The sequence below is a fragment of the Pedobacter sp. SYP-B3415 genome (assembly GCF_004138205.1).
Taxonomy (GTDB): Bacteria; Bacteroidota; Bacteroidia; order Sphingobacteriales; family Sphingobacteriaceae; genus Pedobacter.
In genome coordinates this window covers 173,014-230,684 of sequence record NZ_RXNQ01000031.1, presented here as the reverse complement: position 1 = coordinate 230,684, position 57,671 = coordinate 173,014, and the positions used below count along the sequence as shown (strand labels likewise).

The 57,671-nt window shown below is 47.8% G+C and carries 51 protein-coding genes and 1 other RNA gene (2 of these 52 only partly in view); 35 read left to right on the top strand and 17 right to left on the bottom strand.

Features of this window, described 5'->3' with window-relative positions; translation table 11 throughout:
* The 4 genes from EJV45_RS11400 to EJV45_RS19480 all read left to right on the top strand — a co-directional run.
* Window positions 1-1,485 carry the 3' portion of an error-prone DNA polymerase gene (locus EJV45_RS11400; RefSeq protein WP_129715801.1) on the top strand. It extends 1,740 nt beyond the left edge of the window, so the window shows 1,485 of its 3,225 coding nt (coding positions 1,741-3,225); the start codon falls outside the window, past its left edge; its stop codon occupies window positions 1,483-1,485.
* 127 nt (window positions 1,486-1,612) lie between these two features.
* Window positions 1,613-4,114, top strand: coding sequence for a glutaminase family protein (locus EJV45_RS11395; RefSeq protein ID WP_240755264.1), 2,502 nt, complete (start codon window positions 1,613-1,615; stop codon window positions 4,112-4,114).
* A gap of 133 nt (window positions 4,115-4,247) precedes the next feature.
* A complete protein-coding gene (locus EJV45_RS11390) occupies window positions 4,248-4,742 on the top strand; it encodes a PPC domain-containing DNA-binding protein (RefSeq protein WP_129715800.1) in 495 nt (164 codons plus the stop codon).
* Between the two features lie 170 nt (window positions 4,743-4,912).
* Window positions 4,913-5,251 (top strand): hypothetical protein, encoded by a 339-nt coding sequence (locus EJV45_RS19480; protein ID WP_165305043.1) that lies wholly within the window; start codon window positions 4,913-4,915, stop codon window positions 5,249-5,251.
* A gap of 100 nt (window positions 5,252-5,351) precedes the next feature.
* Here EJV45_RS19480 and EJV45_RS11375 read toward each other — a convergent pair whose 3' ends face one another.
* Window positions 5,352-6,038: a response regulator transcription factor gene (locus tag EJV45_RS11375; RefSeq protein ID WP_129715797.1), complete on the bottom strand. Its 687-nt coding sequence runs from the start codon at window positions 6,036-6,038 to the stop codon at window positions 5,352-5,354.
* 194 nt (window positions 6,039-6,232) lie between these two features.
* A complete protein-coding gene (locus EJV45_RS11370; protein ID WP_129715796.1) occupies window positions 6,233-7,405 on the bottom strand; it encodes a Gfo/Idh/MocA family protein in 1,173 nt (390 codons plus the stop codon).
* 252 nt (window positions 7,406-7,657) lie between these two features.
* On the opposite strand from EJV45_RS11370, the gene EJV45_RS11365 reads away from it, so the two are divergent.
* The 13 genes from EJV45_RS11365 (at window position 7,658) to EJV45_RS11305 (ending at window position 26,070) form a co-directional block, all read left to right on the top strand.
* Window positions 7,658-9,979: a S9 family peptidase gene (locus tag EJV45_RS11365; RefSeq protein WP_240755263.1), complete on the top strand. Its 2,322-nt coding sequence runs from the start codon at window positions 7,658-7,660 to the stop codon at window positions 9,977-9,979.
* A gap of 132 nt (window positions 9,980-10,111) precedes the next feature.
* Complete coding sequence (locus EJV45_RS11360; protein WP_129715795.1) at window positions 10,112-11,476, top strand: sulfatase; 1,365 nt, start codon at window positions 10,112-10,114, stop codon at window positions 11,474-11,476.
* Window positions 11,457-12,881, top strand: coding sequence for a sulfatase (locus EJV45_RS11355; RefSeq protein ID WP_129715794.1), 1,425 nt, complete (start codon window positions 11,457-11,459; stop codon window positions 12,879-12,881). The genes EJV45_RS11360 and EJV45_RS11355 overlap by 20 nt, the downstream gene beginning before the upstream one ends.
* Before the next feature lie 142 nt (window positions 12,882-13,023).
* Window positions 13,024-14,091: a family 43 glycosylhydrolase gene (locus tag EJV45_RS11350; RefSeq protein ID WP_129715793.1), complete on the top strand. Its 1,068-nt coding sequence runs from the start codon at window positions 13,024-13,026 to the stop codon at window positions 14,089-14,091.
* A 10-nt stretch (window positions 14,092-14,101) separates the two neighbouring features.
* Window positions 14,102-15,202, top strand: coding sequence for an aldose epimerase family protein (locus tag EJV45_RS11345; protein ID WP_165305042.1), 1,101 nt, complete (start codon window positions 14,102-14,104; stop codon window positions 15,200-15,202).
* Window positions 15,203-15,223: 21 nt separating this feature from the next.
* Complete coding sequence (locus EJV45_RS11340; RefSeq protein ID WP_129715791.1) at window positions 15,224-16,285, top strand: glycoside hydrolase family 43 protein; 1,062 nt, start codon at window positions 15,224-15,226, stop codon at window positions 16,283-16,285.
* A gap of 88 nt (window positions 16,286-16,373) precedes the next feature.
* Window positions 16,374-17,450 (top strand): L-rhamnose/proton symporter RhaT, encoded by a 1,077-nt coding sequence (gene rhaT / locus EJV45_RS11335; protein ID WP_129715790.1) that lies wholly within the window; start codon window positions 16,374-16,376, stop codon window positions 17,448-17,450.
* A gap of 16 nt (window positions 17,451-17,466) precedes the next feature.
* A complete protein-coding gene (locus EJV45_RS11330) occupies window positions 17,467-19,584 on the top strand; it encodes a bifunctional aldolase/short-chain dehydrogenase (RefSeq protein WP_129715789.1) in 2,118 nt (705 codons plus the stop codon).
* Between the two features lie 19 nt (window positions 19,585-19,603).
* Window positions 19,604-20,875, top strand: a complete 1,272-nt coding sequence (locus EJV45_RS11325) for a sugar isomerase (protein WP_129715788.1) — start codon at window positions 19,604-19,606, stop codon at window positions 20,873-20,875.
* Between the two features lie 17 nt (window positions 20,876-20,892).
* Window positions 20,893-22,266 carry an FGGY-family carbohydrate kinase gene (locus EJV45_RS11320; protein ID WP_129715787.1) on the top strand — a complete coding sequence of 458 codons (1,374 nt, stop codon included), beginning with the start codon at window positions 20,893-20,895 and terminating at the stop codon, window positions 22,264-22,266.
* Window positions 22,267-22,332: 66 nt separating this feature from the next.
* Window positions 22,333-23,364, top strand: coding sequence for a GntR family transcriptional regulator (locus EJV45_RS11315; RefSeq protein WP_129715910.1), 1,032 nt, complete (start codon window positions 22,333-22,335; stop codon window positions 23,362-23,364).
* Window positions 23,365-23,514: 150 nt separating this feature from the next.
* Window positions 23,515-24,972, top strand: a complete 1,458-nt coding sequence (locus EJV45_RS11310) for a Gfo/Idh/MocA family protein (RefSeq protein WP_129715786.1) — start codon at window positions 23,515-23,517, stop codon at window positions 24,970-24,972.
* Between the two features lie 18 nt (window positions 24,973-24,990).
* Window positions 24,991-26,070 (top strand): Gfo/Idh/MocA family protein, encoded by a 1,080-nt coding sequence (locus EJV45_RS11305; RefSeq protein WP_129715785.1) that lies wholly within the window; start codon window positions 24,991-24,993, stop codon window positions 26,068-26,070.
* 87 nt (window positions 26,071-26,157) lie between these two features.
* Here the strand turns inward: EJV45_RS11305 and EJV45_RS11300 are convergent, their stop codons facing one another.
* Window positions 26,158-26,862, bottom strand: a complete 705-nt coding sequence (locus EJV45_RS11300) for a DUF1080 domain-containing protein (RefSeq protein WP_129715784.1) — start codon at window positions 26,860-26,862, stop codon at window positions 26,158-26,160.
* Between the two features lie 16 nt (window positions 26,863-26,878).
* Window positions 26,879-28,270 (bottom strand): Gfo/Idh/MocA family protein, encoded by a 1,392-nt coding sequence (locus EJV45_RS11295; protein ID WP_129715783.1) that lies wholly within the window; start codon window positions 28,268-28,270, stop codon window positions 26,879-26,881.
* Between the two features lie 592 nt (window positions 28,271-28,862).
* Here EJV45_RS11295 and EJV45_RS11290 point away from each other — a divergent pair.
* The 4 genes from EJV45_RS11290 to EJV45_RS11275 all read left to right on the top strand — a co-directional run bounded on the left by EJV45_RS11290 (window position 28,863) and on the right by EJV45_RS11275 (window position 33,066).
* A complete protein-coding gene (locus EJV45_RS11290; protein WP_129715782.1) occupies window positions 28,863-29,441 on the top strand; it encodes a UbiX family flavin prenyltransferase in 579 nt (192 codons plus the stop codon).
* A gap of 80 nt (window positions 29,442-29,521) precedes the next feature.
* Complete coding sequence (gene mtaB, locus EJV45_RS11285) at window positions 29,522-30,841, top strand: tRNA (N(6)-L-threonylcarbamoyladenosine(37)-C(2))-methylthiotransferase MtaB (protein WP_129715781.1); 1,320 nt, start codon at window positions 29,522-29,524, stop codon at window positions 30,839-30,841.
* Between the two features lie 203 nt (window positions 30,842-31,044).
* Complete coding sequence (locus EJV45_RS11280; protein WP_370291331.1) at window positions 31,045-32,247, top strand: prolipoprotein diacylglyceryl transferase; 1,203 nt, start codon at window positions 31,045-31,047, stop codon at window positions 32,245-32,247.
* Window positions 32,248-32,274: 27 nt separating this feature from the next.
* The gene (locus EJV45_RS11275; RefSeq protein ID WP_129715780.1) at window positions 32,275-33,066 is read left to right on the top strand and encodes an inositol monophosphatase family protein; all 792 of its coding nucleotides are present in this window, start codon (window positions 32,275-32,277) and stop codon (window positions 33,064-33,066) included.
* 88 nt (window positions 33,067-33,154) lie between these two features.
* Here EJV45_RS11275 and EJV45_RS11270 read toward each other — a convergent pair whose 3' ends face one another.
* The 3 genes from EJV45_RS11270 to EJV45_RS11260 form a co-directional block, all read right to left on the bottom strand.
* Entirely contained in the window at window positions 33,155-33,706 is a 552-nt protein-coding gene (locus tag EJV45_RS11270; RefSeq protein WP_129715779.1) for a NifU family protein, read from the bottom strand.
* 98 nt (window positions 33,707-33,804) lie between these two features.
* The gene (gene purB, locus EJV45_RS11265) at window positions 33,805-35,151 is read right to left on the bottom strand and encodes an adenylosuccinate lyase (protein WP_129715778.1); all 1,347 of its coding nucleotides are present in this window, start codon (window positions 35,149-35,151) and stop codon (window positions 33,805-33,807) included.
* 109 nt (window positions 35,152-35,260) lie between these two features.
* Window positions 35,261-35,464 (bottom strand): hypothetical protein, encoded by a 204-nt coding sequence (locus EJV45_RS11260; protein WP_129715777.1) that lies wholly within the window; start codon window positions 35,462-35,464, stop codon window positions 35,261-35,263.
* 142 nt (window positions 35,465-35,606) lie between these two features.
* Here EJV45_RS11260 and EJV45_RS11255 point away from each other — a divergent pair, with 142 nt between their 5' ends.
* The 5 genes from EJV45_RS11255 (at window position 35,607) to EJV45_RS11235 (ending at window position 39,404) form a co-directional block, all read left to right on the top strand.
* A complete protein-coding gene (locus EJV45_RS11255; RefSeq protein ID WP_129715776.1) occupies window positions 35,607-36,173 on the top strand; it encodes an RNA polymerase sigma factor in 567 nt (188 codons plus the stop codon).
* Window positions 36,174-36,185: 12 nt separating this feature from the next.
* Entirely contained in the window at window positions 36,186-37,286 is a 1,101-nt protein-coding gene (locus tag EJV45_RS11250) for a serine protease (RefSeq protein ID WP_129715775.1), read from the top strand.
* An 81-nt stretch (window positions 37,287-37,367) separates the two neighbouring features.
* The gene (locus EJV45_RS11245; protein WP_129715774.1) at window positions 37,368-38,348 is read left to right on the top strand and encodes a DUF72 domain-containing protein; all 981 of its coding nucleotides are present in this window, start codon (window positions 37,368-37,370) and stop codon (window positions 38,346-38,348) included.
* 57 nt (window positions 38,349-38,405) lie between these two features.
* A complete protein-coding gene (locus EJV45_RS11240) occupies window positions 38,406-39,041 on the top strand; it encodes a peroxiredoxin (RefSeq protein ID WP_129715773.1) in 636 nt (211 codons plus the stop codon).
* A 168-nt stretch (window positions 39,042-39,209) separates the two neighbouring features.
* Entirely contained in the window at window positions 39,210-39,404 is a 195-nt protein-coding gene (locus EJV45_RS11235) for a cold-shock protein (protein ID WP_129715772.1), read from the top strand.
* Window positions 39,405-39,472: 68 nt separating this feature from the next.
* Here EJV45_RS11235 and EJV45_RS11230 read toward each other — a convergent pair whose 3' ends face one another.
* The 5 genes from EJV45_RS11230 to EJV45_RS11210 form a co-directional block, all read right to left on the bottom strand.
* Entirely contained in the window at window positions 39,473-42,478 is a 3,006-nt protein-coding gene (locus tag EJV45_RS11230; protein WP_129715771.1) for a DUF2723 domain-containing protein, read from the bottom strand.
* Window positions 42,479-42,611: 133 nt separating this feature from the next.
* Window positions 42,612-44,009, bottom strand: a complete 1,398-nt coding sequence (locus EJV45_RS11225; RefSeq protein WP_129715770.1) for a sigma-54 dependent transcriptional regulator — start codon at window positions 44,007-44,009, stop codon at window positions 42,612-42,614.
* A gap of 73 nt (window positions 44,010-44,082) precedes the next feature.
* An RNA gene (gene rnpB / locus EJV45_RS11220) (RNase P RNA component class A) lies at window positions 44,083-44,472 on the bottom strand.
* Window positions 44,473-44,565: 93 nt separating this feature from the next.
* Entirely contained in the window at window positions 44,566-44,943 is a 378-nt protein-coding gene (locus tag EJV45_RS11215; protein ID WP_240755262.1) for a cytochrome c, read from the bottom strand.
* 55 nt (window positions 44,944-44,998) lie between these two features.
* Window positions 44,999-45,625: an SCO family protein gene (locus tag EJV45_RS11210; protein WP_129715768.1), complete on the bottom strand. Its 627-nt coding sequence runs from the start codon at window positions 45,623-45,625 to the stop codon at window positions 44,999-45,001.
* Window positions 45,626-45,700: 75 nt separating this feature from the next.
* On the opposite strand from EJV45_RS11210, the gene EJV45_RS11205 reads away from it, so the two are divergent.
* From EJV45_RS11205 to EJV45_RS11190, 4 genes are all read left to right on the top strand, one after another.
* Entirely contained in the window at window positions 45,701-46,072 is a 372-nt protein-coding gene (locus EJV45_RS11205; RefSeq protein WP_129715767.1) for a hypothetical protein, read from the top strand.
* Window positions 46,073-46,234: 162 nt separating this feature from the next.
* Window positions 46,235-46,657: a hypothetical protein gene (locus EJV45_RS11200; protein ID WP_129715766.1), complete on the top strand. Its 423-nt coding sequence runs from the start codon at window positions 46,235-46,237 to the stop codon at window positions 46,655-46,657.
* Between the two features lie 4 nt (window positions 46,658-46,661).
* Window positions 46,662-47,312 carry an SCO family protein gene (locus EJV45_RS11195; RefSeq protein WP_240755261.1) on the top strand — a complete coding sequence of 217 codons (651 nt, stop codon included), beginning with the start codon at window positions 46,662-46,664 and terminating at the stop codon, window positions 47,310-47,312.
* Window positions 47,313-47,379: 67 nt separating this feature from the next.
* Complete coding sequence (locus EJV45_RS11190; protein WP_129715765.1) at window positions 47,380-48,387, top strand: LacI family DNA-binding transcriptional regulator; 1,008 nt, start codon at window positions 47,380-47,382, stop codon at window positions 48,385-48,387.
* Window positions 48,388-48,430: 43 nt separating this feature from the next.
* On the opposite strand, the gene EJV45_RS11185 is transcribed toward EJV45_RS11190, so the two are convergent.
* A complete protein-coding gene (locus EJV45_RS11185) occupies window positions 48,431-50,164 on the bottom strand; it encodes a phospho-sugar mutase (RefSeq protein ID WP_129715764.1) in 1,734 nt (577 codons plus the stop codon).
* A gap of 171 nt (window positions 50,165-50,335) precedes the next feature.
* Here EJV45_RS11185 and EJV45_RS11180 point away from each other — a divergent pair, with 171 nt between their 5' ends.
* Entirely contained in the window at window positions 50,336-51,649 is a 1,314-nt protein-coding gene (locus EJV45_RS11180; RefSeq protein ID WP_129715763.1) for an aspartate kinase, read from the top strand.
* Here the strand turns inward: EJV45_RS11180 and EJV45_RS19475 are convergent.
* Entirely contained in the window at window positions 51,638-51,811 is a 174-nt protein-coding gene (locus EJV45_RS19475; protein ID WP_165305041.1) for a hypothetical protein, read from the bottom strand. The two genes, EJV45_RS11180 and EJV45_RS19475, sit on opposite strands and share 12 nt — an antisense overlap.
* A gap of 6 nt (window positions 51,812-51,817) precedes the next feature.
* Here EJV45_RS19475 and lysA point away from each other — a divergent pair, with 6 nt between their 5' ends.
* Window positions 51,818-52,969 (top strand): diaminopimelate decarboxylase, encoded by a 1,152-nt coding sequence (gene lysA, locus EJV45_RS11175; protein WP_129715762.1) that lies wholly within the window; start codon window positions 51,818-51,820, stop codon window positions 52,967-52,969.
* Window positions 52,970-53,073: 104 nt separating this feature from the next.
* Here the strand turns inward: lysA and EJV45_RS11170 are convergent, their stop codons facing one another.
* The 3 genes from EJV45_RS11170 to EJV45_RS11160 form a co-directional block, all read right to left on the bottom strand.
* Window positions 53,074-53,292 carry a hypothetical protein gene (locus EJV45_RS11170; protein WP_129715761.1) on the bottom strand — a complete coding sequence of 73 codons (219 nt, stop codon included), beginning with the start codon at window positions 53,290-53,292 and terminating at the stop codon, window positions 53,074-53,076.
* 59 nt (window positions 53,293-53,351) lie between these two features.
* Window positions 53,352-53,732, bottom strand: coding sequence for an SRPBCC domain-containing protein (locus tag EJV45_RS11165; RefSeq protein WP_129715760.1), 381 nt, complete (start codon window positions 53,730-53,732; stop codon window positions 53,352-53,354).
* A 94-nt stretch (window positions 53,733-53,826) separates the two neighbouring features.
* A complete protein-coding gene (locus EJV45_RS11160; protein WP_129715759.1) occupies window positions 53,827-55,008 on the bottom strand; it encodes an acyl-CoA dehydrogenase family protein in 1,182 nt (393 codons plus the stop codon).
* 122 nt (window positions 55,009-55,130) lie between these two features.
* Here EJV45_RS11160 and EJV45_RS11155 point away from each other — a divergent pair, with 122 nt between their 5' ends.
* The 3 genes from EJV45_RS11155 to EJV45_RS11145 form a co-directional block, all read left to right on the top strand.
* Window positions 55,131-55,505, top strand: a complete 375-nt coding sequence (locus EJV45_RS11155) for a dihydroneopterin aldolase (RefSeq protein ID WP_129715758.1) — start codon at window positions 55,131-55,133, stop codon at window positions 55,503-55,505.
* Window positions 55,495-56,925, top strand: coding sequence for an FAD-binding oxidoreductase (locus tag EJV45_RS11150; RefSeq protein WP_129715757.1), 1,431 nt, complete (start codon window positions 55,495-55,497; stop codon window positions 56,923-56,925). Before EJV45_RS11155 ends, EJV45_RS11150 begins: the two co-directional genes overlap by 11 nt.
* A gap of 204 nt (window positions 56,926-57,129) precedes the next feature.
* Window positions 57,130-57,671, top strand: partial view of a PAS domain-containing sensor histidine kinase gene (locus tag EJV45_RS11145; protein ID WP_165305040.1) — the 5' portion only. 934 nt of this gene lie beyond the right edge of the window; 542 of the gene's 1,476 nt are visible here — the first part of the coding sequence; the start codon lies at window positions 57,130-57,132; its stop codon lies beyond the right edge, outside the window.

Sequence of the window (57,671 nt, the reverse complement as noted above, 5' to 3'; positions counted from 1 at the left end):
CAGATAGAGAGTCGTGCACAACAGTCCATGCTGCCACGGCTGCAGCCGCGAAAATTTTATGACCTGGTTATTGAAGTGGCTATTGTGCGGCCAGGACCTATCCAGGGAGATATGGTACATCCTTACCTAAGAAGGCGAAATAATGAAGAAGCGGTAGTTTATCCTTCACCAGAACTGCAGGAAATTTTAGAACGAACTTTGGGCGTTCCGCTTTTCCAGGAACAGGCTATGAAAATAGCTATTGTTGGTGCTGGTTTTACACCTACCGAGGCAGATGAGCTGCGGCGAAGCATGGCCACCTTCAAGTTCAAGGGCCTGGTTAACCAGTTTGAAGAAAAGCTGGTGAACGGCATGCTTGCAAAAGGATATTCTGAGGAATTTGCCCGGCGTATTTTTAAGCAGCTTGAGGGTTTTGGCAGTTACGGTTTTCCTGAAAGCCATGCCGCAAGTTTTGCATTGCTGGTTTATGTGTCATGTTATTTAAAATGTTTTTACCCTGATGTGTTTGCTGCCGCGCTGCTGAACAGTATGCCCATGGGTTTTTATCAGCCGGCGCAGATTGTCATTGATGCCCGTAAACATGGGGTAGAAGTTCGCGCCGCAGACGTTAACCACTCGGGCTGGGACAATCACCTGGAAGAATTTTCAGGAAAGTACAGAGCGATAAGACTTGGGTTCAGGCAAATAAAGGGTATGCCAGTCGAAGATGCAGAGTTACTTGTAAGAAAGAGGGGAGGCGGCTATCAGACAGTAGCCTCTTTGCGTGATGCCGGCGTTAGCCAGGGCGCCCTGGAAAAACTGGCAGATGCCGATGCATTTCGTTCGCTGGGTATGGACCGAAGGAAGGCACTCTGGGAGGTTGCCGCCCTGCACGACAGGCCCGTTGCGCTTTTTGAAGGCCAGCCCTCTGAAAGTAAGACTGAGCAGCAAATCGAGTTGCCATTTATGCGTACATCTGAACATGTGGTACAGGATTATGCGAGCACATCATTATCGCTTAAGGCGCATCCTGTAAGTTTTGTTCGTGAAGAACTGACATTGCTGCATATCCGTTCTACCCAACAGATTAACGAAACAGCCGATGGCCAGCTGGTAAAAGTGGCCGGCCTGGTGCTCGTCAGGCAACGCCCCGGAACTGCCGGTGGTGTTTGTTTTATTACTATTGAAGATGAAACAGGCTTTAGTAACCTTGTTGTATTTGAAAGCCTGTTTACAAAATACCGCAGGGAGATTCTTCAGTCAAAATTGCTGATGGTTGAAGGGAAACTTCAGCGTGAAGGCGAAGTAGTTCATGTTATTGTAAAACGTTGTTTTGATCTGAGTAAAATGCTCCGGAAACTTACCGCAACAGAAACAGATAACCAGCCTGTTCTCACTTTATCAAGAGCAGATGAACGCGCCCCATACCAGGCAACAAATAAACGTACAACGGTACGCGAAGTTCCGGGCGAGAAGGTCTTTCCATCTGCAAGAAATTTCAGGTAAAGCTTTTGAAATTAATAGCAACGTGCATTTTTATCTTTTGCTAAATCGAATTATTGCTATCTTGCTTTCACAAATGTAACCTGGCTTTCAGCCTTGAACCAAATACACTTAACCTGAAATAACCTACATGATTACACGAACTGACCGGCGGCTCTGCCCGGAAACCCCTGCTTTTATCTTTTCAAAAGCCGCAAAGACCTTTATTTTCCTGATGTTGGTAACGTTCTGGGCATCAGCCCAGGTCACAAAAGCACCATCGTATCCGCTCATTACCCATAACCCTTACCTGAGTATCTGGTCTCATTCAGATACACTCAGTGCGGTGCCTACAAAACATTGGACAGGAGCAGCGCATTCACTGATCGGCCTTGTTCAGGTTGATGGCATCAACTACCGTTTTCTGGGCAAAGAACCTGAACGCTTTAAGACCATCCTGCCTGCATCAGACGAAGTCTCTTATACCGTAAATTATACTGAAACCGAACCTAAAGGCGACTGGACAGATACCGACTACAATGCTTCAGGCTGGAAAACCGGCAAATCGCCCATAGGAGATAATGCCGGCACTGATAAAACGATTTGGAAAACCCGCGATATCTGGATCAGACGGACCTTTACGGTCAATGATGTTCAGGCAATCAAAGATCCCCTGCTCAAAATTTCACATGATGATGATGCTGAATTCTGGCTGAACGGAAAAAAAATCTACAGCAAAAAAGGTGTAACCAATGATTACGGCCTGATCGATTTTGATAAAGACAAACTGAAATCTGGAGTTAACGTGCTCGCAATCCATGTAGTGAACACAGGCGGAGGCGCTCGTGCCGATGCTGGTATTGCTGAGCGGGAGCCTGCAAATACCGCTTTTGACAGGGTAGCCAAACAAACTTCTGTAACCATCTCTGCTACACAGACCCGTTATACTTTCAGGGCCGGAGGTATTGCGCTCGATCTGACTTTTACATCGCCATTGCTGCTTGAAAACCTTCCCCTGCTCTCCAGACCGGTAAGTTATATTAGTTACGCAGTTCGTGCAACAGATGGAAAACAACATGATGTCAGGCTGCTCACCAGCGCATCAACAGACATTACGGTGAACAAAGCCCTGCAGCCTGTGCAGGCATCTAAGATCACAGCCGGTACACTTTCCGTGCTGAAGGCCGGCAGTAAGGAACAAAAAGTTCTTGGCAAAAAAGGCGATGATATGCGTATCGACTGGGGCTTCCTTTACATCGGTGCGCAAAAAACTGGTGGTTTGTCTCAGTACATTACATCAGAAAAAACAGCCCTTTCATCATTCGCTTCAAATAAATACACCAGCACCGCCTCTTCGGGAACAAAACTGGCGCTTAACACGGTTTTCTCTCTTGGTAAGGTAGGAAGCCAGAAAGTATCCCGCTTCCTTACTATTGGTTACGATGAAAAGTATTCGATCCAATACTTTGGTGCAAATCTGCGTCCATGGTGGAACAAGTCTGGAAACAAAGCTTTTACAAGTGAATTGATCACCGCTGCGCGTGATTATGCAAAGGTCAAAACAGCATGCAATAACTTTGATGCCCGTATGTATGCGGATGCGCGTAATTCTGGCGGATCTAAATATGCAGACCTTTGTGCACTCGCGTACCGTCAAAGTATTGCAGCCCATCAGCTGGTTGAAAGTCCGAAAGGCGAACTGCTGTGGTTTTCAAAGGAAAACTTTAGCGGTGGTTTTATTAATACGGTAGATGTCACCTATCCCTCTGCTCCGCTATTTCTGATCTACAATCCAAAACTTATGGAAGGTATGTTAAATGGTATCTTCTATTATAGTGAAAGCGGAAAATATAACAAGGATTATGCGGCTCATGACCTTGGAACGTATCCCTTTGCCAATGGCCAGACCTATGGAGAAGACATGCCAGTAGAAGAATCAGGAAATATGATCATCCTGACCGCTGCCATTGCCAAAATAGAAGGGAATGCTTCCTACGCGAAAAAACACTGGAACATCCTTACGCGCTGGGCAAAATATCTTACGCGCGAAGGTTTCGATCCTAAAAACCAGTTGTGTACAGACGACTTTGCCGGCCATCTGGCGCGGAACGCAAATCTCTCTGTCAAAGCCATCATGGGCATAGCTGCTTACGCACAAATGGCTGATCAGCTTGGTTATAAACAGGTGGCTACTGAATACCGTGGTATTGCCAGTCAGATGGCCTCAAAATGGAAAGAGATGGCATCTGACGGTGATCACTATAGCCTCACTTTCAGTGACAAACGCACCTGGAGCCAGAAGTATAACCTGGTTTGGGACAAAGTACTGGACCTTGGTATATTTTCACAGGATGTATTCGATCTGGAGTCTGCCTATTATATGAAAAAACAAAACAAGTTCGGCCTGCCGCTTGATAGCCGTAAAACATATACCAAATCTGACTGGATCGTCTGGACCGCTACTTTTGCCCCAAAACCCGAACAGTTTCAGGCACTGATTGAGCCGGTACATGCGTACAGTCAGGCCACGCCGACACGCGTTCCCTTATCTGACTGGCATGAAACGACAGATGGAAAACAAGTAGGTTTCCAGGCCAGGAGTGTAGTTGGCGGATATTTCATGAAAATGCTGTACGACAGAACAAGAAAATAACAATCCATTCAAAGTGCATGAGTGCGGCTAACTAATCCACAATATCCTGTAGCCGCTTTAAGGTAGCCACATCTGTGGCTGCCTTTTTTTTTAAAAAACTCAAACTTATATGTCGTAAGTGTGTTTACCTACGATGTCCAGATTCTTTTCTATTGCGGCGCTCCTCTTCTGTTTACAAACGGCATTTGCCCTGCCCGCAGATACTACCAAACGATATATCAAAGTCCCGGCGGGATACCTGATGGTCTTAAAAATGGGCGATGATGTCTTCGCAGAAATTGAAAAGCTGGCGCGGAACGAGAACATTCCGGCGGCAAATCTGAGCGGAATGGGTTTCGTTCATGCGCAATTTGGTTTCTTTGATTTTAAAAAGAAGCAATATCTGCCTAAGGATTTCAAGGACGTAGAGATGGCCAGCATGAGCGGTACAGTTGCCTGGGAGGGGGACAAGGTTTCATTGCACATTCATGGCGTAGTGACCGACCGTAAATTTCGTGCATGGGGCGGACACCTGCTTGCTGCCCGGGTAAGCACCGGTTCGCTTGAGGTTCTGGTAACCCTTCATGACAGAAAATTACTTCGGAAAATGGAAGATCCGCCCGGCGCTAACGTTCTTCAACTGAATTGAGCTTGGGTAGTTGCCCTCAGCGTGCCGGAAAGCGCGGCAAGACCTGGCAGGTTAATTCTCCAGCGTTGTGCGAAACCAGAAACGACTTAACACAGACTTAAACTAAAAACTATACCTTTAACCAATTTCGAGATCATCCCAAGGAAACTTACTGAAATCGAAAAATCTAGATGAACCTTACAGGTAAAATTGCGCTTGCATTGCTGCCCTTGCTTTGGCAGCCGCAACCCACAGACAACGAAAAACCATCCCTGCTAAATCGTAAATTATCTTTCTCCGTACACCGGCTTGAAACGCTGGAAAGCGTTTTGAATCGCATTGAAGTTGATCTCGGTACACGGATTAACTACACAACCAGACAGCTTTTGCCTTTCTCAGCAAAAGCAACTGTCTACCGCGGTGCTTCATTGAAAGTAATCCTTGATGAACAGTTTTCCGGAAAGCCCCTGTCTTACAAACTTCAGGGGCACCAGCTGCAAATCGTGGATACCAAAAATGCTGAAAAATAGTACGCTGCCATCTAAGTTCCCCTCATCTGTATTAAAAAAGACTACGAGGGGAACTTGAGATCATTGCACGACCGGGAACGGTCCCGCGCGCAGCGCTGTTTTAAACCAGGTCGAATGCGCGGGCAAACTGTACCAGCTCATAGTAACTGCCTATATTAAGTTTTTTCTTGATGTGTTTGCGGTGCGTTTTTACGGTCATTTCTGAAATGAAAAGTGATTCGGCTATTTCAGATGCACTTTTAGACAGCGCGAAGTAACGCAGAATTTCCAGTTCACGCGGTGTCAGCGACTCGAACTCCTGGCGGTGTTTTGAACGAAACTCCACTTCTTCCTGCAGGCGGATCGCCTTTGCACCGACGTAATGTATAGTGTCCATAGGGAAGAAGTTGCACAGAATAAGCTCGGGGCTGCCTTTTTCGTCCCATTTAAATATTCTTGCGCAGCCTATATACCAGTTCCAGGTTTCGTTGCCATGTTCCCGGATACGTATAAAATGGCTGACCGTTTCTTCGACATTGTTGTTGCGGATGAGTTTTTTAATCTTGCTGTCAAGTTTTTTTACTTCCTGGGGGTAGAACAGATGTTCAAGCTGTGCGAAAGTAAAGCCGAGCATTCCGTTGTTGCTTACGAGCTTCCGCTGGCTGCTTTCAGAAATCCAGACGAGCGTATTTTGCTGAGCGTCCAGAACTGTGGTTAATCCAGGGAATTTGTCTGCAACGGGCGCAAACGCCTGAATATCAGTTCCCCGCTCTTCGTGGGGTAGCTGTAGGGTCAATAAATTGTTCATAGGGCAGGAGATGAGCACAAAAATTATTCCTAAAACGGCTATCCTGCCTCATAATTGCCATTATGATAAAGAATTTCACAAAATGTTTACAACGTCTTTATCCTGTCTTCCTGAACCGGCCGCCTTGCTGCCTGGCGCAAAGCCGGATGCATGTTAAAACATACATGTAAGCGTCCGGCCCCGGTCAAGATCGGTCAGGCACTCCGCCCGCGGGTATTAGCGATAGATTTAAGTTTGAGTTTTACGGGTTTCCCGGTCCTGGCCGATTCGTAAATGGCATCCATAATGATGTGATCCTGCAGACCCTCTTCTCCCGGGGTGTAAGGTTTCAAATCATTGATGATGCAATCAGAGAAGTGATCCATCTCTGTGGCAAAATGATCTACATCAGCAATTCCTATTTCTGTTTCCAACTGATGCATTTCTTCTGCATGAATAGTTTTCAGTCTTTGTCCGCCGTAATTAAATGCTTTGTCCAGCATCAGCCGACCGCGATCAAAGTGTATATTCAGGGTTCTGGCTTCATGAATATTGTAGTGGGTCATGCAATTTGCTATGACACCGCTTGGGAAACGCATTTGCCAGGATACCATTTCTTCCACCTCTTTAAATAACGGATCGCCGGGTGTTGAGTACGTATACGCAAAAACTTCATGGGGTTCTTCACCCAGCAGGTACCGGATGGTATTAAAACAATATATACCAACATCGGGTAGTGCGCCACCGCCCGCCGAAGCTTTTTTGAGTCGCCATTGGTCTGCGTTTGAGCTGCTTTGTCCGTTTACAGATTCTATGAACTTTGTGTTACCGAGCGTGCCCTCTTCGATGACAGACTTCATGTATCTGATGTGCGGCTCGTATTGCATCCGATAAGCGATCATTAATTTAACACCGGCTTTATCGCAGGCTTTTATCATCTTTTTACATTCGTCAGGTGTGGCGGCCATCGGTTTTTCACATAATATATGTTTGCCGGCTTTCGCACCTCTTATTGTGTAATCCAGATGAAGGGTATTTGGTAAAACAATATAGATAGCCTGCACGTCAGGGTTGTCAGCCAGCTTATCATAATCATCGTACAAATAACAGTTCCTGGGCTCCACGCCATACTGACGCGCTACCTGCAACATTTTTTCTTCGTCGCCGCTAACCAGGGCAACCAGCTTAGACTTTTCGCTTGTTGCCAGTGCCGGCAAAATTTCCTCAAGCGTAAGGTGCCCGAGACCGACAACGGCATAACCAACACGATCGGCAGGTGGAAGCGGGGATGGGGCCGGCGGAGCATCCACATCTGCAGATGATTTCCATTCTTCAAGTTTAACGGGCTTTTCTGCCTTTCTTTTCTTACCGCCGTCTTGTTTTTTCATGTCAGCTCAATTTTGCCTTTAAAACACCAGCATGTAGTAAATGTTGGCGGCTTTTTGCAGATTGTTCATTTTGAGCGCAGGCGTAGTTGTACCAAACGCTGCATGCAGGCCGAATATATCCCTTCAGCATCGGCCAGGCTTCTGCTCCTGGCAGAACCATAACTTATTTGATAGAATAACGTATTTCAGCGGCGTTGCCAGAAAAAACTAAAAAACATTTTGGAAATTGCCGGCTGTTAACCAGCATATCAAATGAACAAACTAGCTTGCAGCTGTGCCATGCTTCTTCTCGCGACGAGCGTATCGGCCCAGACACCACAGGTAACCACAGAAGACTATAAACGGGCGCAAAGTTTCCTGTCAACGAACGCCCAAAGGTTTGTTGATCATACGCCTGGCCGGCCTACCTGGCTGGCGGACGAGCGTCTGTTGCTACGCGATGTACATGCATCCGGTGTTACTTATATGCTGGCTGATCCCAAATCAGGTATTTTAAAGCCCGCTTTTGATCACCACAAGCTGGCGGCCGCGCTTTCGGCCGCCGGAACCGGTACGGTCCGGGCCACTTCTTTGTCTCTGAACGATGTGAACTATTCTCCGGATCGTAAACTCATGCGTTTTCAGTTTGGCTCCGCGAACTATACTGCAGACCTGTCTGCATATGTTTTGCAAAAAGAGACCCGAAAGGGTAGCGGTTCTGCTTTTCAGCGTACACCGGCGACGGCAGCAGATGGTCCGCCAACGCTTTCGCCAGACGGAACTAAGGCCGTCTTTATCCGTTCGTACAACCTTTGGCTCAGGGACCTTGTTACGGGCAAGGAGTCACAGCTAACTACCGATGGCGTAAAGGATTATGGTTATGCAACCGACAATGCCGGCTGGAAATCGAGTGAGCGGGCGATTGTAGCGTGGTCTCCCGATTCGAAAAAAATAGCAACGTTCAAACAAGACCAGCGGCATTTGAACGACATGTATCTTGTTACAACCAACGTCGGCGCACCGACGCTTAAGCAATGGAAATATGCGATGCCATCTGACAAGAAAGTAGCAATGATTGAACGCGTCATTATTGATACTGAGCAACCTAAAGTGATATCGCTGCAGGTTGATGCAGACCCGCACCGAGCCACCCTGAGCGATGATATTGCGAGCAGCGGGACATTTGACGACGTGCAATGGAACAGGGCGGGTACCCGGCTGACATTCGTGTCGACCTCCCGGTATCATAACGAAGAGAAAATTCGTATTGCCGATGCGGCGACCGGCCGCGTTGATGAACTGTTCGAAGAGAAAGTTAAAACCCAGTATGAATCAGGATGGGGCGCAATAAACTGGCGTTTCCTTGATAAATCTAATGAAATCGTCTGGTTTTCAGAACGCGATGACCGTGGTCATCTCTACCTGTATGACACGCGGAATGGAAAATTTAAAAACCGTATCACCGGCGGAAACTGGATTGTGACAAAATTGATTCACATTGATGAAGCAAAAAGACAGGCTTATTTTATGGCCTGCGGTATTCAGAAAGAAAACCCCTATTTCGCGCAGTTGTGCAGAATTAATCTGGATGGCAAAAACTTCAGGGTGCTTACGCCCGAAGCCGGTAACCATCGTGTTGAGTTTAGTCCCTCGATGAAATATTTTACAGATGAATGGTCTAAGCCAGACGTGCCGGCACAGGCAGCAGTGCGCGATCTGGATGGAAAGATCAGCGTGCAGCTTCCTAAAACCGATATCTCGCGTCTGCTTGCCGCAGGATGGAAAGCGCCTGTGCCGGTTACAGTAAAAGCAGCAGACGGAACCACAGATTTATACGGACTGATGTATACACCATCAAACCTTGATCCGTCCAGGAAATATCCGCTGGTCGATTATATTTATCCTGGGCCGCAGGGTGGCAGCATAGGAAATTGGTCTTTCGCTGCAGCCCGCCGCGATAATCAGGCCCTGGCCGAACTCGGTTTTATCGTGGTAGAGATTGAAGGCACAAGTAATCCGCTCCGTACCAAAAGTTTTCATGATAAAAGTTATGGAAATATGGCCGAGAATACCCTGCCAGACCAGGTGGCAGGAATCAGGGAACTTGCGCGCAGGTATCCGTACATAGACTTAAATCGTGTAGGCATCTGGGGGCACTCAGGCGGTGGCTTTGCAACGGCGGCAGCCATGTTCAGGTATCCCGATTTTTTTAAAGTGGGAATTGCTGAGTCGGGAAATCACGACAACCGGAACTACGAAGACGACTGGGGCGACCGTTACAATGGTCCGATAAGTGACGAAGCTTACGCGGCACAAGCCAACCAAACCTATGCAGCTAATCTTAAAGGGAAGTTAATGCTTGCTCACGGCATGATGGATGATAATGTGCCGCCATATAATACCCTGCTCGTCGTGGAGGCCCTTGAGAAAGCAAACAAAGATTATGACCTGGTAATTTTTCCAAACAGCGCACATAGCTTTGGAAGATACAACACATATATGATGCGCCGTCGGTGGGATTATTTTGTAAAAAACCTCGCCGGGGCGGAACCTCCAAAAGAGTTCAAAATAGAGATTTTGGCAGATACACGATAAGGTCACGTCAAGTTTCCTTAACTTTAATCAACAAGTCTGGTGTGTATAACTGGTGATCGCTTTCGATGGTGCAATTTTAAGCGATCACAGCGTAATTAACTTTTTGGTCGTCACGTATAATTTATTAGTGTAATGAGACTCTTTTTTCTGCTTGCCTGTTTTCTTGCAGCCACCCGCGTGTCTGCTCAGCGGCCCCAGCCAAATGTTGTTGTCATCATGGCCGATGATCTGGACAGCCGGCAGCTGAGTTGTTATGGTGGAAAAAATATCCGGACACCAAACATAGACGCGCTCGCATCTCAGGGCCTGAAGTTTAATCAAATCGTCGCCTCTGAGGCCATGTGTGTGCCAACCCGGGCCTCTCTTTTTACCGGACTCTATCCCGCCAGGCATGGATCATTTCAGAACCACAAGCCCGTTTATAACAACCTGAAAAGTATTTGCCATTATATGGGCGACCTTGGCTACGATGTGGCCCTTACCGGTAAGGATCACAGTACGAAACCCCGGCATGTGTTTCCTTTCCGCATCATTGGTGGTTTCGAGCCTAACTGCGTTGCTGAAACAGATGATTATTCTGCAGACAGTCTGAAAAATTACATCAGCGGTCAGTCGAAACCTTTTTGTCTGTTTGTAATGAGCATCAATCCGCATACACCCTGGACAGTTGGCGATCCGTCTGAATTTGATCCGGACAAACTTATCCTGCCGCCTCACTGGGTTGATACGAAACAGATCAGGAAACTATTTACCAGATACCTGGCAGAGATACGCCGACTGGACGACCAGGTGGGAGCGGTGATGAAAACTTTAAAGGAGAGCGGCAAAGATAAAAATACAGTAGTTATCTTTCTGGGCGAACAAGGAGCCCAGTTCCCCGGAGCAAAATGGAACCTGTACGATGCCGGACAAAAGAGTTCTATGATTGTCAGATGGCCGGAAAATGTGCGTGCCGCATCTGAAACTGATGCCATTGTGCAATATGAAGACATTATGCCAACCCTCGTAGACCTGGCCGGCGGTAAACCTGTTGCGGGAATTGACGGGAAAAGTTTTGCACCGGTTCTTAAGGGCGAGGCAAAAACGGCCCGGACGTATGCTTTTGGTATTCATAACAACATCCCCGAAGGACCGCCGTACCCCATGCGCAGCATCCGTACAACGCAGTACAAACTCATCTGGAATTTGACGCCGGAGAAGAAAAATCATATTAAATATATGATGAACCCGAAAAACACAGACAGTTACTGGAGCCACTGGAATCAGTTGGCGGTTAATGATGCGCATGCAAAAACGCTCGTCAGGAGGATCACCAATCGCCCTGAATTTGAGTTCTATGATCTCAAAAATGATCCGTATGAATTGCATAACCTGGCTGCCGATCCGGCCAGACAACATTTAATGGCAACTTATAAAACGGCACTCCGGCACTGGATGGACCAGCAGCAGGACAAGGGTGCAGCTCTTGATATTGTTTATGAAAAAAAAGCCCGTTAAAGTTTTTTTTGCCAGCGTCTGCTGGCTGTTGTTAAGCAGCCTGTCGATGGCTCAGAAAAATAAGCCTAACATTGTATTCGTCATGGCCGATGATCTCGGCTGGGGCGAACTTGGAAGTTATGGCAATACCTTTAACGAAACGCCAAATCTCGACCGGCTTGCCGGTCAGGGAATACGCTTTACTGAGGCATATGCGGCGGCTCCGGTCTGTTCACCCACCCGTGTCAGCATCATGACCGGGCAGTTCCCCGCCCGGGTAGGAATTACCGACTTTTTACCTGAAGGAAATAAAACAGACCGCCGGCTGGATCCCGATAAATATACAACGCTTAATGAGGCCCTATCCGCCGCAGGCTATCATACCGGGATTATTGGTAAATGGCACCTTGATACCGATTTTTCACAAAACAAAGGAGGGCCGAAAGCACACGGATTTGACGAAGTAATCGGGTCAGAAACAAAATATATTGCTGATGGGGACTATTTTTTTCCTTATGATAAGATTGCTTCGTTTACCCATGGCCCTCCGGATGAATACCTGACCGACCGGCAGTTTGCAGAGGCTTCGGGCTTTATTGCCCGCAATAAAAACAAACCGTTCTTTCTTTACCTTAGCCTGTATAGCGTTCACACCAAACTTGAGGCGCCCGAAGCACTGGTAAACAAGTACAAGAAAAAATTTGATAGCCGGTATGGTGCGGGTAAAGCAGAAGAATTTTACGGTGCCGGTAACATAAGGCACGAATCTGAGCATAAGGACAATCCCTGGATGGCTGCCATGCTTGAACGTATAGATGCGGGAATGGGCAGTCTGATGCAAACGCTGAAAGATCATGGGTTATCAGAGAACACTATCCTGATATTTTTCTCAGACAATGGCGGTGCCGGCAAGGTGGGAAATAACGGGCAGCTGCGGGCCGGAAAGACCTGGCTTTATGAGGGCGGAATCCGGGAACCGTTTTTGGTCTGCTGGCCAGGAAAAATCAAGCCGGGGACCGTAAGCGCGGTTCCGGTTACAAGCCTCGATTTTTATCCGACCTTCCTGGCTGCAGCCGGTACGCAGGTTGCGGGACAGAAAGTTGATGGCCAAAGTATCCTGCCCTTGCTTAGGGGGCGCGCAGCACCGGCCCAAAGAAAGCTGTTTTGGCATTATCCTTCCGAAACCGGAAAATGGATAAACCGGATGTCTTCGGCCGTTCGCTGGGGCGATCTGAAACTGATCGAATTTTATAATAATCCGAGGGTCGAGCTTTATAACCTCAAAGAAGATCCCTCCGAGAGCCATAATCTTGCACCCAGCCGGCCGACCGATGCTGCTAAACTTAAAAAGATACTCGACGAATGGAAATTAAGCGTGAATGCAGAGGCGCCCAGGATCCCCGGTAATAATCGAAGGAAGCGCTAAGATAACCCTTTGTGCACCCACGAGCTTTTCAACCAGCTTAGCACAAAGAAAGCTGTCCTGCTAATCTTCACATGCGTTGGCTTGTAGCGAACAAAATCATATATTTACCAGACACACAAGCCTGTCAGGCGCTAACCAACAAATGAAAATTCTATACGCTTTAGCAGTATCCTCACTGCTCTTTTTTTCCTGCGGTTCCCGGAAAACGGTTGAATCTTCTGCAGCAACCTCCCAGACATTTACCAATCCCATAGCCAAAGGCGCAGATCCCTGGGTAATCCGGTACAGGGACAATTATTATGTTTGTAAAGCGACCGGCGGGGGAAAAGGACAGCGGCCCGGAATAACGGTGAGCAAGTCGCCATTTCTTACCAGGCCGGGGAAAAGCATAGTCGTCTGGCAGACACCGGAAAATGCGTGGAACCAGGCATGTGTCTGGGCTCCTGAACTTCATCATATCGGCAACCGGTGGTATATCTATTATGCGGCGGGAAAGTCAGGCCCTCCCTACATCAACCAGCGTTCGGGCGTGCTTGAGTCTGTTAGTGACGACCCGCAGGGTGCGTATATTGATAAGGGGATACTGCAAACCGGCAGCGATCCAAACGACTATGTTAAAACCATTTGGGCGATAGATCTTACGGTTGCCTCTATAAAAGGTAAACTTTACGCGGTGTGGTCGGGCTGGGAACGCAACAGAAATACAGATCAGACAAGTCAGCGGTTGTATATTGCCTCAATGAGTAATCCGTGGACGATCAGTTCTCCGCGAGTTGAAATATCAAGGCCGGAAGAAAACTGGGAGCGGGGTGGTCCGCTCGATTTGAACGAAGGCCCTCAGTTTCTTCAGCGGAAAGGCAAAACGTTTATCATCTACTCAACCAGGGAATCCTGGACGAAAGAATACCGGCTAGGGCAGCTTATGCTGAAAAATGAAAATCTTTCACCGTTGGAAAAATCCAACTGGACAAAAAAAGGACCTGTCTTTCAAGGTACCGACCGCGTTTTGGGTACGGGCCACGCCAGTTTCACGACCTCGCCTGATGGCCGTGAATGGTGGATCTTCTATCATGCAAAAATCAGCGAGAAACATGGCTGGGACCGCGATCTGCGTCTGCAGCCTTTTACCTGGGACAAGGCTGGCGAACCGGTGTTCGGACAGCCGGTTCCCGCCGGACAGCCCATTCGTAAACCTTCTGGCGAACTATAAAATCTGCGCGATGAGAAAAGCCTTTTGCCTGATTCTTTTTGTTTTTTCCCTTTCGGGTGTTTTTGGACAACCGGCTGCCCCCGGCGAGGCGCGACCGTATTTTCTTACGCTAAAAAACAAACGTGGTTTGTCTGTCAAGATATGTAATTATGGCGCACGTATCGCCAGCCTGATTGTACCTGATCGTAACGGTAAGCCGGTAGATGTTGTTCTTGGATTCGCAACACCGGAAGAATACACACAGCCTAAGGCGAAGTACTACGGGCCGGTCGTGGGCCGTTTTGGTAACCGCATTGCCGGCGGAAAGTTCAGCCTGAACGGTAAAACGTATACATTAAACCGCAACAACGGACCCAATTCTTTACATGGCGGCAAACGTGGCTTTGGTGATGTTTATTGGACCGTGTCAAAACATACCCGCCGGATGGTGGAGCTCACCTATACATCTCCCGATGGGGAAGAAGGATATCCGGGTACACTCCAGGTGTCGGTTACATACCGGATCGGAAAAGATAACCGGCTCGACATTTCCTACCGTGCTACAACAGATCAGGCGACCGTCCTCAACCTGACGAACCATAGCTTTTTTAACCTGAATGGTGAGGGTTCGGGTGATGTGTTGAAACATAAGCTTCAGATGAATGCTTTCGCGTATACGCCCGTAGATAAAGATTTGATTCCAACGGGTGAGATCCTTACGGTAGCCGGTACACCGTTTGACTTTTTGAGCGCCAGGGCCATCGGTGCAGATCTGGATACTCCAGACGAGCAGCTTCGGTTCGGCCAGGGTTATGACCACAATTTTGTTTTACGGAAACACCAACTGTTCGGACTTTATCCCGCGCTTCGTTTAACCGGAGATAAAAGCAGTATTGTTATGAGCATATGGACAAGTGAGCCAGGTATGCAGTTTTATAGCGGCAACTTTTTTAATGGAAAAACTGTCCTGCGCTCTGGCGCTAAAGACGTTTACCGCGGCGCTGTGGCACTCGAGCCACAACATTTTCCCGACTCGCCAAACCAGCCCGGATTTCCGGGTACCGTCCTTAACCCCGGAACGATCTTTAAAAGCAAATCCAGTTACAGGTTTTCTGTAGAAAAGACTTTATAAGATATTGTTATGAAACATAGTATGAAAATTCAAAAATGCCTGTTCCTGGCTTTCCTTTTCTTTTATTTGGGCACAAGCGCTCAGCAAAGCAATAACCCGCTACCCGTTGCCTTTGGAGATCCCTACGTGCTGCATGATGGCTCGGGCACATATTACATGTACGGCACCGGTGGAGGCGCCAGACAAGGTTTCTCGGCTTATTCATCAAAAGACCTGAAGAGCTGGAAGGCCGAAGGGCAGGTTTACTTTCATAACAACGAAAATGGCTGGGGAAACGGCGCCTTCTGGGCACCTGAAGTTTATAAGAGAGGCGATAAGTATTATCTGTTTTATAGCGCACAATGGAAATACAACCCGACAAACGAGAAAGAAAATTTCAGGATCGGTGTCGCGGTGTCAGACAAGCCTACGGGCCCCTTCACTGATCTGAACAGCAAACCGCTTTTTGATCCGGGTTATCCGATTATAGATGCAAACGTACTGTTTGACCGGGGGCGCGTGTTTCTATATTACTCGCGCTGTTGTTATAAACATCCGGTAGACAGCGAAATTGCAGCATGGGCAAAACAAAAAGGCTGGTACGAGGAGGTTGAAGAAAGCTGGGTGTACGGTGTTGAGCTTAAACCTGATTTCAGCGGTACAGCAGGCGAACCGGTGCTGTTGCTCAGGCCGCCTGTCAGGAATGAAAAGGCAACCGAGTGGGAAAGCCGTTCGGTCACATCGCGCGAAGCGAACCGCCGCTGGACTGAGGGCTCTTACATCTTCAAACACAAGGACCTCTATTACATGATGTATTCTGCTAATAATTTCGACGGCCAAAACTACGCTGTGGGTTACGCAACGGCCAAAACTCCCCTTGGCCCGTTCAAAAAGTCGCCTTACAATCCGGTGCTGCAGAAAAATGCTGTGGTAAGCGGTACCGGTCACAACAGTGTCGCCTGGTCGGCCGATGGGAAAACAATGTACTGCGTATATCATGGGCGCACGCCTGCAACCGGCCACGAGCGGCTCGTTTTTATAGACAAGATGCACATAGATAAAAACGGACGGCTGGTTGTTGAAGGTCCGACCGTTGCACGTTAAATGAAGCGGCGCCTGCGGCTTGCATGACGGTACATGACGGTCGGAATGTTTGGATGGTTTATATTCGTTATAACCATTTATAAAACCTATGCAAGCTATTCTGGGCGTCATTTTCCATTTTATTGGCGGCTTTGCCTCCGGTAGTTTTTACATTCCTTATAAAAAAGTTAAGGGCTGGGCCTGGGAAAGCTACTGGATTGTTGGTGGCCTGTTTTCCTGGCTGATCGTTCCGCCGCTCGCCGCCTGGATCACCATTCCCGGTTTCGCAACAATCATCTCACACACGCCATCGGCTATCCTGATCCCTACATACGTATTTGGCGTGCTCTGGGGAATTGGCGGCCTTACCTATGGGCTGGGCGTGAGGTACCTCGGTGTGGCCCTGGGAAGTTCGATTATTCTCGGCCTCTGTTCGGTCTTCGGCGCGCTCGTTCCGTCATTTTACTATGACCTCTATCCTCAAGCGGGAAAAGACAGTTTTTCAGATATGATGAATCACACCTGGGGACAGTTGGTGCTGGCCGGACTGGTTATCTGCGTGCTCGGTATCATTGTTTGCGGAAAGGCCGGTGGAATGAAAGACAAGGAGCTTCCCGGATCACAGGCTGATGACCATAGAAGCGAGTTTAAAATTGGATTGGGGTTAACTGTTGCCATCATATCAGGGCTGCTTAGTGCCTGTTTTGCCTTTGGTATTGATGCGGGTAAACAAATGGCAAACGAAGCAAACGACTGGTGGAAAAGCATAAACCCCGGCCAGGGCGAATTTCTGTTCCAGAATAATGTAACGTATGTAGTTGTGCTTTGGGGTGGCCTTACAACCAATCTGATCTGGTGCCTCATCCTGAACATACGTAACAAAAGCTTTGGCGACTATAGCAACAAAAATACCCCGCTGGTTCGCAATTATATTTTTTCAGCACTGGCTGGAACCACCTGGTTCCTTCAGTTCTTCTTCTATGGTATGGGCGAAAGTAAGCTTGGTAATGGCGCAAGCTCATGGATCCTGCACATGGCGTTTATCATCCTGGTTGCAAATATCTGGGGTATAGCACTGCGGGAATGGCGCGGCGTCTCACGCAAAACTTACCGGACAGTAGGTCTTGGAATCGGGTTGATCATTGTCTCAATCCTCGTAGTTGGTTATGGAAATTCATTGAAATAATATAAATAATTAAAATATGTCTGCAGATTTAAATAGCTTTAAACATGTAAGTTATCTATGGGACAGTGCTGAGGCAGCCAGCCTGGAAGGTGATGAAGTCGCACTGCTTATTTACCGTTCAAATTTATTGGGTGCCGATCTCCGGCTAACCAATTATGGCGGCGGCAACACATCCTGCAAGGTTGCTGAAACAGACCCGCTTACCGGTCAGGCTACGCCTGTTATGTGGGTAAAGGGCTCTGGCGGCGACCTGGGAACGCTTAAAAAGAGTGGCCTTGCAGCGCTTTATCTGGACCGGCTGCATAAACTTGAAAACAGGTACAGGGGGCTTGAGCACGAAGATGAAATGGTTGGTCTGTTTAATCACTGTATTTTTGATCTCGATTCAAAAGCGCCGTCGATCGACACGCCCTTACATGCCTTTCTGCCTTTCAAACATATCGATCACCTGCACCCTGATGCGGCGATTGCCATTGCCGCGGCCAAAGACGGTGAACGAATCACAAAGGAACTTTTTGGCGGCGCTATTGGCTGGGTGCCATGGCAGCGGCCTGGCTTTGACCTGGGTCTGAAGCTTCGGGCCTGCCTGGAGGAAAACCCCGGAATCAGGGGAATTATGCTGGGTTCTCACGGGCTCTTTACCTGGGGGGATACCGCCTACGAAAGTTATCTGAACACGCTAGGGGTCATCGAAACCTGCGCAGCTTACATTGAAGAACACCTGGGCCGGGAGAAACTTGTTTTTGGTGGTCAGCGGCTTAAAAGTTTGCCGGCAGCGCAGCGTAAAAAACAGGCAGCAGAGCTGGCGCCGGTTCTTCGCGGACTTTGCTCATCCGGGCAGCCCATGGTTGGTCATTTCAGCGATGATGCAAAGGTGCTCGAATTTATTAACTCGAATGATCTCGACCGCCTGGCCCCAATGGGTACAAGCTGTCCGGACCATTTTCTGCGTACAAAGATCAGCCCGCTCGTGCTCGATCTTGCCGTAGATGCCGATCTTAGCCAACCTGCCCTGCGGGATGAGCTCTTGCCTGCATTTGAAGCCTACCGGCAGATGTACGCTTCTTACTATGAAAATTGCCGTCATGACAACAGCCCGGCAATTCGGGATGCCAATCCGGTCATTATTTTATACCCCGGGGTGGGGATGTTCAGCTTCGCAAAAGACAAACAAACAGCAAGGGTAGCAGCAGAGTTTTATGCCAATGCCATCAACGTAATGCGGGGAGCAGAAGCCATTTCCACGTATACCTCGCTTCCCCGGCAGGAAGCGTTTGACATTGAATACTGGCTTCTTGAAGAAGCAAAACTGCAGCGCATGCCTAAACCGAAACCACTTACCGGCCGCATTGCGCTGGTAACAGGAAGCGGCGGCGGTATTGGGCGCGCTATTGCCCGGAAATTTGCAGAGGAAGGTGCCTGTGTCGTTATTAACGATATTGATCAGGGCAGGATAGAAGAAACCATCAGTCAGTTTTCAAAAACATTTGGTCGTGATTCGGTAGCGGGGACGCTGCTGAATGTGACCGACCATGCAAGTATCGACGAGGCCCTAGAGGCAACATCGCTGGCTTTTGGTGGGGTGGATATCGTCGTAAACAATGCCGGTATCAGTATCTCGAAGTCAATCGAAGAACACAGCATCGAAGAATGGGACCGCCTATACGATATTTTGGTAAAGGGGCAGTTTATGGTCTCAAAAGCTGCGGTCCGCATCATGCGAAAACAGCAGACAGGCGGCGATATACTCAATATCGTCTCGAAAAATGCTGTTGTTGCGGGTCCGAACAATGCCGGTTACGGCTCTGCCAAGGCAGCGCAGGCCCATTTGAGCCGGCTGCTGGCGGCCGAGCTTGGCGCAGATGGCATCCGTGTTAACGCAGTGAATCCAGATGCTGTTATTGCTGATTCCAACATATGGGCCGGCGGCTGGGCGGAAGGCCGCGCGCGTGCTTACGGTATCACGGTTGAAGAGTTGCCTGCTTACTATGCAAAGCGTACCTTACTGAACAAAACAATTTTACCGGAAGATATAGCCAATGCCTGCTTTCTGTTTGTCTGCGGCCTGATGAACAAATCAACAGGAAACGCGCTCAATGTAGATGGCGGTGTGGCCATGGCATTTACCCGATAAGAACAGTGAAACACAGACTATGAAACTCACAGAAAAAATTCAGGACCTGAATGATGCAGGCATCAGCCAACACCGCAGAAAACTAGATTTTGTGGCAGCTGGTCTTTCCGATCCCGAAGGTATCATATCGAAACTTCGTAAATTTCAGGTAGCTATACCAAGCTGGGCATTGGGAACCGGTGGCACACGCTTCGGGCGTTTCTCAGGCGGCGGTGAACCGCGTAACCTCGAAGAAAAGATTGCTGACGTAGGCGTACTGCACGCCCTGAACCGTTCCGGCGGCTCAATTTCGCTGCACATTCCCTGGGATATTCCGGGTAATGCGGAAGAAATCCGTGCGCACGCGGCCAGCTGGGGCTTGCGCTTCGATGCGGTTAATTCAAATACTTTCCAGGACCAGGCCGGTCAGGCGCTGAGCTATAAATTTGGCTCACTTCATCATGTAGACAAATCGGTGCGGGAACAAGCTGTTCAGCACAATATTGAGGTGATCAGGCAAGGCGAGCGTCTCGGTTCAAAGGCCCTGTCGGTCTGGCTGTCTGACGGCTCAAACTTTCCGGGCCAGCTGAACTTTCGCAGCGCCTTTGAAAATACGCTTGAAAGCCTGCAGCAGATTTATGCAGCCTTGCCGGCAGACTGGCAGGTCTGGGTGGAATATAAGCCCTTTGAACCTAATTTTTACTCGACGACAATCGGCGATTGGGGACAATCGCTGCTGCTGGCTAATAAACTCGGGCCAAAAGCCGCAACACTGGTCGATCTTGGTCATCACCTGCCAAATACCAATATTGAGCAGATCGTTTCGCTGCTGCTTATGGAAGGCAAATTAGCAGGCTTCCACTTCAACGATTCCAAATATGGAGACGATGATCTCACAGTAGGATGTATCAATCCGTACCAGCTGTTCCTGATTTTCAGTGAACTTGTCGAAGGAATGGACGTGCGAAAAATGGATCATGCCAGCGCGATCGGCTGGATGATCGACGCCTCACACAATGTGAAAGACCCCATTGAAGACCTGCTGCAATCGGTAGAAGCCATCAAGATTGCCTATGCACAGGCGCTGCTGGTCAACAGAACTGAGCTTCAGGCCGCGCAACAGGAAAATGATGCGGTGCGCTGCCAGGAGATTCTGCAGGATGCATACCGGACAGATGTACGCCCGCTCGTTGCCGAGGCACGGCTGCGCGAAGAAGGCGCGCTCGACCCGGTACAGGCTTTCCGGAAGCTCGGTATCCGGCAAGAGCTGATACGCGACCGCGGATCTGACACAGTAGCAACCGGACTTTAAGAGCTGAGTACACACAGATGCCAAAACCAGTAATCGCCATATTTGACGTTGGTAAAACCAATAAAAAGCTGTTTCTTTTCGACGAGGATTATCAGCTTGTTTATGAACGCTCCGCACGCTTTATCGAAGTGACCGACGAGGACGGGGAACCCTGTGAAAACCTCGACAGCCTGCGTTTATCTGTTTTTGACTCCCTTCGGGAAATTGGCCGGCTCCGGGATTTTGATGTGCGGGCCGTTAACTTTTCTACTTACGGCGCCAGTCTTGTCTATATTGATGAAGACGGCCGTCCCTTAACGCCTTTGTATAATTACCTGAAGACCTATCCCGAAGTTTTGAAACAAAAATTTTATGAGGATTATGGCGGGGAAGAGCAGTTCGCAACTGAAACCGCCTCGCCGGTATTAGGGAGCCTGAATTCAGGTATGCAGATCTACCGTCTTAAGCACGAACAGCCGCAGGTTTTTGCAAGAGTCAGCCATGCCCTGCATTTGCCGCAGTATATGAGTTTTCTTTTAACCGGCCGTCCATGCAGCGATCTTACCAGCATCGGCTGCCATACAAACCTCTGGAACTTTACAGGCGGGAAGTACCACCGCTGGGTCCATCAGGAAGGCGTCGCAGATAAACTGGCGCCCATTGTGCCGGCAGATGAGGTTTATCCCGCAGTATTTCCGGGAAGCAACCTGAATATCGGAACCGGTCTTCACGATAGTTCTGCTGCCCTGATCCCGTACCTTACAAATTTCCAGGAGCCTTTTGTGCTGATTTCAACCGGCACCTGGTGTATCACGCTCAATCCTTTTGACCATAGTCCGCTGTCTGCCTCAGATTTGGCAAACGATTGTTTATGTTATCTTCAATACAAGGGCAAACCCGTAAAAGCAGCACGCCTGTTTGCCGGTTACACACATGAACAGGAACTTAAACGCCTCACAGCACACTTCATGCAGCCGGCAGCGAAGTTCCGCCACACACGGTTTGACCCCCTGATACTTAGAAGGCTTGAAGCGAAGTTTAAATTTAAGTTTACGGACGGTGTAAACAGGGAGCCGCTCTTTATCGGGCAGGTGCCTTCGCGTTTTGAGAACGATTCGGAAGCCTACCATGCCCTGATGATCGACCTGGCACTGCAGCAGGAGCAAAGTACCCGTCTCGTACTCAAAGATGCTGCGCTGCGCCGCATTTTTGTAGACGGCGGCTTTGGAAAGAACGATGTATATATGAACCTGGTCAGCATGCTTTTTCCCGGTCAGGAAGTTTATGCAGCGTCAATGGCGCAGGCAACAGCCATGGGTGCCGCCCTATGTATTCACCGACATTGGAACAGTAAAAACCTTCCGGCAAATATGATTGATTTAAAATATTATGCACGACTGCCCCTAAGCTAACGCTTTACCGGGTTCGATTAAGAAAAAATGCTGATATTCGACCACAGAGCAATTTTTTCGAACGTTATGAAACCCGGGCAGGCTATTCAATACATTACCATAGACGATTACAGCGCAACACCAAAGTACCTGCAGCTTTGCAACTCGGTCATTGCCGCCATCGAATCGGGTAAACTCAGTAAAGACGACCTGCTTCCTTCAATCAATGAGCTCAGCGCTCAGCTGGAGATTTCGCGCGATACCGCCGAAAAAGGATACCGGCATCTGAAGAAAATGGGGGTGCTCGGTTCCGTTCCGGGAAAGGGATATTTCATCTTTAACGACTCCTTCAAGCAAAAGCTCAAAATATTCCTGTTGTTCAATAAATTAAGCTATCATAAAAAGCTTATTTACGATGCGTTCACAGATGCCCTCGGCGATCGCGTATCAATAGATTTTTATATCTATAACAACGATTTTGCTTTGTTCAAAAAGCTGATTTCGGGCAGGGCCGGCGATTACTCGCACTTCGTTATCATTCCGCATTTCATTGATGGAGACGAAAATGTTGCCGCCGTCATCGACATGCTGCCTAAAGAGAAACTGGTCATCCTTGACAAAAAATTGCACGGGGTTACTGGCAACTATGCGGCTGTCTATGAGAATTTTGAAAGGGACATCTATACCGCATTGGAACAGGCGCGCGAGCGGCTTAGCAAATACCACACACTCAAAATCATTTTTCCAAAGCGGAGTTATTTTCCGGTGGAGATCCTGCGTGGCTTCTACCGTTTCTGCCAGCAATATGCATTTGACCACAGCGTAGTCAGCAGGTTGCCGGAAGAACCGATCGGCAGGGGAGAGGTCTACATTAGCCTGATGGAAGACGATCTTGTGCTGCTTGTAGAACGTATCATGGCAGAAGGGTTGAAAATGGGTACCGATGTAGGCGTAATTTCCTACAACGAGACTCCGCTTAAACGCGTCATTGCCAGTGGGATCACCACAATTTCAACTGATTTTGTTCAGTTGGGCAGACGTGCCGCCCAGCTGATACGCGATCAATCTACCGAACACATTGAAGTTCCCTTTGCGTTAACGCTCCGGCCCTCCTTATAGTCCAGCTAAATGCAGTCTCCGGTTTTGTGCCGGCATAATCTGATCTCATGTAACGGTTATGCGTGATTCGAAAGTTTTTTTTTTGCATCCGGGTCAAATTCGGCATTTTAGCGGGAACCAATTACGTTTTTAAAATTGCTTGAAAAGGCTATGAAACCAAAAAAACACACACAAACCCAAAACGATTCAAGAAGAAATTTTATTAAACATGCTGCAGTTGCCGCTGCTGGACTAATGATTGTTCCCCGGCATGTGCTTGGCGGCAAAGGTTATATTGCGCCGAGCGACAGGCTGCAGATCGCCGGCATAGGCGTTGGTGGCAAGGGACAGTCTGACATTGCTTCATTTGCAAAAACCGGGAAGGCTGATATTGCTTTTTTGTGCGATGTTGACGACCGGCGGGCGGCAAACAGTATCCGTAATTTTCCGCGGGCAAAATACTATAAAGATTACCGCGAAATGCTCGATAAGGAGCATCAGCATATTGATGCCGTTTCAATCTCTACCCCCGACCACAACCATGCCGTGCAAACCATGGCTGCCATGCAGCTTGGAAAACACGTGTATGTACAAAAGCCCCTAACGCACGACATCTATGAGGCACGGAAATTAACAGAGGCCGCACAGCGATATAAGGTTGTGACGCAAATGGGTAACCAGGGGTCTTCGGGCGATGGTGTCAGGAGACTTCAGGAATGGCTGGACGACGGGCAGATCGGAAAAGTTGAAACCGTTTATTGTTGGACCGACCGTCCGCTGTGGCCGCAGGGAATTACCTGGCCCGCTCCGGCAGCGGAAATACCCAAAGAGCTGGACTGGAACCTCTGGCTGGGCACGGCGCGCGAACTGCGATACATTGACAAGCTGGTGCCTTTTAACTGGCGTGGATGGTGGGAGTTTGGTACAGGTGCCCTTGGCGATATGGGCTGTCATCTTGTTGAGCCGCCATTCCGTATCCTCGATCTGCAATATCCGAAAGATGTGCAATGCAGTGTGGGCAGCGTGTATGTCGATGAATTCAAAAGGGGATATTTCCCCGAAAGTTGTCCGCCATCAAGCCATATGGTCATGACCTACGCAAAAACAAAGAAAACAAAAGGCGACCTGACGTTACACTGGATGGACGGAGGTATAAAACCCGAACGCCCGGCTGAACTGGAAGCGAATGAGCGGTTTGGCGATAACGGCGTACTCTTTATAGGTACCCGCGGCAAAATGATCTGCGATGTGTATGGCTCAAACCCACGCTTGCTGCCGACAAGCCGCACAAATGAAGTGCGAACAAAACAGACTATTGAACGTATTCCCGGCAGTGCCGAAGGTCACTACGGCCAGTGGGTTGAAGGCTGCCTGGCCGGCTTCGGCAAAATGAAAATGAGTTCTCCTTTTGAGATCGCCGGGCCGCTGACTGAAACCCTGCTGATCGCCAATCTGGCCATCCGGGGTTTTGATATCCGGGAGCCACGTGCTGATGGTAAAGGATACACTTATCCGGGGCGCGACCTTAAAATGATCTGGGATAGCCAGAACATTCGCGTTACAAATTTTGACGCAGCCAACCAGTTTATCAAACGCGAATACAGACAGGGCTGGAGCCTTGGTGTTTAATAATTTAAGAACCTGGTAATGAATGGAATAAAAAAACTTCGCGTACTCGTGGCAGGCTGTGGCAATATGGGCGCATCCCATGCCCGGGCCTACCACGACATGGACGAGTTCGAGATCTGCGGACTGGTATCACGGGGCGACAGTAAAAATAAGTTAAACACTGCACTTGGCGCTGATTACCCATTGTTCGACGACTATTTCGTTGCGCTGGGGGAGACAGCACCGGATGCGGTATGTATATCAACCTATCCGGATACCCATGAGCCTTATGCTATCGCCGCCTTTGCACGTGGCTGCCATGTGTTCCTGGAGAAGCCGCTTGCAGATTCGGCCGAAGGCGCACTTCGCATAGCCGAGGCCGCGCGGCACGCAAATAAAAAGCTACTGGTGGGTTACATTCTGCGTTACCATCCTTCATGGCAAAAATTTATTGAGCTTGCGCAGGGTCTTGGCAAGCCCCTTGTCATGCGTATGAATCTGAACCAGCAGAGCCAGGCAGGACAGTGGGAAGTGCATCGCAACCTGCTTGCAAGCCTGAGCCCGATCGTAGACTGCGGTGTGCATTACATCGACGTAATGTGCCAGATGACGCGGTGTAATCCGGTACGCGTTCATGCCATCGGCGCCCGTCTGAGCGATGATGTCCCTGCTGATAACTACAACTATGGCCAGTTGCAGCTTACTTTCGCAGACGGATCGGTTGGCTGGTACGAGGCGGGCTGGGGGCCAATGATGAGCCAGACCGCATTTTTTGTGAAAGATGTGATCGGCCCTGATGGTTCAGTCTCGATTGTAGCAAAGAATGCCGCCGCCGAGGGAAAATCTGACGAAATCGATGCGCATACAAAAACTGAATCGCTGCGCTTGCATCGATCCGCTTTAAACAGCGCGCGGAAGTTTGCTCATGAAGATACCTGGTTTGATATGAGCGATGAGCCCGATCACCAGGAATTATGTAACCGGGAACAGCGTTACTTTTTAAAAGCCATACAGGAAAACCTCGATCTCACTGAGGCTACTGCCGACGCTGTCAATAGCCTGAAGGTCGCCTTCGCGTGTGATGAATCGATACGGCGGGGTGTTGTGGTGGAAGTGTGAGAAAAAACCTCCTACACGGTTGTCTGACAGCCGGCCAGAGACTATGGACCATTGACGCTCATCGTCTATGGTCCATAATCCATCGCTCTAAATCTTCCTGACCTTGATGTTTTTAAACCAGACACCTGCGCCATGGTCTTGCAGGGCAATATGCCCTTCCGGACTCATGCCGTAGCCCTCGGCATTTTTCCATTTGCCCTCGGCTTTCTTTTTCTTCCAGTCTTCACTGCCGAAAGTGTACTCTGCTGTCAGTTTGCCGTTCAGCCAATGCTGCACATGGTTGTCTTTCACAATAATTTTTGTGTTGTTCCATTGCCCGATGGGCTTTGCTGCGCTAACCAGCGGCGGATTGATAGCATAGTTGGCGCCTGTTTTTTGCCAGGGCTCAAGTTTGCCAGGAAAGTTGTCATCATCAATAAGCTGATATTCCGGACCGCTCAGGTAGGTGCGGTCATAATCTTCAGTTACCCGGTAAAGGATCCCGCTGTTGCCCTGGGCCCCAAGTTTCCAGTCGATTGACAACTCAAAATCTTCGTATTTTGCGTTGGTGATCACATCAGCCCGCAAGTCTGATTTATCTGTTTTACTGCCTTTACAGTGCAATGTACCGTCGACAGCTTCCCAGCAATCGGCCGGTTTGTTTTTAAACATCCGCCATCCCGACAGGTCTTTTCCATTGAACAAAAGTTCCCAGCCGGCAGACTTTTCTTTTGCGGTGAGCGTGTTTTGTGCGCTTGCGGAGGCTACCATGCCGGCAGCCAGGGCAAGAAATACGTATATTTTCTTTTTCATATTGAATATTGCAGGTCTACGACTTGACAACCTTAAGGTTTTTCGGATCCCATTTTATGATCTTGCCATTGAAATAAGCATCGTTGCAAAGCAGCGCAGGCGCAGCGGCGCGATATCCGAAAAGTGCGTCTTCGCTTACCTTTCCGCCGTTGCGCATGGCATTGAACAGATTATAGAAGTGATCAAAATGTGCACCCTTGTACCCGTCTTCAGCCTTGTAAACGGTTTGATCTGGTGGAAGCAGCTGTTTCCTGTTGTAGGTATAAGTACTGCCCCCGCCGTTGTTGGCCTGTTTATTGGCTGCGTTAAGCGGATCGTTTTCATCAATTATGTTGCGGTTCCGGTAGAGTGTTACCTTATCCCATTCAACGGTCATCGAACCTTCACTGCCTACCATACGAAGATAGTTTGTGCCACCGGTACCATCTACAAAATTAACGCGAAGCGAAAGGTTGAAGGCGGGGTGCACACTGTTTTCCGGATAATCGAACATGCCGATCATCACGTCGGGGACTTCTCGTCCGTCTTTCCAGTAACGGAGTCCGCCGGTTGCCTGGATTTGTTCGGGGCCGATGGAGTTTGTGATAAAATGTAAGCTTGAGAACAGGTGTACAAATAAATCGCCCGATACGCCGGTGCCATAATCGCGGTAATTTCTCCAGCGGAAAAAGCGCAGCGGATCAAATTTTCTTTTTGTCGTATGTTCCAGATACGCATCCCAGCCAACTGTTTCTGGCGAGGCATCTGCAGGAATAGGGTACTGCCAGGCACCCGTTGGCGACATGCGTGCCCAGAAGCCTTCAGCATAATTCAGTTTGCCGATGGCACCGTCTTTGAGCAGTTCCCGCGCTTTTTCGTTTCCAAGCGAACTTACGCCCTGGCTTCCCACCTGGTAAACAGTTTTACGGTTCCTGCGCTGCGCATCAACAACGGCAGGCCCCTCTGAAATGTTATGAACCATTGGTTTTTCACAGTAGACGGATTTTCCCTTGTCCATCGCCTCGACAGAGATTTGCTTATGCCAAAAGTCTGGTGTTCCGATAATTACCGCATCGATATCGCTGCGCTCCAGTATTTCACGGTAATTACGGGTTGTAAAAATATCACTGCCCCAGGTTTTTTTTGCCTTGGCCAGGCGCCCGTCATACAGATCGCAGGCGGCAACGAGTTTAACGCCGGGTACGGTAACCGCAGTGGCTGCATCAGCGGAGCCCATGCCGCCGGCCCCGATTAGCGCAATCTGGATCTGGTCGTTTGCAGCGTACCGTTGCTTCTCGCGCAACATAGCCGAATAGTTCCGCTCACGGTCTGCAGCCGTAATGATGTTTGGAAACAGGGATGCTCCCACAACGCCCGCGGCGAAACGGGTAATAAACTTCCGCCTGGGTTCGTCATTTGTATTTTTCATTCGTTGTATGGTTTGGGTTGTCTTAAATCTGTAACAAGCACAGCTGCAAATGGAAACAGCCAGAGCTAAAATCACTATTTTCCAGCGTAAAGCAAAACAACCTGAGACCATGGGTCTTGTGTCATTGCAGTCATGCTTGCGTGCAAGTGCCACTTTATGCGTTTAATTAGGTAATTAACTCAACTTTTATAAAAATTTATAAAAAGTATAGTTGAGACTGTAATGCAATTGTTACGGCGGGATTGGACTTTTGATGGTGGAAGATAGTCCCGCGCTCATTGTGCTATCTTAGCTGGACTTCAAAAAGACAGGAAAGTCAGTGAACTTCCGATGCAGAATAATGGGTTCAAACGCCGACGGTGAACGCTCATTGACAGAAAGACGAACTTTTTTGATTAGGAAAATTTCACATTTTTTAACAAAAAAATTTGGTTAGCTTCTTTTATATCCAAATATTCTTCTTTATATTTGGGCTTACCCTTTCGGGGGTATGTTTTTCATAGGTAGATGTAGGGTCGAATACGAGTATTCGGCCCTTTTTTTGTTGTGTCCGGCCAGTGCATACCATGCCGACCGGTGCCGGAAATATTGAATGGATAAGAAGAAAAAAGTTATTATAGCTGTTACCGGTGCGAGTGGCGCTGTGTATGCAAAAGTGCTGTTCGATCAGCTGCTAACACTCACCGATCAGCTGCAAGCTGTAGGTATAGTGATGTCTGATAACGCAAGACAGGTGTGGGAATATGAACTCGGTAACCGCGACTTCGAAAAGTATCCCTTCACCTTTTATCAGAAAAACGATTTCAACGCACCATTTGCTTCGGGCTCTGCGCGTTATGACACCATGATCATTATTCCCTGTTCGATGGGCACACTTGGTCGAATCGCCGGCGGAATTTCAAATGACCTGATCAGCCGTGCGGCCGATGTTGTTTTAAAAGAGCGGCGTAAACTGATCGCGGTGGTTCGCGATACACCCTTCAATCTGATCCATATTGAAAATATGCGAACAGTTACACTTGCAGGCGGTATCATCTGTCCGGCAAACCCATCGTTCTATAGTCTCCCTGACTCTATTGAGGCCGTTGCCGCAACGGTAGTCAGCAGGGTGATTGACCTCGCCGGCTTTGATGCACCCGGTTACAGGTGGAATGAGCAGGATAGCAAATAGGTCTGCGGTTTGTAAGTTGTGCTACCTTGGGGGGCATTCTTTACCTAAATACTTATCTTTGCGTTTCTTTTGCGTTAAGGATGAAAAAAGTAGCTTTCTATACCCTCGGTTGTAAACTGAATTTTTCTGAAACCTCTACAATAGGTCGCCTCTTTACCGATGCGGGTTACGGTGTTGTAGGTTTTACCGAAAAAGCAGACGTTTATGTCATCAATACCTGTTCTGTTACCGATCATGCTGACAAGAAGTGCCGGAAGGTTGTAAAGGAAGCACTTAAATACTCACCGGATGCCTATGTAACCATCGTAGGTTGTTATGCGCAGCTCAAGCCACAGGAAATTGCGGAGATTGAAGGTGTAGATATGGTGCTTGGCGCCGCTGAAAAGTTCAGGATTATCGAGTATATAGACGATCTGACAAAAAATCCAAAGGCTGTGGTTCATCAGCAAAATATCGAAAAGGTAAACCACCAGTTTATTGCGGCCTATTCGATTGCCGACAGGACCCGTACCTTTTTGAAAGTTCAGGACGGCTGTGATTACCCCTGCACATATTGTACGATTCCTCTTGCGCGCGGCGCGAGCCGAAGTGATACCATTGACAATGTGGTGGCGAGAGCCCGCATGATCGCAGAGAGCGGGGTGAAAGAAATTGTACTAACCGGCGTTAACCTTGGTGACTTCGGTATCCGCAATGGCGAACGCGAAGATAAATTTTTTGACCTGGTCAAAGCGCTCGATGAAGTGGAAGGCATAGAGCGTTTCCGGATATCTTCTATTGAGCCAAACCTGCTTAGCAACGAGATCATTGAGTTCGTAGCCAGGTCAAAACGGTTTGTTCCGCACTTCCACATTCCTCTTCAATCCGGCTCTGATAAAATATTGGGTCTGATGCGCCGCCGCTATCGTCGTGATCTCTATGTTGAGCGGGTTGCAAAAATTCGCGAAGTCATGCCTGATTGTTGTATCGGCGTCGACGTGATTGTAGGTTTCCCCGGTGAGACTAAAGAGGATTTCCTTGATACCTATCAGTTCCTTAATTCCCTTGATATCTCGTATTTACACGTATTTACCTACTCTGAACGTGAAGATACCGTAGCAGCCTCAATGCCGGGTGTTGTGCAAGGTGCTGAACGCAGTGAGCGCAGCAAGATGCTCCATATTCTTTCTGATAAAAAACGTCGGGCGTTTTACGAATCACAATTAGGCAAACCGGCCGAGGTACTATTTGAGTCTGATGTAAAAGATGGTTATATGCACGGCTTCAGCAAAAATTATGTAAAGGTCCGTGCGAAATATGACCCTTTGCTTGTTAATGAGCTTAAGGCGGTAACCCTGCAGGAAATATCCGCCGAAGGCGAAGTTGATGTAACTGAGCTGGCGGAATACGCTGTCCACTAGTAGCGGGTCAGGCAGTTGATTCGTCGCTCAGCCACGGTTGTTAACAAACGGAACCGGTACATGGCGGCAGGCTTCAGGCGTCGGATTTTCCCATAATTTCCGTTCTCATTAAAATGGCGGGATAAAGGCGCGCCCCGGCAACTATAATCGTATGTCGGGTACATAATGGGGTGCTCAGACATCAGCCGGCACAGCACGTTGTTATGACGAAGCGAATCCCTATATTCGCAACAAAGAAAAAGAAGATGTTTCCCACCGTTTCTCACTTCCTGGAATACTTGTTTGGTATTCAGATTCCGCTTCCCTTTAATACTTTCGGGATGTTTGTTGCACTTGCCTTCATTGCCGCCTATTGGGCTTTCTCGAAAGAGTTGCAGCGCAAGGAAGCCGACGGACTCGTTTATCCGGTTAAGAAGAAGGTAACGACCGGTGCACCGGCATCGCTGAGCGATATGATCCTGAATGCCTTATTTGGTTTTGTGATCGGGTTTAAGCTGTTGTATGCTGTCTTCAATTACCGCGAATTTGTGGCAGATCCACAGAATGCATTGATGTCGTGGAAAGGAAGCTGGCTTGGCGGCTTGGTACTTGCGGCATTTTTCGCGTGGTGGGATTATAAGGAAAAACAAAAGACGAGGCTTGAAAAACCTGTTACCAAAGAGGTTCTCGTGCATCCGTATCAGTTAATGAGCACCATCGTTGTCTGGGCGGCTGTCTGGGGATTTCTTGGGGCTAAAGTATTCGACTCGCTTGAATACTGGGACGAGTTTGTTGCAGATCCGATTGGCAGGCTCACTTCCTTTAGCGGGCTGACATTTTATGGAGGGCTTATCTGCGGTGGTGCGGCAGTGCTTTATATAGCCAGGAAGAACGGTATCAAGCCGGTTCACATGCTTGATGTCGGTGCTCCAGGTATGATGCTTTCTTACGCCGTAGGGCGGATGGGCTGTCATTTTTCAGGTGACGGAGACTGGGGAATTGTAAATAAAAATCCAAAGCCTTTTGACTGGCTGCCCGACTGGTTATGGGCTTACCGGTACCCGCACAATGTGGTAGGCGAAGGGGTACCAATTCCCGGCTGCGTGGGCAAATTCTGCAACCAGCTACCCGAACCGGTCTACCCGACTGCGATTTACGAAGTTATTGCCTGTCTGATCCTGTTCGGGGTCATCTGGAGTTTGCGCAAACGGATCAAAGCACCCGGAATGCTTTTCGGCATCTACCTGATCATGAATGGTGTCGAGCGTTTCTTTGTCGAACTGATTCGCGTCAATTCCAAATATCACGTCGCCGGACTTTCATTTACGCAGGCAGAAATGATATCTTCCCTGCTGGTCGTGGCTGGCATCCTGCTCGTAATCTGGTCGTCAAGACAACCAGCGGAGCTTATCAAAAGCAAAAGATAAATTGATTATCAGGCAATAAACTGACATATGAACTACGAACTTATCTGTACGAAAGTGATTTCCATAGCCCGCCTGGCAGGGAATTTTATCCGCCGCGAAGCAATGCTGTTCGATGCGTCGCGTATCGAATACAAGGGCCTGAATGATATGGTCTCTTATGTAGATAAGACCGCAGAACAAAAGCTGGTAGCCAATCTTTCAAAATTGTTGCCCGATGCCGGTTTTATTACTGAAGAAAATACCGTCAGCATTTCCGGAAAAACTTATACCTGGATCATTGATCCGCTTGACGGTACAACAAACTTCATACATGGCATACCGACCTATGCCGTTAGTATTGCGCTTTATGAAGAAGATAAGCCGGTAGTCGGGGTTGTCTATGAAATAAACCGCGGTGAGATGTTTTATGCCTACAAAGGCGGCGCAGCCTATCTGAACAAAAAAGAGATCGCGGTTTCTAAACGCGATACACTCGGTTCAAGTTTGCTTGCAACCGGTTTTCCATATTACCAGTTTGATAAACAACCGCAATACATGAACCTCTTTGCCCAGATGATGCGGGAGTGCCATGGTTTGCGGCGCATCGGTTCTGCCGCGACCGATCTGATTTATGTGGCTTGCGGCCGGTTTGAGGCATTTTTTGAATACAACCTTCAACAGTGGGACTTTGCCGCCGGTGCATTTATTGTACAGCAGGCGGGGGGTGAGGTTTGTAACTTCTCAGGAGGTAACGACTACTTCAACACCCGCGAAATTCTGGCGACAAACGGGCTCGTTACAAAAGAGATTCTGAAAGCCATAGAGACGCACTTTAAGTAGGCGTCTGATTCAATTTATCGGAAATATTATGACAAAAAAAAGCAGGTCCGGAACGGCCTGCTTTTTCTTATATCTGATCGGTATCTGCTTATAAAGCTTCAGAAACCACGTCCTTTACTTCCGGGACCATACGCTGAAGCAGGTTCTGAATGCCTGATTTTAAGGTGATGGTGGATGACGGGCAGCCACTGCAGGATCCGCGCAGTTCTACGGTCACAACACCATCTTCAAAAGAGCGGTAGTTAATTGCACCACCGTCCTGCTCAACTGCCGGGCGCACATAGTCGTGCAGGATCTGCTGAATCTTAATTTCGGTCTCTGTGCCCTGGAAATCAGGAGCATCTTCAGGAGCAGCTTCTTTAATCTTAAGTTCAGACTCCACCGCGCCTTTAACAAACTCCTTAAGGATCGGTTCCAGGTCTGCCCAGTCCGTATCGCCGGTTTTTGTAATGGTAACAAAGTTGCTGGCAAAGAATACCCCACTCACAAAATTGAACTTGAACAGTTCCCGCGCAAAAGGAGATTTTTCAGCACTTTCCCGGTTTGCAAAATCTTCGCTGCCGTTTATCAGCAGTTTATTGACCATGAATTTCATGGTTGCCGGGTTTGGAGTTGGTTCTGTATATACGTTGATCGTCATGTCGCGTTCAGTTTTTTAATCACACAAAATTAACTAAAAACCCATAACTGTTTCACCAGCTGCTGTCTTAATTAAGTCAATTTTGGTTGCATGCCGTCTTAGAAAATTCCGGTGTAATTAAAGGGACTTATTGTCCTTAATTCCTGTTTTACACGTTCGTCGACCGCCAGGTTTTCTACAAATGCAGCGATACTTTCGGCGTTGATTTTCTGATTGGTCCGGGTAAGGTCTTTCAGCGTCTCATACGGGTTCGGATAGTTTTCGCGTCGCAGCACGGTCTGAATCGCCTCAGCCACTACCGCCCAATTGTCTTCAAGGTCCTGGTTCAGGGCATCCTGATTCAGGAGCAGTTTGTCAAGTCCGCGGAGGGTAGCCTGTATGGCAATGATCGAATGACCGAAAGGTACTCCTATATTACGCAGTACGGTCGAGTCGGTCAGATCGCGCTGCAGGCGTGAAATTGGCAACTTTGCAGCAAAGAATTCCAGTAACGCATTTGCAATACCAGCATTTCCTTCTGCATTTTCAAAATCGATGGGATTTACCTTGTGCGGCATGGCCGATGAGCCGATTTCGCCTTCCTTGATTTTCTGTTTGAAATAGTTTTTCGAGATGTATGTCCATATATCACGATCCAGGTCGATCAGGATGTTGTTGATCCTTTTCATGGCATCGCACTGCGCCGCAAACTGGTCATAGTGTTCAATCTGCGTCGTGTATTGCGCGCGCGTCAGGCCGAGAGAATTGCTTACAAAATTGTTTGAAAACTCAACCCAGTCAATTTGCGGATAGGCAATATGATGGGCATTGAAGTTTCCGGTTGCGCCGCCGAATTTAGCACTATGGCTTACTGACTGCAGGCTGTTTAACTGCAGCTCCAGGCGTTCTGCAAACACGGCGAATTCCTTGCCCAGTTTGGTGGGAGAGGCGGGCTGACCGTGGGTATGGGCAAGCATGGGTATATCTTTCCATTCAGCAGCGAGCGAGCGGATTCGTTCAATGAGTTTTTTAATTGCAGGGTAATAAACCTCTTCCAGCGCCGCCTTCACAGAGAAGGGTATAGCGGTATTATTTATATCTTGAGACGTCAGACCGAAATGAATAAATTCTTTGAATTGATCCAGCCCTGAGGTTGCGAACTTGTCTTTGATAAAATATTCCACGGCTTTCACATCGTGGTTTGTAATGCGCTCGGTAGACTTAACGTTCTCAGCATCTGCTTCGGTAAACGACAGGTAAATATTGCGCAGGCCGGCGAAATGGCTCGTATCAAAACTTTCCAGGCCCGGCACTTTGGCTTCGCACAGGGCGATGAAGTATTCGATTTCTACGAAAACCCGGTATTTGATCAATGCAGCCTCAGAAAAATAGTCAGAAAGCTGTTCGGTGGTTTTGCGGTAACGCCCGTCGATCGGAGAGATAGCCTGAAGCGGTGATAGATTCATTTTGCTACGGTTTATTTTGCAGCAAAGGTAGTTTTTTTTGATAAACGGAATGGGTATAAAAAAACCCTGCCGGAATTCCGGCAGGGTTTTTTTATCGTTTAGCTACAAACTAGTGTTTAGCAACAGTGTCAGTAGTAGTTTTAGTAACAGTAGTGTCAGTTACAGTAGTGTCAGTAACGTTAGTGTCGATTACAGTAGTACCGCTGTCAGTAGCAGCAGTGTCAGTACCTTCAGCTTTTTTATCTGAGTTACAAGCAGCAACTGACAAAGAAAGAGCTAAAGCTAAGAATCCGAATTTAAATAAGTTTTTCATTCTAATTTTCTGTTTAATGTGATTAATTAATTTTACCGTTAATACGCCAATTCACAAAAGGTAACCCACCGGGATGAAAAAAAATAAAAAAAATTTTTTTGCCTATCATTGGGTTACTATTTGGCTGATTATGTATTAATTGATGAATAAAGCCTTGAACAGTTCGTTGCCTACAGATAGAGAAGTGGTTTTGGGAATTCTGAATAACTCAGATGAAACCCTCAACAAATTGTACCTCGGTTACTTTCCGATGATCCTGCAGTTCATTCTGAACAACAATGGTGATGAGGATGATGCGAAGGATGTTTTTCAGGAGTCGGTCATCGTTTTGTACAATAAGATCAAAAGCGGCGACTTCGAGCTGAGCAGTAAACTGAAAACTTATATCTATTCGGTTTGCCGCAGAATATGGTTGAAACGGCTTGCGCAGAACCATAAAAAAACAACCAACATAAGCGATTATGAAGATGTTCTGGTTGTTGATGATGATCTGGAAAAACACGACGAGCAGGATCAGCGCCTGATGAAAATGAATGAAGCGCTCGAGGGACTGGGGGAACCCTGCAAGACCATTATACAGGATTTTTATCTGAACAATCTCTCGATGCAGGACATCAGCGAAAAGTTCGGTTATACAAATACAGATAACGCGAAAACGCAGAAGTACAAGTGTCTGCAGCGTTTGAAGAAGATATTTTTTAACAGTTAACATGAGCAGCACATGAGACGTGATTTGGAACTGGATGCAATTATTGAAGATTACCTGAGCGGCAAGCTAAGTCCGGCCGAGCGGGATGCTTTTGAACAGTTGCGGAATAACGATCCGGAGGTAGACAGTAAAGTTGTAGCGCATAAATTTTTTATGGAAACCATGAATGATTATGCGACGCAGCGTTCGCTGAAGGATAAAATGGACCATATCCATGCAACGATCGATGTAGATGCCCTGTCTGCAAAACTCGGCCCCCATCCGTCAAAAATTGTCAACTTCTGGCGGCGTAACCGGCTCGGTATTGCTGTAGCGGCATCTTTTGTCATCTTATGTTCTATGGTGGTCGAAAATTATTTCCGCCAGAGCAAGCAGGTCGGGTCTTATGAACAGCTTGACCGTAAAATAGAAAAGGTTAAGCGCTCACAGGATAACCTGATCCGGACTGTTAATTCTGCTGCTGTGGCAGATCCTAAGAAAAGCCTCAAACCGGGAAGTTTTGGCGGAACAGGCTTCGCTATTTCTGCAAATGGTTATGTGCTCACGAACTATCATGTGATCAGCGGCGCTGACTCACTTTATCTGCAAAATAACAATGGCGAGTCTTTCCGCGCTACACCTGTGTTTACAGACAGCCAGAATGATATTGCCATTTTAAAGATCGCAGACAAAAATTTCTCCTCTTTTGCTGCACTTCCTTACACGCTTAAAAAAGGAAAAACGGGCATTGGCGAGGTGGTGTACACCCTGGGCTTTCCTAAAGATGATGCAGTGCTTGGCGAAGGGTATGTCAGCTCAGTAACCGGTTTCAACAGCGATTCCATTCAGTACCAGGTTGCCGTTCAGGTTAATCCGGGCAACAGCGGTGGCCCACTGCTGGATAACGCCGGTAATATTGTCGGTATGATCAGCGGGAAAGATAACCGTCCGGATGGTGCTGCGTTTGCTGTGAAATCAAAATATATTATGGAGGCCATTAATTCCATCCCTTCAGATTCCCTAAACAAAAAGATATCTGTTTCCAAGAGAAATCTTCTCTCAGGTTTGAAACGCACGCAGCAGGTTGAAAAGCTGCAGGACTACGTTTTCATGGTCAAAGTGTATAAAGATTAACTCCCCATAAATTAACTGCTAACCCCAAAATCTCTGCTGGTTTTGGGGTTTTTTGTTACCTTCAAACCTCAAAATTGACTTATGGAATTTGGAAAGGTTACTGCCGCAGAGCTTGCAGACATTGACTTCACACTGCCTGATGATGGCCGGCATGCGCATACGGTATTGTCTGGCAGGCCCGCAGATCAGCCCGGTTTTTATGTCGGTTGCGCAAAATGGGGCCGGAAGGAGTGGAAGGGACTGTTGTATCCGCAAAAGGTTAAAGAGGCCGATTTCCTCGACGAATATGTAAAACACTTCAATTCTATTGAATTGAATGCTACCTTTTATGGCATACCCCCAGAAACACAGGTCTTAAAGTGGCGTGAAAAGACAGAGATCAATAACAATGACGCGTTTCTTTTCTTTCCAAAATTTTCGCGGTCTATTTCGCATATTCGCCGGCTCAATAAAGCAGAGGCTGAAACCGATCAGTTCCTGCAGAATATATCGGCCTTCGGCCCTTATCTGGGGCCTGTATTTCTGCAGCTAAGCGACAATTTTGCCCCGAAGAGTTATGACGTGCTCGAAGCATACCTGGCGGCATTGCCTGCCGACCTGAAGGTGTTTGTCGAATTGAGGCACAAGGAATGGTTCGCTGATACGGCTATCCGGTCTCGCCTCCTGGAGATGCTCAGCAGACATCAGAAAGGTTTGATTATTACCGATACAAGCGGCAGGCGGGATCTGCTGCATATGGAGCTTACGATACCGGAGGCATTTATCAGATTTGTCGGCAATAATGACGCTGCCTCTGACCGGAAGCGGGTAGATATGTGGGTAGAACGGCTTGAACAATGGCTAAAGTCAGGATTGCAGCAGATTTACTTTTTCCTACACCAGCATGACGAACATGACACGCCGCGTATTGCAGGCTATACCATTGACCTTTTTAACAAATACTTCGGTAGCCATATCAAACCGATTATGTTAAACGAGGTTCAGGAAGACGGAGCCAGTCCCGCTGCAATCAAAAAAAAGGCGGTAAGAAATGACCAACAGGAAACTTTATTTCAGGGCTGATGTTGTAATTTAGATCAATTGCCAGTTAAATAATTTTAAACCTTAAAAACGATCATTATGAGTATCAGATTGGGAGACACCGCTCCGAACTTTAAAGCTACAACATCCATTGGCGACATAGATTTTTATGAATACCTGGGCGATAGCTGGGGTGTCTTATTTTCGCATCCCGCAGACTACACACCTGTTTGTACAACTGAGCTGGGAAGAACAGCATCGCTGAAAAGCGAATTCGATAAACGTAATGTGAAAGTTCTTGCTTTAAGTGTAGACACCGCAGAATCGCACAAGGGCTGGATCAGCGATATCAATGAAACGCAGAATACGGATGTTGATTTTCCTATCATAGCAGATCCTGATCGTACGGTTGCTAATCTATATGATATGATTCACCCGAACGCGTCTGAAACACTTACCGTTCGGTCGCTGTTTATCATTAGCCCGGATAAAAAAGTGAAACTGATCATTACCTATCCGGCATCTACGGGCCGTAACTTTAACGAGGTGCTGCGGGTGATCGATTCGCTGCAGCTGACCGCGAATTACAGTGTTGCCACGCCGGCAGACTGGCAGGATGGCGAAGATGTGATTGTTGTAAACAGCATAAAGACCGAGGATATACCGTCAAAATTTCCGAAAGGCCACCAGGTGATAAAGCCTTACCTGCGGACAACGCCGCAACCAAATAAGTAGGCAGGTCCGATTTTTTTGTTAAAAGGCTGTGAATCTTTGAGATTCAAAGTATTGTGCTATATTTGAGAAGCCTCGACGTATTAAATCTTTTGTCTGACCAGTTTCCCGGTTCAGCGCAGTGGTTAAGTATACAGGCCTAACTAAATTTAAATTCTTATAGTATTATTTATGGAAACGGGAAAAGTTAAATGGTTCAACACCCAGAAGGGTTTTGGCTTCATTGTTTACAACGGCAAAGATATTTTTGTACACTTTAAAGATGTACAGGGTGGAATTACCGGTATCAAAGAAAATGATGAGGTTGAATTTGAAATTGCTGACGGCAAAAAGGGCCCTCAGGCGGTTAAAGTGAAAAAGATCTAACCTCGGCATAAAGGAAAATGAAAGCCCCTGGCAATACCGGGGGCTTTTCTTATTTATTTGTGTGTGTATTAACTCAGATTTTTCTGAAAGACTGCCTCCAGCCTGCTGAACAATTGTTCGAGCTTCTGCTGCCTTCCAGGATCACCGTTAATGCGGCTGGCCTGCGCAAGGCCGCTTAGTACATACATACCACGTTGAATATCCCGTAGCTGTGCTTGTTGCCTTTCGCGGCTCAATCCGGCAATCCACCCCAGTTCCTTTTCAAGAAAGTCGGTCGCCTGATCGGTGACCCGGCCAGCATCTTTCTTCAGGCCACTACCATACAGGTTTTCTACGAGGAGGAGCTTATGCAAAGTATCAGTTATCGAATGGTTACGCATCGGCAGCCCGGACAGTGCCCGCCGCGCTATCACAGCAGCGTCTTTTGTACGTCCTTCCGACAACAGATTCCCCGCCAGTGTATTATACAGGTTCCATGCACCCGAGGCAACGCTCCGGCTCTCAGGATCCAGATAGCTGGCGCTGGTAAATCCCGAAAGCGAAAACTTCTGCGACAGATTATGAAACATGACTGGAGTATTGGTGCGGCTTTCTTTCTCCTTCTTGTCGCTTTCGCCACGCTTAAGGGGCAGCAGCCTGTAGGCGTAACCTTCCAGGTACAAATACTTGTCCAGGCCGAGATAGGTGTCATTCGATACAGAACCTGCAAAGTATATCGGTCGCTTCCAGTTATTGTGTACCAGCAGGTCAATCGTTGCAAGATCGGCCTTGCCGGCAAAATTCCCGGTAAATTCCCATTCCATTTTATCTGTGACCTGCTTACGGTCATGATACGTACCCGTCTTCACAACTTGATCCGGATTGACTTTCAGACTGAATTTCTTCGTGGGAAGAAAGTTCATGAAACTGCCGTCATTCATCTGTACCTGGTCTGCCTGGTTATCAGATAACATCACCGCCAGTAAATCGCCAAGTTCAACGCTGTCTGCCAGCCCATAATCGACATATGGAAAATATTCACGCTTGCCGTCAACAATTTTTTCTGCCGGTATGCTGAGCGGCAGCGGCGCCGATTTATTGGAGATACTGCGCATCTGTCTGATGTATGAAGGGTCGGAAAGAAACTGACGGTTCACCACCCTTACGTCTGTGCGTATGCCCTCAACCTCTTGTGCATACCAAAGGGGGAAGGTGTCATTGTCAGCATTTGTGATCAGAATAGCATGGGGGGCGCATGAATTCAGGTAATTTTTTGCCCAGTCAAGCGCCGTAGTTTTTGCGCTGCGGTTATGATCGTCCCAGCCTTCAGTCGCCATTAGCACGGGTACGGCGGTAAGGCAGGCAAGACCGGCAATTGCGGGACCAAGCTTTCCTGTGAACCGGCATATGAGATCGCGGAAGGCGAAAAATCCGAGCCCGATAAAGATGCAGAATGCGTAGAAGGAACCCACATAAGCATAGTCGCGCTCACGAACCTGCAGGGGATCCTGATTCAGATAGACAATAATTGCTATGCCAGTACAGATAAACAAGACCGATACGATCAGCGCGTGCCGCCTGTTGCGACGAAATGCATAAACAAGGCCCGCCAGTCCGAGGAGCAGGGGCAAAGCAAAGTAGCTGTTTCTTCCTTCATTCTGAGCCAGGCTTGGCGGCAGATTTTTCTGACTGCCCAGCCGAAGCGCATCAACGGGGTTCAGACCTGTCAGCCAATTGCCTTCGGTCAGGCTTCCCTGACCCTGACGATCATTTTGCCGCCCCGCAAAATTCCACATAAAATAACGCCAGTACATAAAACCGAGCTGATATGATGTGAAAAATTTCAGATTGTCGCTAACACGGGGCTGCTGTCCCTCTGCAAGGCCCAGCCATGACTTATAAGAATTGATATGATCGGGCCGGCTACTGTACACCCGGGGGAAAATACCATTCCTGTCATACTCGGTCTTAAAGGTTTCCCTTGCCACCTCGTAGCGTTCCGGGCCCTTGCGGTATTCCTTGCCGGTTATTTTTGAACCGGTAGCCTGCGAGTCGAAGTACTGACCGTACAGCAGCGGCTTTTCTTCGTACTGCGTCCGGCCCAGGTAAGCATACAAGGCCAGCGGATGCTCGGGATTGGACAGGTTAACGTTAGGCTGGGCATGGGCCCTGATCAGGATCATAAAATAAGAGCTGTAGCCGAACAGGATAAAGGTCAGGCAAAGCAGGCCAAGATTCAGGTAATATTTTTTGCGTTTGACAGAGTGCCATAGTGCGACCGCCAGGCCCCCGGTTAGCAGCAACATAAACACAACAGCACCCAGGCCGAAGTTCAAACCAAGATCGTTGACCAAAAAAATGTCTGTCTTTGCTGCCAGAAGCACAACGTACTGGATGACACCGATCTGCACAACACCCAGCAGCACGCAGGACACCAGGAAAGCTTTGAGCATGCCCCATACGTCAGGCCTTTGCGCCTTTTTGAAATACCATACCAATCCAATTGCAGGGATAGCCAGGAGACTAAGCAGGTGTACGCCTATTGAAAGGCCAATTAAAAAAGCTATAAAAATGAGCCAGCGGTCGTTGTCGCTGCTTTCCCATTTAAGAATGGACCAGAAAACCACAGCTGTAAACAGCATGGAAAGCGCATAAACTTCCGCTTCTACAGCAGAGAACCAGAATGTATCTGAATAGGCGAAGGCAAGAGCACCTACAGATCCGGCTATGAGAACGCCGGCGGTTTCACGTCTGTCAATAGAACTTTTATCTTGCTTAAGCATTTTCAGGCTTACAGCATTAATTGTCCAGAACAGGAACATCACCGTTGCCGCGCTGGCAATTACCGAAACGAAGTTGATCCAGTATGCTACTTTTGCAGTGTTACCAAAAGAAAGCAGGGAAAACAACTTGCCGATCATGAGATAAAGCGGTGCGCCGGGCTGGTGGCCTACCTCCATTTTGTAGGCAGCCGAAATAAATTCGCCGCAGTCCCAGAAACTTACGGTTGGCTCCATTGTAAGCCAGTAACTGATTGCGGCAACAAGGAAAATTCCTGCGCCGGCAAGATTGTTTGCGCGTTGAAAAGGCAGCATGCGGATCGTTTTTTAGGTTCTGTCAAATGTACCTTCGAAACGGCGCCAAAGTTGTTAAAAAACGTTAAAGAATGTTAAAAGAACGTGCTGGTCAGTCATTTAGACCTGGCAGTCGCTGACCAGCACGCTTATGTTATTCAGATCTTTTCAGTCCGAACTTTTCTATTTTACTGTAGAGGTGGCTGCGCTGAATATCAATCTCATCAGCGGTTTTAGAGACGTTCCAGTTGTTTTTTTCAAGCTTGAATTTAATGAACTCGCGCTCTGCAAAATCTTTATAATCCTGGAAGTTATTAAAGCTGTCATAATTTGCAATGGCCTGGTGTGCGGCAGGAATCTGCTGGGCCGTTGCCGAACCGATGTTGGTTCCGCCTCCCGGATTTGCAAAGGCACGTACATCATGTTCTGTGATGACACGATCGCTCAGAATAATGAGGCGCTCGATCATATTGTGCAGTTCACGAACATTGCCTGTCCAGGGTAGCGCCTGCAGTGCGGCCATGCCCGCATCATTAATTTTTTTAACGGGCATACCATATTCGCCGCAGATCTCATCCAGAAAACTCTGTGCAATGACTGGAATATCTTCTATGCGTTCGGTCAGGTGAGGAACGTGGATGTTGATTACATTCAGGCGGTGGTAAAGGTCCATCCGGAAGTTACCGTCTTCAATTTCTTTCAGCAGGTCCTTATTTGTAGCCGCCAGCACCCGCACATTTACTTCAATCTCTTTCTCGCCACCAACACGGGTAATTTTGTGCTCCTGAAGGGCGCGCAAGACTTTAGCCTGGGCCGATAGGCTCATGTCGCCAATCTCGTCAAGGAAAAGCGTACCACCGTTTGCCTGCTCAAATTTTCCGATCCGCTGTTTTACGGCAGATGTAAAAGATCCCTTTTCATGGCCGAAGAGTTCACTTTCAATAAGTTCTGAAGGAATAGCAGCACAATTCACCTCAATAAGCGGACTGTCGGCACGATTCGATTTTTCATGCAGCCAGCGCGCAACCAGTTCTTTACCGCTGCCGTTTGCACCCGTAATAAGCACCCGTGCGTCTGTAGGCGCTACGCGCTCAATGGTTTCCTTAATGCGGTAAATGCTTTCAGAGTCGCCAAGGATGTGACGCGTTTTGCTGGCCTTCCGTTTAAGGACTTTTGTTTCAGTAACAAGTGTACCGCGGTCCAGGCCGTTCCGTACCGTGATGAGTAGCCGGTTCAGATCGGGCGGTTTTGAAATAAAATCGAAGGCGCCTTTTTTACTTGCTTCGATTGCCGTTTCTACGGTCCCATGGCCTGAAATCATGATGAAAGGCAAATCCGGTTTAAAGGTCAGTGCCTGTTCAAGCACTTCCATACCGTCCATCTTGTTCATTTTGATGTCGCACAGCACCAGATCGAAATTTTTCTTCTGGATCAGCTCCAGTCCGTCGATACCGTTGTCTATGTCTTCAACTTCATAATTTTCATACTCGAGGATTTCTCTCAAAGTACTTCTGATCGCGCGTTCATCGTCGATGATCAAAATTTTTGCCATGCGTTAGTTTCTGATTTACGTGTGAGACTACGAATTTATACTCTTTTTTGTTTTAAAAATTTCTAAATAAATAAAAAAATGCAGGTCTGTAAGCCGGGTTCTGTTCCCGGTTGCCCGGGCTTCTATCATTAATCTGGGACAAACGTTGCCGTTTGCCTCTAACGACCTACCCATCCTGAATAATTTTGCGGAGCAAAATAAGGTACGAGCAGCACCATGTTCAGGACCTATTTGGTCTTTCAACTCCCGGGGTTTACCAAATTTCCGGTCACCCGGAAAGATCGTGAGCTCTTACCTCGCGTTTTCACCCTTATCACAGTTACCCGTGACGGTATTTTTTCTGTGGCACTTTCCGTCGCCCGGGTGTTCATTCCCTGGCGCCTTCCCGTTAGGAAGCGGGATGCTCTGTGTTGCCCGGACTTTCCTCTCCTGATTAAACAGGAGCGATAGAACGACCTGCACTTTTTTGCAAAGGTAATTATTTTTTATGCGCACCGGCGTCTATGGAGTAATCATCGCCTCCGGCGGATGCCCGGCATGACACCGGTGTTAACGTTTACCTGCAGGATTCCAGGTCGCGGGTAACCTGCGGGTAGGGGTAATGCCCCTGCTTATTACCGAAGGTGTTTGTTACATAAACAATAAGCTGTGCAATCTCCATATCCGTGAGTTCAGGAAAGGCCGGCATCTTCTCATTGTAGGTTTTTCCGTTTACGGTGATCTCACCTTCAAGTCCGTTTTTGATAAAGCAGCTGAGCAACTGTTTTCTTAGCCTGAGCGACGTCGTATCTGTGAGGGGAGGGGCAAGTTGACCAAGCCCTTCACCGTTTGCGCCGTGACAATTTTGACATTTTGATACATAAAGCGACTGGCCGTTTGAGCGATAGTTCATCATATCGCGCTCTTCCTGGCTCTGACAGGAAAAAAACATCATTAAAAAAATCACCGGTAAGGCGAGAAAAATGATCCTTCTTTTCAGCGTCTGATGCTTATTTTGCATATTCTTTCATCAAAACTGCAATGTCATCTTTCAACTTTGCGGTTTGCTCAGGCAATGTCCCATCGTACGCGCCCCTGATCCGCTTGTCGGGGTCAATAAGCACAAGCCAGCCCTGGTGAATGAAGCCATCGCGGGCGGTACTGTCTTCCTGCACGGCAACCAGGTAGTCTTTTTCAGCAATCGCATAGACATCTTTTTTTTCACCCCAGACAAATTGCCATTGCTTGTCATCAACACCCAGCTTTTGCGCATATTTTTTTAGCCGCCAGGGTTTATCGTACTTCGCATCGATGGTATGCGATAAGAACATGATCTCAGGGTTGCCTTTATAGGCATCATAAATGGTCTTCATGTTTCTATGCATAACCGGGCAGATGGATGAACATGATGTGAAAAAAAAGTCGGCCACATAGATCTTGCCTTTCAGGTTTTCCTGGGTAAAGGCGACACTATCCTGGTTCAAAAAGCTGAACGCAGGAATGGTTTTATAAATGGTGTCTGTTTTGCCCGGTTCAACATCACGTGAACCATAAACAGGAAGTTTTGCAGACTGCTGGCAGGAGGCCAGAACAGCCACAGCCAAAACCGTAAAAAATGGTATAACTCTTTTTATCATAACTGCTCGGAATGCCGCAAAATTAAAATATTTTTATCCATATCGTTTGCCTTTGGTTATCTTTGCGGTCAACTCATGGTCAGAAAATCCGTTGCCATCCTGTTGCTTTTCGCGGTCCTTACGGCGCAATTTTCCATGTCTTTTGTGTTCGCAGGTTTTGAACTGAACCGGGACTATATTGCCAAAACGCTTTGTGTAAACCGCGACAAGCCTGAGTTAAATTGTAAAGGCAAGTGTTTCCTGATGGATAAGGTCAGGAAAGCGCAGCAGAAAGAAGATCAGCAGAGCAAACAAACACAGAAAAACCTGATGCAGGAAACCTTTCACGAAGGTGGGTTTGCATTCAGGTGTCATGTTCGCGAGATTCAGACGTATCCCGTTCCTCATGCCTGCGGCTCACCCCGCTCTTCAGATACGCCGATCTTTCATCCGCCTAGGCTGGTTTAATTCAGTTTATCTGGCTTTACATCTTTAAAGCCTGAACAAGCTTCCAGTTATTTATAAGAATTTACTCCACCGGTTTGCAGACCGGTAAGTTAACCTGCAGCAGTCAGCGGCATATGTGCATCGTCACGCGCAGTCGCTTGCTGGTACAAAATAATACTCCATATGAAATTTATAATCTATATCATTATTGCAGCCACTGTTATGGCCGCGTGTCAATCTGGCCCCGATTACAAAACAGTGCGCGACGAAGTCACTATATTCCACGATTCGCTCATGCTCAGGCATGAACAGTTGATAACCAACCAGATGACACTCGATACACTGTTAAGGCAGTTGCCCGCTTCGCAGATGAACGACACCGCCGCTAAGGCGGCAGGCATCAGAAAAATGCTCCGCACCATGCAGCAGACCGAAGACGAGATGAATGATTGGATGCACGCCTTTGAACCGGACATCAGCGGGAAAAGCAAAGAAGAGGCTGTCCGATATTTCCAGAACGAAAAGAAAAAGATCGTCAGCCTTGATGTGAGGTACAAACATGACCTCGCGGCCTCAGATTCCCTGATCAGTACGCTAAAGAAATAAGGCCATGAAAGAATTACATAAACCGGCAGCAATCGTCTTCCTGGTGCTCTTTTTTATGGCATGCCGGCCGGAACCTAAACGGCTTCCCTTTCTTCATATAGAGGAAATTGAAAAGCAGGATAAGGGGAAGGCCGTTATTGATACGGTAGCTAGGGTCATTCCGCCTTTTAGATTTTTTAATCAGGATAGTATAGTAATCAGCAACAAGACCTTTGCCGGTAAGATTTACGTAACCGACTTCTTTTTTACCAGCTGCCCGACCATTTGCCCGGTCATGCACCGTAACCTGGCCGGCGTTTACGCGCAGTTTAAGGGTGACCCCCGGGTCAGGTTCCTGTCGCATACCATAGACGTAAAATATGATAAGCCTTCCCGGCTTAAAGCTTACGCTGAGAAGCTGGGTGTCGACGGCGCACAGTGGCAGTTTGCATGGGGAACCAGAGACTCTGTGTATAACATGGCCCAGAAACATTACCTGGTCAGCGTGGCTGAAGAGAAGGCAGCCCCCGGCGGTTTTGTGCACCAGGGTTATCTGATACTGGTCGATGGGAGGGGCCGTATCAGAGGCGCATACGATGGTACCGTTAAAAAGGAAGCCGAAAAGCTGGCTGATGATATGCGGATCTTGCTGAAAGAGAAGGAGGATTCAAAGTAAAAGCATTGTTATAAACTTTGACCGCTTTTTTGTTAACTTGCCGTCGCCAAAAATAAACAAGCCAAGAATGAAGCCCCTCTCGATAAAAGATATTGCTAAAAAAGCAAACGTTTCCATTACTACTGTCTCGTTCATCCTCAACGGCAAAGCGCGCGAAAAAAGGATCAGCGAGGAGGTTATAAAAAAGGTGGAAGAGATCATTAAAGAGATTGGCTATAAACCCAACCAGATTGCGAGAAGCCTGCGTACGGGCAGTACCAAAACGATCGGACTGCTCGTCGAAGACATTTCAAATCCCTTCTTTGCTTCGATTGCCAGACTGATAGAAGACAAGGCGTATAAAAAAGGTTACAAGATCAGTTACTCCAGTACGGAAAATGATGTAGAAAAGGCGAACAGCCTGATCAACATGTTTCGTACGCGAAAAGTTGATGCATATATTATTGCGCCGGTAGCCGGGATAGAGCCGGTTATACGCGAACTGATCGAAGACCGCAAACCGGTTGTCTTTTTTGACCGGACACTTGATGGCGTTTCTACAGGCTCGGTAGTTGTCGATAATTTCAGCGGGGCGTATGAGGCAACGAAACATCATATCCTTGAAGGGCGCAAAAACATTGCGCTTGTAACCGTCGATATGGATGTTGAGCAGATCAATGAGCGCTGTGAAGGATATAGAAAGGCACTTAAAGATGCCAAGATCGACTACCGGGAAGATCTTGTAACGAAGGTTGATTTTTCAGTCAGCCGGGAATCGACAGTCAACGACCTTGTCGCGATGTTTAGGTCACGGCCGGAAATTGATGCGGTACTGTTTGCTACAAACTACCTCGCCGTAAGCGGTCTGATGGCTATAAAAGAGCTTGGAAAAGAAATAGGAGATAGGTTCGCTGTGATTGCGTATGATGATCATGATATATTCCGGCTGCACACACCGCAGATATCCGTGGTAGATCAGCCAATTGAGCAGATTGCAGACAATGTGATCGATTTGATCCTTAACAAACTCAGCTCGGGCGATAAACTCAAAGAAATTGATAAGGTTAAATTGATGCCGAAGCTGATTGTGCGGTAGCATAAAAAAAAACCGGATGCGATTCGCATCCGGTTTTTTTATGTTAAACACCCAGATCTTTCATTACGTGGGCAATCTTGTCACTGAGTTTCTGGTCTGTCTCTGTAAACGCCTCCCGGCCCGAAAGCGCGGTGTTTACGCTGCAGTAAAACTTGATCTTTGGTTCGGTCCCGGAAGGGCGGGCAGAAACAATTGTTCCGTCTTCAGTAATAAATTGTAATACATCTGATTTTGGCAACTCCAGCTGGCTGGTAGCTTTTGTACCGAGGTCGGTTTCAATGCCGAGCTCATAATCTTTCAGCGTAAGTACTTTTGATCCGCCAAGGCTGGATGGTGGATTGTTCCTGAATTTCTCCATCAGGGCTTTGATCTCCTCCGCGCCTGATTTTCCTTTTTTGGTAATAGAAACCAGTTCTTCTTTATAAAACCCGTATTCTTCGTACATACCGATCAGCGCCTCAAACAGACTGCTGCCCTTGTCTTTGTAGAAAGCGGTCATTTCTGCGATAAAGGCGGCAGAAACTACGGCATCTTTATCGCGAACGAGATCACCAATCAGGTAACCGTAGCTTTCCTCGCCCCCGCCGATAAAGTAACTTTTGCCTTCAAGTTCTGTCATCAGCTGGCCGATATATTTGAAGCCGGTAAGCGTGTTGTAGTATTTAACCTGCTTTTTTTCTGCAATCGCTTCAATCAGATTGGACGTCACGATCGTCTTTACAATATACTGGTTGCCGTCAAGTTTGCCTTTTTCTTCCCATGCGCTAAGCAGGTAATTGATCAGTAAACTGCCGGTCTGGTTACCGTTAAGCAGCACAAATTCACCTTCCAGGTTTTTTACAGCGATACCCACACGGTCAGCATCCGGATCGGTTGCAAGCACCAGGTCTGCATCTACTTCAGCCGCCTTGCGCAGGGCAAGTGTCATGGCTTCTTTCTCTTCAGGGTTGGGATAAACTACGGTAGGGAAGTTGCCGTCTGGTTTGCTTTGCTCTTCAACAATATGCACATGAGTAAAGCCGAACTGAGCCAAGGCTTTCGGCACCAGGGTAATGCCTGTTCCGTGGATGGGTGAGTAGACAATTTTCAGGTCTTTTTGGCGCTGTATGGCTTCCGGTGATACAGAAAGCCCGGCGATGGCGTCAAGGTAACGCTGGTCAATATCTTCAAGTATGAACTGGATGTTTTCGTCCACGCGTTCAAACCTGACTTCATCAACACTGCTGATCTTATTTACCTCGGTAATGATCAGCTTGTCATCAGGCGAGGTAAACTGTCCGCCGTCTGCACCGTATGCTTTATAACCATTGTATTCTTTCGGATTGTGAGAAGCCGTAAGCATGACCCCACTCTTGCACCCCAGCTGGCGGATAGCAAAAGAAAGCTCAGGCGTGGGCCGCAGTTCGCTGAAGAAATAAACATGAATGCCGTTGGCAGAAAACACGTCGGCAGTGATTTTCGCAAAATAATCTGAATTATTCCGGCTGTCATGCGCAATCGCAACGCTGATGCGCTGACCAGGATATTTGGATAAAAGATAATTGCTCAGGCCCTGCGTAGCGGTACCAATGGTGTATTTGTTTATCCGGTTCGAGCCCGGACCCATGGTTCCGCGCAGCCCGCCTGTGCCAAACTCAAGGCTTTTATAAAAGGAATCAGTAAGCTCTGTTTCCGCATTGGCGTCAACTAATTGGCGGATCTGATTTTTTGTTTCTTCGTCATAATTTCCCTGCAGCCACTTATCGATACCTGATTGTACATTTTGTTCTAAAGCCATATGGTTATTCTAAATTAAAGTCTATTGTTAACAGGGAAAACAAAGCGATGTTTTGACAGGGATAATCTATTTGTTTAGTATATTATTTTCCTTAAGCGGTAGAAATTCCGGCGCTTTTCCCTAATTTCACGCCCCGATACAATATTAGTAAAATTAGCTAGTCAAAGAAAAATGAAAGTATTAAAATTTGGGGGTACATCTGTCGGTAGCCCTGAGCGCATGCGGAGATTGCTGGATATCATCAATCCCAACGAAGAACAGATCGTGGTCTTATCGGCAGTTGCCGGCACCACAAACAGTCTGGTAGAAATCGCGAATCATTTTTTAGCGGCAGATAAGAAGAAGGGTAGCGAATGTGTTGATAACCTGTATCAGAAATATAAGGATTTTGTAGTTGACCTGCTGCCCGAAGCATTTTTCCAGGCGCAGGGTATGGAAGTGATCGACTACCATTTCGGTCTCCTGGCAAATTTTGCCAACGACCTTTTTACCCCAATCGAAGAAAAGGTTGTTCTCGCCCAGGGCGAATTGCTTTCTACCAGCCTTTATCATATCTATTTAAAGTCGATCCACGTGCCCTCCGTTTTGCTGCCGGCGCTCGACTTTATGAAAACCGATGAGGATAATGAACCAGACATTCCGTTTTCGTCGAAGCACCTGCGCCCGTTGATCGACGCTCATCCTGAAAATAAGCTCTTTATTACGCAGGGCTTTATATGCCGCAACAGCTTTGGCGAGGTAGACAACCTGCGTCGCGGCGGCAGCGACTATACAGCATCGCTGATCGGCGCTGCGATCATGGCAGAAGAGGTTCAGATCTGGACCGATATCGATGGGATGCACAACAACGACCCGCGTATTGTAAAGGGTACCAGACCGATTGCACGTCTTTCTTTTGATGAGGCTGCAGAGCTTGCTTATTTTGGTGCCAAGATCCTGCACCCGCAATCGGTGTTTCCTGCACAGAAGTACAAAATCCCTGTGCGGTTGTTAAACACGATGGAGCCGCAGGCCGCAGGTACGCTGATTACACATGACAGCGAAAAAGGTAAGATAAAATCTATTGCGGCCAAAGATGGTATTACCGCAATTAAAATTCAGTCGAGCCGGATGCTCCTGGCCTATGGTTTTCTGCGTCGTGTGTTTGAGGTATTTGAACGTTACAAAACACCGATCGATATGATCACCACCTCTGAGGTGGCTGTTTCGCTCACTATTGATGAAACTGCGCAGCTGCCAAGCATTCTGAAAGAGCTGCAGGATTTTGGTTCTGTAGAGATCGATGAAGAGCATACCATCGTCTGTGTTGTGGGCGATTTCGGTGCAGACAAGCACGGATTTGCCGCGCGGGTTTTCGAAGCCATCAAGCACATACCAATCCGGATGATTTCTTATGGTGGAAGTAATTATAACGTGTCGCTGCTCATCCGTACGGCCGACAAGACCGAGGCGCTACGCAGTCTCCATAACAGACTATTTGATTAAAAGCCTGCAGACAATGATCAGAACCAGGCCGAGCAAGATAAATACCCTGATCTTCCGGTCAAATTCTTTTCGAGTTATCCGGTTTTGCTTGTAATCCAGGTAATTACCGAGATAAAGCAGTGCCATCGAAATAACCAGGAATATTACCAGAAATCTGAACATCAGAATATGTTTACCGGCAAAGATATCGCGCGGTTCGCAAACATCGAAACGCCATTTTATTATTATGACCTGGAGTTACTCCAGCAAACCCTGAACGCCTGTGCCCGGGCGGCAGATACCTATAATTTTCATGTGCATTATGCGCTGAAAGCTAATTTTAATCCGGCGGTGCTGAATGCCGTTCGCAATAAGGGCTTTGGGGCTGACTGCGTAAGCATCGGCGAGGTGCTTCGCGCCATCGAACTCGGCTTTGATGCCGGAAAAGTTGTTTTTGCCGGTGTCGGAAAATCTGACCGCGAAATTAACCAGGCGCTTGATGCTGATATTTTCTGCTTCAACGTTGAGTCTGTCCAGGAACTAGAAGTCATTAACGAACTGGCGGCGGCAAAAGGAAAAAGAGCACGCGTGGCCATCAGGATCAATCCGAATGTAGACGCGCATACACATCATAACATTACGACCGGCCTTGACGAGAACAAGTTTGGCGTTAATTCCTGGGATCTCCCGGCCTGCGTGCAGACGCTTAAAAATGCGCCGAACCTTGAGTTTGTCGGGATCCATTTCCACATCGGTTCGCAGATCATGAACCTGGATGTATACAAAAATCTTTGTGTCCGGGTAAATGAATTTGCGGGCTGGTTTGAAGACAAAGGTTTCATAGTAAAAGTTTTAAACGTAGGCGGCGGACTTGGAATCGACTATCATAATCCAAATGCCCAAATACCTGATTTCGAATCATATTTCAGGATATTCAGCGAGTTTCTTGAGGTAAAGCCGTATCAGGAAGTGCACTTTGAATTGGGCAGGGCGCTCGTGGGTCAATGCGCATCACTGATAAGCAGAGCGCTTTATGTGAAGAACGGCAAGAAAAAGAACTTCGTTGTGCTTGATGCAGGCATGACTGAGTTAATGCGGCCGGCATTGTACCAGGCTTACCACCAGATTGAAAACCTGAGCAAAACTGATGCAGCGACAGCCCTCAGGTATGATATTGTAGGTCCCATCTGTGAAAGCACCGACTGTTTTGCCAAAGAAGTCGAGCTTCCGGAAACGCATCGGGGCGACCTCTTTGCCATCAGAAGTGCGGGCGCATATGGAGAGGTTATGGCTTCAGGATATAACCTGCGCGAACGCGCGCCTTCTGTCTTTCCTGAATAACCCGACCGCCATAAAAAGCTTTATGCTACCCGATTACAGGACCATACGAGGTTCCAGCCGGATGCAAAAGGGCCGTGTAAAAATCAGATTTACACGGCCCTTTATTATGCGCTCTGCTTTCGTGAAAGTGCAAATACCGCTATGCCCGCTACCAGAATAATGCCGCCGGCATATGGCGGCCAACTGACCGTTTTTTCCCGGTCTGCCGCAATCTGAATCGGTCCGGCGTCAACTATTTTCTCTTTTTTTGTGTAAGTGAAACCTGTCCAGACGAGCATAAGCGCACCTGCAATGATCAGGATCAGTCCGATTGTTCGTCCCATAATCATAAAATCTAACCGGAACATTCCGGTATCATAAAACGACCAGGTGCGTATTTTGTTTATTCGTCAAAAAAGTCGATCAGACCTTCAAAATAATTTTCCCGGAGGCCGGTTGTAAAATCTTCAAAATCATGATCAGGAATGTTTGTTTGAAACCATTCCATCGATGTTCCCTTCTTGTCAAGATGCAATTTAATAGTTACGACAGAGGGTTCATTCTCCTCACCGAAATACCATTCCTGCACAATCTTTTTGCCGGGTTCGAAGGAAATGTTCTTTCCGACGATATCCCCGTCCCACAGTGAGAAATCAGAACCGGCTTCTTCTCTGAATACCACTTCAGCACCCGTCCAGAGTTTAATGCTTAGGTCTATCGTCAGGGCCAGATACACCTCTTCTGGAGGAACGGGAAGGTAAATATATTTTTTATAGTCTTTCATATTACTCGGATAGTCAAACGCATATCGACCTGGCATGCGTAAGCACCTGCAAAGTTAACATTGTTTGGCGATACACTGAGGCCGAATAGCCCGCTTATTTAAAGGCGTTGATACCTGTTACATCCATCCCCGTTATCAGCAGGTGAATGTCATGCGTTCCTTCATAAGTCACGACCGATTCGAGGTTCATCATGTGGCGCATAACCGGGTATTCACCCGTAATGCCCATGCCCCCAAGCATCTGCCTGGCGTTGCGGGCTATATCAAGTGCTACCTCTACACTGTTTCTTTTGGCCATCGAGATCTGTTCAGACGTGGCCCGCCCTTTTGATTTAAGTACGCCAAGGCGCCAGACAAGCAGTTGTGCTTTTGTAATTTCAGTGATCATCTCAGCCAGTTTTTTCTGCTGCAGCTGAAAACCGCCTATCGGCTTGCCGAACTGTTCGCGCTGCAGGCTGTAGCGAAGCGCCGCATCATAACAATCCATTGCCGCGCCAAGGGCACCCCAGGCAATGCCATACCGGGCCTGGTTCAGGCAGCCCAGCGGACCTTTCAAGCCCCTGATGTCAGGAAACAAGTTTGCTTTTGGAATGCGGACGTTGTCAAATACAAGTTCACCCGTTGCCGATGCCCGAAGACTCCATTTATGATGCGTTTCCGGCGTGCTGAAACCTTCCATGCCGCGCTCAACGATCATCCCCCTGATCTTTCCGCTCTCATCTTTCGCCCAAACTACCGCAAGATCTGCAAACGGTGCATTGCTTATCCACATTTTGGCCCCGTTTAAGACGAAGTGATCTCCATCCTCACGGATATTGGTAACCATGCCGCCCGGATTTGAGCCATGGTCAGGTTCGGTAAGGCCAAAACAACCCATCAGTTTGCCTGAAGCAAGTTGTGGGAGAAAACGTTTCTTCTGTTCTTCGGTTCCGTATGTGTAAATCGGGTACATGACAAGGCTTCCCTGCACTGAGGCCGTTGAACGGATACCCGAGTCGCCGCGCTCAATCTCCTGCATGAGTATGCCATAGGCAAGATAATCAAGCCCTGCACCGCCGTAGGCTGCCGGTATGGTAGGTCCGAAAGCGCCGATCTCTGCAAGACCACCAATCAGGTGTTTTGGAAACTCACTGCGCTGTGCATATTCCTCGATTACCGGACTGACTTCCCGTTTTACCCATTCACGTGCGGTAGCACGAATCAGTTTATGCTCCTCGGAAAGCAGTTCGTCAAGGAGGTAATAGTCGGGAGATTCGTATAGATCTTTTTTGCTCATGGTCGGAGTGAAGAGTTTAAGCTGATAAGAGGCTTGTTTGTAAATTTAGCGTTTTGCCGCAAAGGCCATAGCCTGAGAACTGAATTATTTCTATGTTTGAACACTCCTTAAAAATCTGCTATATGCCAACATACCTTCAAAAAGTTGCACTACGCGGCGTCGAGTCTTTTGCTTTACATGGCTATTACCCAGAAGAACAACTAACCGGAAATCATTTCGTTACAGATGTTGAAGTTCTCTTCAAGGCCCGTAACTTCAACGATGATCTTAAAGACACGGTTAATTACGAGGTTATAAACAGCCTGATCTGTAAAGAAATGAAGAAGACACAAAAGCTGCTGGAAACTGTAGTTAAAAATATTCTCGACGGTATTGTTGCTGCTTATCCTTTTATAGATGAGGCCGTTGTTGGTATTACAAAAAAGCATCCGCCAATGACGGGGCAGATTGATCATTCTTACGTGGAACTCAGATACATTGCGAACCATGATGTTTAATAAGATTACACCAGACGACATCCATGCTATCAAACACATCACAGGCGAAACAGCGGTGCTTTCTGATGATGAAGCCATGTATGCGTATGGGCGCGATGAAACGGAGGATCTTGTGTTTATACCTGAACTCGTTGTGCTGCCGGAAACTGTCGAACAGGTTTCGGCTTTGTTAAGGTATTGCCAGGATAGACTAATTCCCGTTACACCCAGGGGCGCGGGGACTGGCCTGAGCGGCGGCGCTCTGCCTGTTTATGGCGGCGTGCTGCTTTCTATGCGCCGGTTCAATAAAATCATTAACCTGGACCTGGATAATCTCCAGGCAACCGTTGAGCCTGGCGTGATTACGCAGGAACTTATTGATGCTGCTGCTGAACAGGGACTCTGCTATCCGGTCGACCCGTCGAGCAAGGGCTCTTGTTTCATTGGCGGCAATGTTGCGCACGGGTCAGGCGGACCCCGGGTTGTGAAGTACGGAACAATACGTGAATATGTGCTCAACCTCGAAATTGTTTTACCTAACGGAGATGTGATCTGGACTGGTGCCAACACGTTGAAATATGCTTCAGGCTATAATCTGACGCAGTTAATGATCGGTTCTGAAGGTACCCTGGCCGTTATAACAAAAATTGTGGTCAAGCTGGTGCCATTGCCTGCCCATCAGGTTGTCTTGCTCGCATCATTTGGTAGTAATGAACTTGCCTGCGCCGCCGTCTCTGCCGTGTTCAGAGCCGGTATCATCCCGTCGGCACTTGAGTTTATGGAACGTCGCGGTATGGACTGGGTCCGCGAATACAGCGAGGTCCGTCTTGACCTGACAGATGAACAGCAGGCATTTCTCCTTATAGAACTGGATGGCGATAGTATTGAACTTCTTTACCAGGACTGCGAAAAACTAAATACCGTTCTTGAAGCATCCGGCTGCAAGGATGTATTGCTGGCTGATACAGCCGCACAGAAAGACGAGCTGTGGCGCATCCGCCGCACAATGCCCGAATCCGTAAAAGCAAATTCCATTTACAAAGAGGAAGATACCGTCGTGCCCAGGGCTGCGCTGCCCCAGTTGATAAACGGAATCAAACAAATAGGGGCATCATACGGTTTTGACAGTGTTTGTTACGGTCATGCCGGCGATGGGAACCTGCACGTAAATATTATTAAGTCCGGAATGAGTGATGAAGACTGGGAACATAAACTTCCGGCGGGTATCGCGGAAATTTTCAGACTTACTATATCCCTGGGCGGCACACTTTCGGGGGAGCATGGAATAGGCTGGGTGCAAAAGGAGTTTATGAATCTTAAGTATGGGAAGATGCATGTGCAACTTATGCAGGGTATCAAACAAGTCTTTGACCCCAACGGGATCCTCAACCCGGGGAAAATATTCGATCCGCCGGGAGGCGAACTCACAATGCAAACGTAAGTTACCAACGGTAGTCATTGATTATCAATTCGGTGCCCGTGAAATGCAGCCGCCCGGCTATATGGATAGCCATAGCTGCAGTACTTAAACAGACAACTCGTGGGAATGAAATTTCGAAGCGGAACAAAAAGCCTGTAGATTTGTTCAGAACACACGAGGAAGGCGGCCGCAGAGATGCCGGCCATAAAAAGCTTTAATATACAGATGACTGTCGACAGCACAGATAATATATCCATTCTGAAAACCATGTTTGATGAGTCGCCGATGCCAATTGCCCTTTATACAGGGCCCGGGCTCATCATTACCTATGCCAATCGGGCCATGCACCGCGCATGGAACCGTGAAGAGTCGCAAATTGGTAAGCAGCTTGCCGACGCACTTCCGGAACTGGAAGGGCAGCCCTTTATTCCGATCTTACATAATGTGATTGCAACGGGCGTTGCCTATGAAGCACGCGAAGACCTGGTAGGTTTGGTTGCAAACGGACAAATGACTTACTTCTACTTTGACTTTACATACAAACCGCTGTTAAATGACAAAGGCGAAGTTTGGGCAGTGCTGAATACTGCAACAGACGTTACGAATCTGGTGAGAACAAAATTGCAGCTGGAGGCCAGTGAGCAACGCTTCCGGAACCTGCTTGCAGATGCGCCGCTCAGTATGGCTGTTTATGAAGGTCCGGACATCCGTGTTCTTATCGCCAATGATTCCATGTTGAATATGTGGGGCAAAGATGAATCAGTTAT

Coding starts and splice junctions, on each gene's coding strand:
- EJV45_RS11395 (WP_240755264.1), top strand. CDS start 1,613: ATGATTACACGAACTGACCGGCGGCTCTGCCCGGAAACCCCTGCTTTT.
- EJV45_RS11390 (WP_129715800.1), top strand. CDS start 4,248: ATGTCCAGATTCTTTTCTATTGCGGCGCTCCTCTTCTGTTTACAAACG.
- EJV45_RS19480 (WP_165305043.1), top strand. CDS start 4,913: ATGAACCTTACAGGTAAAATTGCGCTTGCATTGCTGCCCTTGCTTTGG.
- EJV45_RS11375 (WP_129715797.1), bottom strand. CDS start 6,038: ATGAACAATTTATTGACCCTACAGCTACCCCACGAAGAGCGGGGAACT.
- EJV45_RS11370 (WP_129715796.1), bottom strand. CDS start 7,405: ATGAAAAAACAAGACGGCGGTAAGAAAAGAAAGGCAGAAAAGCCCGTT.
- EJV45_RS11365 (WP_240755263.1), top strand. CDS start 7,658: ATGAACAAACTAGCTTGCAGCTGTGCCATGCTTCTTCTCGCGACGAGC.
- EJV45_RS11360 (WP_129715795.1), top strand. CDS start 10,112: ATGAGACTCTTTTTTCTGCTTGCCTGTTTTCTTGCAGCCACCCGCGTG.
- EJV45_RS11355 (WP_129715794.1), top strand. CDS start 11,457: ATGAAAAAAAAGCCCGTTAAAGTTTTTTTTGCCAGCGTCTGCTGGCTG.
- EJV45_RS11350 (WP_129715793.1), top strand. CDS start 13,024: ATGAAAATTCTATACGCTTTAGCAGTATCCTCACTGCTCTTTTTTTCC.
- EJV45_RS11345 (WP_165305042.1), top strand. CDS start 14,102: ATGAGAAAAGCCTTTTGCCTGATTCTTTTTGTTTTTTCCCTTTCGGGT.
- EJV45_RS11340 (WP_129715791.1), top strand. CDS start 15,224: ATGAAAATTCAAAAATGCCTGTTCCTGGCTTTCCTTTTCTTTTATTTG.
- rhaT (WP_129715790.1), top strand. CDS start 16,374: ATGCAAGCTATTCTGGGCGTCATTTTCCATTTTATTGGCGGCTTTGCC.
- EJV45_RS11330 (WP_129715789.1), top strand. CDS start 17,467: ATGTCTGCAGATTTAAATAGCTTTAAACATGTAAGTTATCTATGGGAC.
- EJV45_RS11325 (WP_129715788.1), top strand. CDS start 19,604: ATGAAACTCACAGAAAAAATTCAGGACCTGAATGATGCAGGCATCAGC.
- EJV45_RS11320 (WP_129715787.1), top strand. CDS start 20,893: ATGCCAAAACCAGTAATCGCCATATTTGACGTTGGTAAAACCAATAAA.
- EJV45_RS11315 (WP_129715910.1), top strand. CDS start 22,333: ATGAAACCCGGGCAGGCTATTCAATACATTACCATAGACGATTACAGC.
- EJV45_RS11310 (WP_129715786.1), top strand. CDS start 23,515: ATGAAACCAAAAAAACACACACAAACCCAAAACGATTCAAGAAGAAAT.
- EJV45_RS11305 (WP_129715785.1), top strand. CDS start 24,991: ATGAATGGAATAAAAAAACTTCGCGTACTCGTGGCAGGCTGTGGCAAT.
- EJV45_RS11300 (WP_129715784.1), bottom strand. CDS start 26,862: ATGAAAAAGAAAATATACGTATTTCTTGCCCTGGCTGCCGGCATGGTA.
- EJV45_RS11295 (WP_129715783.1), bottom strand. CDS start 28,270: ATGAAAAATACAAATGACGAACCCAGGCGGAAGTTTATTACCCGTTTC.
- EJV45_RS11290 (WP_129715782.1), top strand. CDS start 28,863: ATGGATAAGAAGAAAAAAGTTATTATAGCTGTTACCGGTGCGAGTGGC.
- mtaB (WP_129715781.1), top strand. CDS start 29,522: ATGAAAAAAGTAGCTTTCTATACCCTCGGTTGTAAACTGAATTTTTCT.
- EJV45_RS11280 (WP_370291331.1), top strand. CDS start 31,045: ATGACGAAGCGAATCCCTATATTCGCAACAAAGAAAAAGAAGATGTTT.
- EJV45_RS11275 (WP_129715780.1), top strand. CDS start 32,275: ATGAACTACGAACTTATCTGTACGAAAGTGATTTCCATAGCCCGCCTG.
- EJV45_RS11270 (WP_129715779.1), bottom strand. CDS start 33,706: ATGACGATCAACGTATATACAGAACCAACTCCAAACCCGGCAACCATG.
- purB (WP_129715778.1), bottom strand. CDS start 35,151: ATGAATCTATCACCGCTTCAGGCTATCTCTCCGATCGACGGGCGTTAC.
- EJV45_RS11260 (WP_129715777.1), bottom strand. CDS start 35,464: ATGAAAAACTTATTTAAATTCGGATTCTTAGCTTTAGCTCTTTCTTTG.
- EJV45_RS11255 (WP_129715776.1), top strand. CDS start 35,607: ATGAATAAAGCCTTGAACAGTTCGTTGCCTACAGATAGAGAAGTGGTT.
- EJV45_RS11250 (WP_129715775.1), top strand. CDS start 36,186: ATGAGACGTGATTTGGAACTGGATGCAATTATTGAAGATTACCTGAGC.
- EJV45_RS11245 (WP_129715774.1), top strand. CDS start 37,368: ATGGAATTTGGAAAGGTTACTGCCGCAGAGCTTGCAGACATTGACTTC.
- EJV45_RS11240 (WP_129715773.1), top strand. CDS start 38,406: ATGAGTATCAGATTGGGAGACACCGCTCCGAACTTTAAAGCTACAACA.
- EJV45_RS11235 (WP_129715772.1), top strand. CDS start 39,210: ATGGAAACGGGAAAAGTTAAATGGTTCAACACCCAGAAGGGTTTTGGC.
- EJV45_RS11230 (WP_129715771.1), bottom strand. CDS start 42,478: ATGCTGCCTTTTCAACGCGCAAACAATCTTGCCGGCGCAGGAATTTTC.
- EJV45_RS11225 (WP_129715770.1), bottom strand. CDS start 44,009: ATGGCAAAAATTTTGATCATCGACGATGAACGCGCGATCAGAAGTACT.
- EJV45_RS11215 (WP_240755262.1), bottom strand. CDS start 44,943: ATGATGTTTTTTTCCTGTCAGAGCCAGGAAGAGCGCGATATGATGAAC.
- EJV45_RS11210 (WP_129715768.1), bottom strand. CDS start 45,625: ATGATAAAAAGAGTTATACCATTTTTTACGGTTTTGGCTGTGGCTGTT.
- EJV45_RS11205 (WP_129715767.1), top strand. CDS start 45,701: ATGGTCAGAAAATCCGTTGCCATCCTGTTGCTTTTCGCGGTCCTTACG.
- EJV45_RS11200 (WP_129715766.1), top strand. CDS start 46,235: ATGAAATTTATAATCTATATCATTATTGCAGCCACTGTTATGGCCGCG.
- EJV45_RS11195 (WP_240755261.1), top strand. CDS start 46,662: ATGAAAGAATTACATAAACCGGCAGCAATCGTCTTCCTGGTGCTCTTT.
- EJV45_RS11190 (WP_129715765.1), top strand. CDS start 47,380: ATGAAGCCCCTCTCGATAAAAGATATTGCTAAAAAAGCAAACGTTTCC.
- EJV45_RS11185 (WP_129715764.1), bottom strand. CDS start 50,164: ATGGCTTTAGAACAAAATGTACAATCAGGTATCGATAAGTGGCTGCAG.
- EJV45_RS11180 (WP_129715763.1), top strand. CDS start 50,336: ATGAAAGTATTAAAATTTGGGGGTACATCTGTCGGTAGCCCTGAGCGC.
- EJV45_RS19475 (WP_165305041.1), bottom strand. CDS start 51,811: ATGTTCAGATTTCTGGTAATATTCCTGGTTATTTCGATGGCACTGCTT.
- lysA (WP_129715762.1), top strand. CDS start 51,818: ATGTTTACCGGCAAAGATATCGCGCGGTTCGCAAACATCGAAACGCCA.
- EJV45_RS11170 (WP_129715761.1), bottom strand. CDS start 53,292: ATGGGACGAACAATCGGACTGATCCTGATCATTGCAGGTGCGCTTATG.
- EJV45_RS11165 (WP_129715760.1), bottom strand. CDS start 53,732: ATGAAAGACTATAAAAAATATATTTACCTTCCCGTTCCTCCAGAAGAG.
- EJV45_RS11160 (WP_129715759.1), bottom strand. CDS start 55,008: ATGAGCAAAAAAGATCTATACGAATCTCCCGACTATTACCTCCTTGAC.
- EJV45_RS11155 (WP_129715758.1), top strand. CDS start 55,131: ATGCCAACATACCTTCAAAAAGTTGCACTACGCGGCGTCGAGTCTTTT.
- EJV45_RS11150 (WP_129715757.1), top strand. CDS start 55,495: ATGATGTTTAATAAGATTACACCAGACGACATCCATGCTATCAAACAC.